Annotated in this window: 62 protein-coding genes (1 of these 62 running past the window's edge); 35 read left to right on the top strand and 27 right to left on the bottom strand. The window is 66.5% G+C overall.

Annotated features, from left to right (window positions below; all coding sequences use genetic code 11):
• Positions 1-785, bottom strand: a 785-nt coding sequence (locus AC4ELS_RS15925) for a DUF222 domain-containing protein (RefSeq protein ID WP_499048114.1), incomplete at its 3' end; no start/stop codon positions are given.
• A 146-nt stretch (positions 786-931) separates the two neighbouring features.
• Between AC4ELS_RS15925 and AC4ELS_RS15920 the strand changes: the two genes are divergently transcribed.
• Complete coding sequence (locus tag AC4ELS_RS15920) at positions 932-1,405, top strand: DUF4262 domain-containing protein (protein ID WP_448444765.1); 474 nt, start codon at positions 932-934, stop codon at positions 1,403-1,405.
• Positions 1,406-1,514: 109 nt separating this feature from the next.
• Positions 1,515-1,733 carry a hypothetical protein gene (locus tag AC4ELS_RS15915; RefSeq protein ID WP_055118792.1) on the top strand — a complete coding sequence of 73 codons (219 nt, stop codon included), beginning with the start codon at positions 1,515-1,517 and terminating at the stop codon, positions 1,731-1,733.
• Positions 1,734-1,796: 63 nt separating this feature from the next.
• Here AC4ELS_RS15915 and AC4ELS_RS15910 read toward each other — a convergent pair whose 3' ends face one another.
• From AC4ELS_RS15910 to AC4ELS_RS15895, 4 genes are all read right to left on the bottom strand, one after another.
• Positions 1,797-2,615, bottom strand: a complete 819-nt coding sequence (locus AC4ELS_RS15910; protein WP_499048112.1) for a class I SAM-dependent methyltransferase — start codon at positions 2,613-2,615, stop codon at positions 1,797-1,799.
• Between the two features lie 62 nt (positions 2,616-2,677).
• Positions 2,678-3,694: an NAD-dependent epimerase/dehydratase family protein gene (locus AC4ELS_RS15905; protein WP_499048110.1), complete on the bottom strand. Its 1,017-nt coding sequence runs from the start codon at positions 3,692-3,694 to the stop codon at positions 2,678-2,680.
• Positions 3,695-3,698: 4 nt separating this feature from the next.
• A complete protein-coding gene (locus AC4ELS_RS15900) occupies positions 3,699-4,199 on the bottom strand; it encodes a nuclear transport factor 2-like protein (RefSeq protein ID WP_499048108.1) in 501 nt (166 codons plus the stop codon).
• 42 nt (positions 4,200-4,241) lie between these two features.
• The gene (locus AC4ELS_RS15895; protein WP_499048106.1) at positions 4,242-4,646 is read right to left on the bottom strand and encodes a hypothetical protein; all 405 of its coding nucleotides are present in this window, start codon (positions 4,644-4,646) and stop codon (positions 4,242-4,244) included.
• Between the two features lie 35 nt (positions 4,647-4,681).
• On the opposite strand from AC4ELS_RS15895, the gene msrA reads away from it, so the two are divergent.
• A complete protein-coding gene (gene msrA, locus AC4ELS_RS15890; protein ID WP_499048104.1) occupies positions 4,682-5,194 on the top strand; it encodes a peptide-methionine (S)-S-oxide reductase MsrA in 513 nt (170 codons plus the stop codon).
• Between the two features lie 4 nt (positions 5,195-5,198).
• Here msrA and AC4ELS_RS15885 read toward each other — a convergent pair whose 3' ends face one another.
• The gene (locus AC4ELS_RS15885) at positions 5,199-6,560 is read right to left on the bottom strand and encodes a cytochrome P450 (protein WP_499048103.1); all 1,362 of its coding nucleotides are present in this window, start codon (positions 6,558-6,560) and stop codon (positions 5,199-5,201) included.
• 91 nt (positions 6,561-6,651) lie between these two features.
• Here AC4ELS_RS15885 and AC4ELS_RS15880 point away from each other — a divergent pair, with 91 nt between their 5' ends.
• Positions 6,652-7,239, top strand: a complete 588-nt coding sequence (locus AC4ELS_RS15880; protein WP_064886566.1) for a TetR/AcrR family transcriptional regulator — start codon at positions 6,652-6,654, stop codon at positions 7,237-7,239.
• On the opposite strand, the gene AC4ELS_RS15875 is transcribed toward AC4ELS_RS15880, so the two are convergent.
• On the bottom strand, positions 7,216-7,785 hold the full coding sequence (locus tag AC4ELS_RS15875; protein WP_064886565.1) for a TetR/AcrR family transcriptional regulator: 570 nt from the start codon (positions 7,783-7,785) through the stop codon (positions 7,216-7,218). The two genes, AC4ELS_RS15880 and AC4ELS_RS15875, sit on opposite strands and share 24 nt — an antisense overlap.
• Before the next feature lie 54 nt (positions 7,786-7,839).
• On the opposite strand from AC4ELS_RS15875, the gene AC4ELS_RS15870 reads away from it, so the two are divergent.
• Positions 7,840-8,511, top strand: a complete 672-nt coding sequence (locus tag AC4ELS_RS15870; protein WP_055118806.1) for a class I SAM-dependent methyltransferase — start codon at positions 7,840-7,842, stop codon at positions 8,509-8,511.
• Here AC4ELS_RS15870 and mmpH read toward each other — a convergent pair.
• From mmpH to AC4ELS_RS15845, 5 genes are all read right to left on the bottom strand, one after another.
• Positions 8,508-9,563 (bottom strand): MMP endo-(1,4)-3-O-methyl-alpha-D-mannosidase, encoded by a 1,056-nt coding sequence (gene mmpH / locus AC4ELS_RS15865; RefSeq protein WP_499048100.1) that lies wholly within the window; start codon positions 9,561-9,563, stop codon positions 8,508-8,510. The genes AC4ELS_RS15870 and mmpH overlap by 4 nt on opposite strands.
• Positions 9,564-9,596: 33 nt before the next feature.
• Entirely contained in the window at positions 9,597-10,319 is a 723-nt protein-coding gene (locus AC4ELS_RS15860) for a class I SAM-dependent methyltransferase (RefSeq protein WP_448444745.1), read from the bottom strand.
• Positions 10,313-11,584, bottom strand: coding sequence for an MMP alpha-(1->4)-mannosyltransferase (manT, locus tag AC4ELS_RS15855; RefSeq protein ID WP_064886562.1), 1,272 nt, complete (start codon positions 11,582-11,584; stop codon positions 10,313-10,315). Before manT ends, AC4ELS_RS15860 begins: the two co-directional genes overlap by 7 nt.
• A 130-nt stretch (positions 11,585-11,714) precedes the next feature.
• Complete coding sequence (locus tag AC4ELS_RS15850) at positions 11,715-12,170, bottom strand: PPOX class F420-dependent oxidoreductase (RefSeq protein ID WP_064958522.1); 456 nt, start codon at positions 12,168-12,170, stop codon at positions 11,715-11,717.
• Entirely contained in the window at positions 12,145-12,702 is a 558-nt protein-coding gene (locus AC4ELS_RS15845) for a hypothetical protein (RefSeq protein ID WP_064886575.1), read from the bottom strand. Before AC4ELS_RS15845 ends, AC4ELS_RS15850 begins: the two co-directional genes overlap by 26 nt.
• 114 nt (positions 12,703-12,816) lie before the next feature.
• Here AC4ELS_RS15845 and AC4ELS_RS15840 point away from each other — a divergent pair, with 114 nt between their 5' ends.
• From AC4ELS_RS15840 to AC4ELS_RS15810, 7 genes are all read left to right on the top strand, one after another.
• Complete coding sequence (locus AC4ELS_RS15840) at positions 12,817-13,107, top strand: hypothetical protein (RefSeq protein ID WP_236732169.1); 291 nt, start codon at positions 12,817-12,819, stop codon at positions 13,105-13,107.
• A 36-nt stretch (positions 13,108-13,143) separates the two neighbouring features.
• Positions 13,144-13,938: a DUF427 domain-containing protein gene (locus AC4ELS_RS15835; protein ID WP_499048098.1), complete on the top strand. Its 795-nt coding sequence runs from the start codon at positions 13,144-13,146 to the stop codon at positions 13,936-13,938.
• Between the two features lie 87 nt (positions 13,939-14,025).
• The gene (locus tag AC4ELS_RS15830; RefSeq protein ID WP_499048096.1) at positions 14,026-15,858 is read left to right on the top strand and encodes a flagellar basal-body rod protein FlgG; all 1,833 of its coding nucleotides are present in this window, start codon (positions 14,026-14,028) and stop codon (positions 15,856-15,858) included.
• Positions 15,855-16,040, top strand: coding sequence for a hypothetical protein (locus AC4ELS_RS15825; RefSeq protein WP_064958525.1), 186 nt, complete (start codon positions 15,855-15,857; stop codon positions 16,038-16,040). Before AC4ELS_RS15830 ends, AC4ELS_RS15825 begins: the two co-directional genes overlap by 4 nt.
• Positions 16,037-16,477, top strand: a complete 441-nt coding sequence (locus AC4ELS_RS15820; protein WP_064886558.1) for a hypothetical protein — start codon at positions 16,037-16,039, stop codon at positions 16,475-16,477. Before AC4ELS_RS15825 ends, AC4ELS_RS15820 begins: the two co-directional genes overlap by 4 nt.
• Entirely contained in the window at positions 16,474-17,760 is a 1,287-nt protein-coding gene (locus AC4ELS_RS15815) for a hypothetical protein (protein ID WP_499048094.1), read from the top strand. Before AC4ELS_RS15820 ends, AC4ELS_RS15815 begins: the two co-directional genes overlap by 4 nt.
• Before the next feature lie 10 nt (positions 17,761-17,770).
• The gene (locus AC4ELS_RS15810) at positions 17,771-18,331 is read left to right on the top strand and encodes an isochorismatase family protein (protein WP_499048092.1); all 561 of its coding nucleotides are present in this window, start codon (positions 17,771-17,773) and stop codon (positions 18,329-18,331) included.
• Here AC4ELS_RS15810 and AC4ELS_RS15805 read toward each other — a convergent pair.
• Positions 18,324-19,139, bottom strand: coding sequence for an enoyl-CoA hydratase/isomerase family protein (locus AC4ELS_RS15805; RefSeq protein WP_499048090.1), 816 nt, complete (start codon positions 19,137-19,139; stop codon positions 18,324-18,326). The genes AC4ELS_RS15810 and AC4ELS_RS15805 overlap by 8 nt on opposite strands.
• Before the next feature lie 98 nt (positions 19,140-19,237).
• Between AC4ELS_RS15805 and glgX the strand changes: the two genes are divergently transcribed.
• From glgX to AC4ELS_RS15775, 6 genes are all read left to right on the top strand, one after another.
• Positions 19,238-21,355, top strand: coding sequence for a glycogen debranching protein GlgX (glgX, locus tag AC4ELS_RS15800; RefSeq protein WP_499048262.1), 2,118 nt, complete (start codon positions 19,238-19,240; stop codon positions 21,353-21,355).
• 301 nt (positions 21,356-21,656) lie between these two features.
• A complete protein-coding gene (locus AC4ELS_RS15795; protein WP_499048088.1) occupies positions 21,657-22,109 on the top strand; it encodes a MarR family winged helix-turn-helix transcriptional regulator in 453 nt (150 codons plus the stop codon).
• On the top strand, positions 22,106-22,933 hold the full coding sequence (locus tag AC4ELS_RS15790) for an ATP-binding cassette domain-containing protein (RefSeq protein WP_499048086.1): 828 nt from the start codon (positions 22,106-22,108) through the stop codon (positions 22,931-22,933). Before AC4ELS_RS15795 ends, AC4ELS_RS15790 begins: the two co-directional genes overlap by 4 nt.
• A gap of 25 nt (positions 22,934-22,958) precedes the next feature.
• Positions 22,959-23,729: an ABC transporter permease gene (locus AC4ELS_RS15785; protein WP_064885221.1), complete on the top strand. Its 771-nt coding sequence runs from the start codon at positions 22,959-22,961 to the stop codon at positions 23,727-23,729.
• Between the two features lie 71 nt (positions 23,730-23,800).
• The gene (locus AC4ELS_RS15780) at positions 23,801-24,958 is read left to right on the top strand and encodes an acyl-CoA dehydrogenase family protein (RefSeq protein ID WP_064885210.1); all 1,158 of its coding nucleotides are present in this window, start codon (positions 23,801-23,803) and stop codon (positions 24,956-24,958) included.
• Positions 24,959-24,966: 8 nt separating this feature from the next.
• On the top strand, positions 24,967-26,067 hold the full coding sequence (locus AC4ELS_RS15775; protein WP_499048085.1) for an acyl-CoA dehydrogenase family protein: 1,101 nt from the start codon (positions 24,967-24,969) through the stop codon (positions 26,065-26,067).
• Here AC4ELS_RS15775 and AC4ELS_RS15770 read toward each other — a convergent pair.
• From AC4ELS_RS15770 to treS, 3 genes are read right to left on the bottom strand one after another with little or no spacing between them, the layout of a single operon-like run.
• Positions 26,017-27,519 (bottom strand): MFS transporter, encoded by a 1,503-nt coding sequence (locus tag AC4ELS_RS15770; protein ID WP_499048084.1) that lies wholly within the window; start codon positions 27,517-27,519, stop codon positions 26,017-26,019. The two genes, AC4ELS_RS15775 and AC4ELS_RS15770, sit on opposite strands and share 51 nt — an antisense overlap.
• 13 nt (positions 27,520-27,532) lie before the next feature.
• Positions 27,533-28,855, bottom strand: a complete 1,323-nt coding sequence (locus tag AC4ELS_RS15765; protein WP_499048082.1) for a maltokinase N-terminal cap-like domain-containing protein — start codon at positions 28,853-28,855, stop codon at positions 27,533-27,535.
• Positions 28,852-30,597, bottom strand: coding sequence for a maltose alpha-D-glucosyltransferase (gene treS, locus AC4ELS_RS15760; protein WP_499048081.1), 1,746 nt, complete (start codon positions 30,595-30,597; stop codon positions 28,852-28,854). The genes AC4ELS_RS15765 and treS overlap by 4 nt, the downstream gene beginning before the upstream one ends.
• Before the next feature lie 296 nt (positions 30,598-30,893).
• On the opposite strand from treS, the gene AC4ELS_RS15755 reads away from it, so the two are divergent.
• From AC4ELS_RS15755 to pyrE, 3 genes are read left to right on the top strand one after another with little or no spacing between them, the layout of a single operon-like run.
• Positions 30,894-31,283, top strand: coding sequence for a hypothetical protein (locus AC4ELS_RS15755; RefSeq protein WP_064885219.1), 390 nt, complete (start codon positions 30,894-30,896; stop codon positions 31,281-31,283).
• Positions 31,284-31,306: 23 nt separating this feature from the next.
• Positions 31,307-32,101 (top strand): HugZ family pyridoxamine 5'-phosphate oxidase, encoded by a 795-nt coding sequence (locus tag AC4ELS_RS15750; protein ID WP_499048079.1) that lies wholly within the window; start codon positions 31,307-31,309, stop codon positions 32,099-32,101.
• Positions 32,102-32,161: 60 nt separating this feature from the next.
• Entirely contained in the window at positions 32,162-32,731 is a 570-nt protein-coding gene (gene pyrE, locus AC4ELS_RS15745) for an orotate phosphoribosyltransferase (protein WP_064885198.1), read from the top strand.
• Between the two features lie 106 nt (positions 32,732-32,837).
• On the opposite strand, the gene AC4ELS_RS15740 is transcribed toward pyrE, so the two are convergent.
• From AC4ELS_RS15740 to AC4ELS_RS15725, 4 genes are read right to left on the bottom strand one after another with little or no spacing between them, the layout of a single operon-like run.
• Positions 32,838-33,878, bottom strand: coding sequence for an ABC transporter ATP-binding protein (locus AC4ELS_RS15740; protein WP_064958537.1), 1,041 nt, complete (start codon positions 33,876-33,878; stop codon positions 32,838-32,840).
• Complete coding sequence (locus AC4ELS_RS15735; RefSeq protein ID WP_499048077.1) at positions 33,875-34,648, bottom strand: ABC transporter permease; 774 nt, start codon at positions 34,646-34,648, stop codon at positions 33,875-33,877. The genes AC4ELS_RS15740 and AC4ELS_RS15735 overlap by 4 nt, the downstream gene beginning before the upstream one ends.
• The gene (locus AC4ELS_RS15730) at positions 34,645-35,517 is read right to left on the bottom strand and encodes an ABC transporter permease (protein ID WP_165609164.1); all 873 of its coding nucleotides are present in this window, start codon (positions 35,515-35,517) and stop codon (positions 34,645-34,647) included. The genes AC4ELS_RS15735 and AC4ELS_RS15730 overlap by 4 nt, the downstream gene beginning before the upstream one ends.
• A 7-nt stretch (positions 35,518-35,524) precedes the next feature.
• Entirely contained in the window at positions 35,525-36,664 is a 1,140-nt protein-coding gene (locus tag AC4ELS_RS15725; protein ID WP_499048075.1) for an ABC transporter substrate-binding protein, read from the bottom strand.
• 128 nt (positions 36,665-36,792) lie between these two features.
• On the opposite strand from AC4ELS_RS15725, the gene AC4ELS_RS15720 reads away from it, so the two are divergent.
• The 5 genes from AC4ELS_RS15720 to AC4ELS_RS15700 all read left to right on the top strand — a co-directional run bounded on the left by AC4ELS_RS15720 (position 36,793) and on the right by AC4ELS_RS15700 (position 40,086).
• Positions 36,793-37,203 (top strand): hypothetical protein, encoded by a 411-nt coding sequence (locus AC4ELS_RS15720; RefSeq protein WP_448444712.1) that lies wholly within the window; start codon positions 36,793-36,795, stop codon positions 37,201-37,203.
• A gap of 34 nt (positions 37,204-37,237) precedes the next feature.
• Positions 37,238-37,666 carry a TIGR03668 family PPOX class F420-dependent oxidoreductase gene (locus AC4ELS_RS15715; RefSeq protein ID WP_064958541.1) on the top strand — a complete coding sequence of 143 codons (429 nt, stop codon included), beginning with the start codon at positions 37,238-37,240 and terminating at the stop codon, positions 37,664-37,666.
• Between the two features lie 96 nt (positions 37,667-37,762).
• Positions 37,763-38,047: a type VII secretion target gene (locus tag AC4ELS_RS15710; protein ID WP_499048073.1), complete on the top strand. Its 285-nt coding sequence runs from the start codon at positions 37,763-37,765 to the stop codon at positions 38,045-38,047.
• 132 nt (positions 38,048-38,179) lie between these two features.
• Positions 38,180-39,337 (top strand): hypothetical protein, encoded by a 1,158-nt coding sequence (locus AC4ELS_RS15705; RefSeq protein WP_064887504.1) that lies wholly within the window; start codon positions 38,180-38,182, stop codon positions 39,335-39,337.
• Complete coding sequence (locus tag AC4ELS_RS15700) at positions 39,334-40,086, top strand: hypothetical protein (RefSeq protein WP_499048071.1); 753 nt, start codon at positions 39,334-39,336, stop codon at positions 40,084-40,086. The genes AC4ELS_RS15705 and AC4ELS_RS15700 overlap by 4 nt, the downstream gene beginning before the upstream one ends.
• 22 nt (positions 40,087-40,108) lie before the next feature.
• On the opposite strand, the gene AC4ELS_RS15695 is transcribed toward AC4ELS_RS15700, so the two are convergent.
• Positions 40,109-40,918 (bottom strand): hypothetical protein, encoded by an 810-nt coding sequence (locus tag AC4ELS_RS15695; RefSeq protein ID WP_499048069.1) that lies wholly within the window; start codon positions 40,916-40,918, stop codon positions 40,109-40,111.
• A 152-nt stretch (positions 40,919-41,070) separates the two neighbouring features.
• Between AC4ELS_RS15695 and AC4ELS_RS15690 the strand changes: the two genes are divergently transcribed.
• Entirely contained in the window at positions 41,071-43,224 is a 2,154-nt protein-coding gene (locus AC4ELS_RS15690; RefSeq protein WP_499048066.1) for an elongation factor G-like protein EF-G2, read from the top strand.
• Positions 43,225-43,231: 7 nt separating this feature from the next.
• On the opposite strand, the gene AC4ELS_RS15685 is transcribed toward AC4ELS_RS15690, so the two are convergent.
• Positions 43,232-43,792 carry a carboxymuconolactone decarboxylase family protein gene (locus tag AC4ELS_RS15685; RefSeq protein ID WP_064887420.1) on the bottom strand — a complete coding sequence of 187 codons (561 nt, stop codon included), beginning with the start codon at positions 43,790-43,792 and terminating at the stop codon, positions 43,232-43,234.
• 87 nt (positions 43,793-43,879) lie between these two features.
• Here AC4ELS_RS15685 and AC4ELS_RS15680 point away from each other — a divergent pair, with 87 nt between their 5' ends.
• From AC4ELS_RS15680 to AC4ELS_RS15670, 3 genes are all read left to right on the top strand, one after another.
• The gene (locus tag AC4ELS_RS15680; RefSeq protein WP_064887421.1) at positions 43,880-44,479 is read left to right on the top strand and encodes a TetR/AcrR family transcriptional regulator; all 600 of its coding nucleotides are present in this window, start codon (positions 43,880-43,882) and stop codon (positions 44,477-44,479) included.
• Positions 44,476-45,183, top strand: a complete 708-nt coding sequence (locus AC4ELS_RS15675; protein ID WP_064887422.1) for an SDR family NAD(P)-dependent oxidoreductase — start codon at positions 44,476-44,478, stop codon at positions 45,181-45,183. The genes AC4ELS_RS15680 and AC4ELS_RS15675 overlap by 4 nt, the downstream gene beginning before the upstream one ends.
• A 242-nt stretch (positions 45,184-45,425) precedes the next feature.
• The gene (locus AC4ELS_RS15670; RefSeq protein WP_082941918.1) at positions 45,426-46,577 is read left to right on the top strand and encodes an MCE family protein; all 1,152 of its coding nucleotides are present in this window, start codon (positions 45,426-45,428) and stop codon (positions 46,575-46,577) included.
• A gap of 4 nt (positions 46,578-46,581) precedes the next feature.
• On the opposite strand, the gene AC4ELS_RS15665 is transcribed toward AC4ELS_RS15670, so the two are convergent.
• From AC4ELS_RS15665 to AC4ELS_RS15650, 4 genes are all read right to left on the bottom strand, one after another.
• A complete protein-coding gene (locus AC4ELS_RS15665; RefSeq protein ID WP_064887425.1) occupies positions 46,582-47,247 on the bottom strand; it encodes a hypothetical protein in 666 nt (221 codons plus the stop codon).
• A gap of 44 nt (positions 47,248-47,291) precedes the next feature.
• Entirely contained in the window at positions 47,292-48,194 is a 903-nt protein-coding gene (locus tag AC4ELS_RS15660) for a DMT family transporter (RefSeq protein WP_499048063.1), read from the bottom strand.
• Positions 48,195-48,294: 100 nt separating this feature from the next.
• Positions 48,295-48,582, bottom strand: coding sequence for a hypothetical protein (locus AC4ELS_RS15655; protein ID WP_499048061.1), 288 nt, complete (start codon positions 48,580-48,582; stop codon positions 48,295-48,297).
• Positions 48,583-48,714: 132 nt separating this feature from the next.
• Positions 48,715-49,422 carry a histidine phosphatase family protein gene (locus tag AC4ELS_RS15650; RefSeq protein ID WP_499048060.1) on the bottom strand — a complete coding sequence of 236 codons (708 nt, stop codon included), beginning with the start codon at positions 49,420-49,422 and terminating at the stop codon, positions 48,715-48,717.
• 29 nt (positions 49,423-49,451) lie between these two features.
• Here AC4ELS_RS15650 and AC4ELS_RS15645 point away from each other — a divergent pair, with 29 nt between their 5' ends.
• Together AC4ELS_RS15645 and AC4ELS_RS15640 are read left to right on the top strand one after the other, a co-directional pair.
• Positions 49,452-50,114: an O-methyltransferase gene (locus AC4ELS_RS15645; RefSeq protein WP_064958547.1), complete on the top strand. Its 663-nt coding sequence runs from the start codon at positions 49,452-49,454 to the stop codon at positions 50,112-50,114.
• Positions 50,115-50,141: 27 nt separating this feature from the next.
• Complete coding sequence (locus AC4ELS_RS15640; RefSeq protein WP_499048058.1) at positions 50,142-50,960, top strand: DUF2127 domain-containing protein; 819 nt, start codon at positions 50,142-50,144, stop codon at positions 50,958-50,960.
• Here the strand turns inward: AC4ELS_RS15640 and AC4ELS_RS15635 are convergent.
• Positions 50,869-51,735, bottom strand: coding sequence for an AraC family transcriptional regulator (locus AC4ELS_RS15635; protein ID WP_165609165.1), 867 nt, complete (start codon positions 51,733-51,735; stop codon positions 50,869-50,871). The two genes, AC4ELS_RS15640 and AC4ELS_RS15635, sit on opposite strands and share 92 nt — an antisense overlap.
• Positions 51,736-51,760: 25 nt before the next feature.
• On the opposite strand from AC4ELS_RS15635, the gene AC4ELS_RS15630 reads away from it, so the two are divergent.
• From AC4ELS_RS15630 to AC4ELS_RS15620, 3 genes are all read left to right on the top strand, one after another.
• A complete protein-coding gene (locus tag AC4ELS_RS15630) occupies positions 51,761-53,023 on the top strand; it encodes an amidohydrolase family protein (protein WP_064958549.1) in 1,263 nt (420 codons plus the stop codon).
• 166 nt (positions 53,024-53,189) lie between these two features.
• On the top strand, positions 53,190-53,684 hold the full coding sequence (locus AC4ELS_RS15625) for a WXG100 family type VII secretion target (protein ID WP_448444687.1): 495 nt from the start codon (positions 53,190-53,192) through the stop codon (positions 53,682-53,684).
• On the top strand, positions 53,669-54,390 hold the 5' portion of the coding sequence (locus AC4ELS_RS15620) for a WXG100 family type VII secretion target (RefSeq protein WP_499048056.1). Its footprint extends 490 nt past the window's final position; only the first 722 of its 1,212 coding nucleotides appear in the window; it begins with the start codon at positions 53,669-53,671; its stop codon lies beyond the right edge, outside the window. Before AC4ELS_RS15625 ends, AC4ELS_RS15620 begins: the two co-directional genes overlap by 16 nt.

The following is a 54,390-nucleotide window of genomic DNA, read 5'->3' as shown; positions in this document are numbered from 1 at the left end:
TTCACGGTGGATTGGTCGGCCAGCACATGCACCACCGCGGCATCGGCGGCCGCGTGTTGCTGTGCGGCGGGGCAGTCCTCGCGTCGACACAGGCACGGCAGGTGGGATTCCAGTCGGGCCACCGGCCCCACCGCGTCGGCGCGGCGCTGCTCGCGGGTGCGCGGATCGTCCTTGCACACCGTGTCAGCCACCGCATCCAGGCGTTGACTCAACGCGACCCCGTCAGCGGCGTGCACATTGGCCCACACCGAGGCCATGCCTGGGCTGCTCGCCTCGACCTGAACAAACCGGCCGTCATCGATCGGGGGCGGGACCCGCACCCCGTTGGGGTCGAGTTTGGCGATCCACTGATCCACCCGATCCCGCAACTGCCGCTCAGACAACCGCATCCACCTATGCGCCCGGGCCGCGAGTTCCTCATCCAGGCCGGCCCAGACTGCGGGGTCGACGATGCCGGTGCGGGCGATGAGCGTCCGCACCACCCGGTAGTCGATGTCGCCAACAGCGAACCGGGCGGCCACCAACGGGAGTTTGTCGCGTAGTACCCGGGCGTGATGAATCTGGGTGCCCGCCCGGCCCCGACTGATCCGCAACGCCGCTGATACTTCTGCAGAGACTTCCTCGAACGGGTCGGTGGTCCAAAAGATCGACTCGGCCAACTCCTGTTCCCGCAGACTGTCCAACGCCCCTATCGCAGCCAGCCGCCCCGCGATCGCCGCCGACTCCGCCCGCGCCGCGGCACTGATCTTGTCGATCAGAGCAACATCGGAATCAACGTCGAACATGTGTTCGATATTACGCCGATCCACTGACCCGCTGCGGCAGATCGACGAACAGTTCCGCCGAGCCACCGAGCTCTGCCGGAACATGTCGTACCCGGGGAGGACTCTGGCGGCCAAGTACCAGCCAAGTACCAACGGAAGGCCACCTGATGTGCTGGATCTGCGACCACCCCGAGGCAACCAGACAGGACTATCTCGAGTGCCTGCGGGAGAAGACCTTCGAGCGTGGCTGGGCCGTGCAATACGTCGAGCACGACCGCAGGCCGTTCGGCTATACCATCGGGCTCAGCGAGGCGGGGCTACCCGAGTTGCTGATCACCGGGCTGTCACCGCTGATGACGTGGAAGCTGCTGAACACCGTGGCGGAATACCTGGTGGACCAGACCGAACCCGCCCCGGGCGACACCATCACACTGCCCGATGACTGGTTCGCCGAGTTCGTCGAAATCAGCGAGCCCACCGCCCATCTCGGTTTCGCTGTGGAGTTGTGCGGTCGCGATATCCGTGCGCTGCAGATCGTCTGGTATGACCAGCACGGCCACTCACCGTGGTGTTCCGAGTTCAATCGGGGCGGCCTCCGCCAACCTGTTCTCGGCGCACGAGGGCCCCGCGAGACCACCTGAACATCCTTCTTTCTGCCATGAGTCGATCAATTCCTGCCAACGGAAATTGATCCCCTGAGCTCTCGGTTTACACAGGCATAACCGGCATGAGACAGAGAGAAGCAGGGAAATGAAGAAGTTCGGATTCGCCGTCATCGCTGCCAGCGGATTGGGCGCAGCCGTACTCGGCCTGGCCGCACCGGCCCTGGCCGCCGAGCCCGCTCACACCGCAACCCCCAGCAGCGTCACCATCTCCGCGGGTGTCGACCGGCTCGACTGGCTCGACCGACTGCACCCCAAGCCGATGGTTCCGAAGGTGGACACCACCGTTCGCCACAGCGGCCGCTGACACCGACAACCTAAGCGGGGCTGCCCGGGAAGGGCTGCCCCGCTTTGGTTTTCAAAGAAACGATCAGAACGCGTAGCGGTGATACTGCGCCATGTACCGCAACACCGGAACCGGCTTCATGACGGCCAGCATCATCCGGTAGTACCAGGGCAGGGTGGCGAATACCGGATCGTCGAAGGGCGATTCCCTGGTCAACAGCCGGGTGCCCGGCACCGCCCGCAGGATGTCCTCTGGTTTGTCGATGGCCCAGTGCAGTTTGGCCCCGGATCGACGTACCACGGTATTAACCAGTTGCGCCCGGATGCCGAGCGTGTTGAACGCGTCGAATTGCAGTTCCCCGGAAGGAAATCCGTCGACGATCCGCCGCAGGAGCGCGACGCCCTCCTGCTCGGTGAGGTACATCGTCAGCCCCTCACCGAGCATCAGGGTCGGCCGGTCGGCGGGAATGTCCCGCAGCCAGGCCGGGTCGGTGACCGAGGCGGCGATGACGTGATAGCGCTCGGCTGACGGATACAACTGCTCGCGCAGGTGCGCGACATCGGGGTAGTCGATGTCGTACCACTCGACGCCGGGGCCGGGCTTGATTCGGAAGAACCGGCCGTCCAGACCGCATCCGAGATGCAGCACCACGGCTTCGGGATGCACGGCCAGGAACTGCCGAGTCCAGCGGTCGAAGTGGGCGCTGCGGGTGGTCACCGACGGCGACGTCGCCTCGGTGATCGAGGTGCGGCTCCAGTCGTAGTCGATGCGGTCGGCGATCTCCTTGGCCAGCTGGTCGCCCAGGATCGGGTGGGGCATCCCGGCGTCGAGCGCTTTGGCGTAGAACGTCGCCAGCATGGTCTGCGGCGCCCCGGTGAGGTCGACTTTCAGCTTGTCGGTCATATCGCCAGGTTAGGCCGCAATACGCTTGCCGCCCAGTGGCTTAACACCTCGCGGCGTGGTGTTCAGCTGCTCTTCTGTGCGCGTTTGGCCGCCCGCAGACCCACCCAGAACTTTGCCGCCTCGGCGATCGACTCCTCGACCGGCCTTGGCTGCCAACCGAGTTCACGCACGGCCTTGGAGTGGTCGAGCTCGGCCTCGGCCCGCATCAGCCGCAGGGATTCCAGCGACAACCGCTCATCGGTACCGCGCAGCTTGCCCTTGAGGGTGCCCGCTGCGGCCAGCGCATACGACACAGGTAGCGGGATCGACCGCTGCGGGGGTGCGACGCCGGCGGCCTCGGCGGCCAGCCTGGCCACCTCGGCGTTGCTGATCATCTTCTCCGAGATGAGGTAGCGCTCACCGGGAGTGCCCCGATCGGCGGCCAACAGCATGGCCTTGGCCGCGTCGTCGATACCGACAGCCTCCAGGTCGATGCCGCTCATGACGAACGGCAGCTTGCCGAAGGCCGCTCCGGCGATTATCGCGCCGTGCGGGGTACGGCCCCAGTCACCGCTGCCGTAAGTGGTGGACACGCACATCGCGACGGCAGGCAGACCACGCTCACGCGCGTACTGCAGCACCAGCTCCTCGGCCTGCACCCGGGAGCGCACGTACGGCGTCACCTTTGACACGTCCACGGTGTCGGCTTCGGTGGAGCGCTTGCCACGTTTACGTCCGACGGTGACGTAGCTGCTGGTGTAGACGAACTTGCGCAGGCCTGGGATTTCCGCGGCGACGTCCAGCACGTTGCGGGTGCCCTCGACGTTGGTACGGAACAGCGGTGCCGGGTCGCGCAACCAACCGCGGGCATCGACGACGCAGTGGTAGACGACGTCGCAACCGGTCATCGCCTCGCGCAGGGCCTCGGTGTCGAAGACGTCGCCGTGAATCCGCGTGACGTCGAGATCATCGATCCCGATGGTGCTCGCATTGGGGCGCACCATGGCCCGGATCTCCGAGCCGTCGTCGGCAACGACCAGCCGGCGCAATACATGCGAGCCCAGGAATCCGTTGGCGCCGATGACGAGTTTGGCGCTCATCTGCTCAGCCCCCGAACTTCTTCAGCCACGCCTCGGCCTCGTCGGTGAGGGTCCCGAGTTCGGCTGCCCTACGGCACCACTTGCGGGCCGCGGAGGCGAACCGCAGGGGGTTGTAGACGTCTTCCTGACGGGACCACAGGCCGTCGCCGGCGTAGGTCAGGATCGAGATGTTGGTGGCGGTGATGATGGTGCCGTCACCGGGATCGCGCATGGGGTTGTCCAGTTCGCAGATGATGCGTCCGGTGGGTTCGTCGATCACCGACCACAGCGACGGGAACGCGGTCATGTAGCTCCCGGGGAAGGTCGTCATGGTCTTCCAGATCCAGGGCCGCACCTGCTCGCGGCCCTTCATCGTGCCCACGGCATGTTCGATGTAGTCGACGTCGACGGTGTAGTGGTCGGCCCACACATCCCAGTTCTTGGTCTGCGCGGCCCGGTCGACGGTCTGCTCGAACGTTTCAAAGGCAGCGGCGAGTTCATCGCGGCTGAAAGACCTGCTCGTCACCCCAAAACTAGAACACGTTCTATCGACCTTTGTCGAGACCCGTCACTGCTCCGCCAGCACCTGCCGGGAACCCAGCGGGGCCTGCAGGGCCACCTCGGCCGTGCCGTGCACTGCCAGGGCGATACACATTCGGCCGACGGATTCGGGTGGTGTCCCGCCGCGGAGGTCGATCGTGACGGCATCGGCGGTTTCCTGTGCGACCACGTGGACGCCGAAGCAGTCCGGGGTCCCGGCGGTGAAGTTGACCAGCAGACGTTCCCCGTCACGGCTGAAGGATTCGATCCGGGTCAGGTGCGGGTCGACGATCGCCGGGTTGTCGATGAACAGGGTGCGCGCGGGATCGGGCGGCACCTCCGGCACCGCGACCTGGGACGGATCGGCCGTCGCAGTGGGGCTTGCGGCCAGCAGGAGTAAACCGGCCAGGCCCGCCGTTGCAACTACACGCATGACCACCACGGTAACCACGGAGCACAATGGGGCACATGGGCAATTATTCGAGAGCGATCCTGGCGGGCGGCTGCTTCTGGGGCATGCAGGACCTCCTCCGCAAGCAGCCCGGAGTCGTCTCCACCCGGGTGGGTTACACGGGCGGACGCAACGATCACCCGACGTATCGGAACCATCCGGGCCACGCGGAGGCCGTCGAGATCGAGTACGACCCCGCGCAGACCGATTACCGGGCATTGCTGGAGTTCTTCTTCCAGATCCACGATCCCTCCACCAAGGACCGGCAGGGTAATGACGTCGGCACAAGCTACCGGTCGGCGATCTTCTACCTCGACGACGAACAGAAGCGCGTTGCGCTGGACACCATCGCCGATGTGGACGCGTCCGGGCTGTGGCCGGGCAAGGTGGTCACCGAGGTGACGCCTGCCGTCGATTTCTGGGAGGCCGAGCCCGAGCACCAGGACTATCTGATGCACTACCCGAACGGGTACACCTGCCACTTCCCGCGTGCGGGCTGGAAACTGCCCAAGCGACAGACCACCGGATAGCGGGTCAGTTCCCCAGCGGCGTGGCGCGGCGACGCACGACCAAGCGTCCACCCGCCGCGGGGGTGTAGGCGACGCCACGGGAGTGCACTTTCTCCCCCGGTGCCGTAGTGGTCTCGATCTCGAAGTGGCGCAGGACGGTTCGCAGCACCACGTCCATCTCCACGTTGGCGAACACCGCCCCGACGCAGCGCCGGGTGCCGCCGCCGTACGGTAGCCAGCCCAGCCCGGGCCGGCTGCCGACGAATCGCTGCGGGTCGAACCGCTCCGGGTCGGAGAACTCCTTCTCGGCCTCCTGGATCTGCGAGATCGCCACGATCACGGAGTGCCCGCGCGGAATCTCCCACTCCCCCAGCCGGATTGACGGGGCGTAGACGTGGCGGCCGGCGAAGTCGATCACGGTGCGGTTGCGCTGCACCTCGAGGATGGTGGCCTGACGGTATTCGTTGCCGTCGGTGGCCGCCTCGGCCTCCAGCTCGGCCAGCACCTTCGGATGCCGACTGATCCGCTCGAAGGCCCAGCCCAGGGTCGACGCCGTGGTCTCGTGCCCGGCGGCCAGCAGGGTCAGCAACTCGTCGCCGATGTCCTTGCGGGACATGGCCGATCCGTCCTCGTAGGTGCTGCGCAACAACAGCGCCAGGATGTCGTCGCGCTGGTCGAAGTCCGGGTCGGCTTCGACCTTGTCGATGAGCCGGTTGATGACGGCGTCGTACTGCTGGCGGTATCTGGCCAACCGGCCCCACGGGCTGAACCGGCCGAAGGTACGGGTCGGGGTCGGTACCACCACCAGCCGAGAGCCCAGCGTGACCCATGGCGGGATGATGCGGCGTAGCTCGTCGAGTTGTTCGCCGTCGGCGCCGAACACCGCGCGCAGAATCACGTTGAGGGTGATCCGCATCATCGGCTCGAGCGTCTCGAACTCCTGACCCTGCGGCCAGTTCGCCGATTCCCGCAGCGTCTCCTCTTCGAAGATCTGCTCATAGTTCTTGATGCTCTTGCCGTGGAACGGCGGAGTGAGCAGCTTGCGACGGCGCCGGTGGTCCGTGCCGTCGAGGGCGAACACCGACCCGGATCCCAGGATGCGGCTCAAGTTGGGCTGGACATTGCCGACATCGTCGGTGTTGGCGGCGAAGAGCTGCTTGGCCAACTGGGCGTCGGCGATGATCACCGTGGGCCCGAAGATCGGGAGTTTGAGCTTGAAGACATTCCCCTGACGGCGGGCGATCTGTTTGACCACCCGGCGCCTGGCCAGCATGAAGCCGATGGCCTGCAACGGCTTCGGAACCCGGGCATCGGGCGGCACGCGACCCGGTGTGGTGCTCGCGGTGGACTTCTCGGTGGTCTTCTCAGCTGCTGCCAGCTCGGTCATACCATCTCCAGCCAGGCCCTGGTACCGCTCGGTACCAATGGGTTATGAGGTACGGTACTCCCAGGTACCAGGCAAAGCAAGGGGGTCGGCCATGATGACCTACCGGCTGCGACTTCTCGACGGTCTCGCCGCGGCGATCACCGACAAGGGCTATCGCGAGACCACGGTGGCCGACATCGTCCGCCACGCCCGCACCTCCAAGCGCACTTTCTATGACCAGTTCGGCACCAAGGAGGACGGTTTCCTCGAGCTGCTGCGCGCCAACAACGCCGCCCTCGTCGACGGCATCCAGACCGCTGTCGACCCCGAGGCGCCCTGGCAAGACCAGATCGGGCAGGCCGTGGGCGCCTATGTCGACCACATCGCGTCCGCCCCGGCCATCACGTTGAGCTGGATTCGTGAACTGCCGGCACTGGGCAGCAGAGCTCGACCGCTGCAACGCGCGGCCCTACGCGAACTGACCGACCTGCTGATCGAACTCAGCGGCAGCGCCGGCTTCGAGCGCGCGGGTCTCCCCCGACTCGCCGAGCCGATGGCCATCATCCTGTTGGGCGGGCTTCGCGAACTGACCGCGCTGATCGTCGAGGACGGCAGGGACATCCAGGAGATCTACGGCCCCGCGGTCGCCGCGTCGACGGCGATCATGACTGCGAATTCAGCTCAGCACCAACCGCGCTGACTTCTCCAACCGCTGCGAGATGGCAGCGTAGGTCTCGTATCCCATCCCGGCCCACACCAGCGTGCCGGTGTAGAGCAACTCGAGCGCTTCGATCACATCGAGGTCTACTTCGGGCCCGAGTGCCGCGACCAGTCGGCCCCGCACGTCGGCGCCGATGCGCTGGCGCAGGGCGTCCACATCGGGGTCCTTGCCGAGTAGGGCGTTGGTGACCGCACCGGCGAACTCCGGTTCGTCGGCCACCAGCGAGGCGATGTGGCGCAGCACCTCGACCACCCGCGTGGCCGGGTCGGCCGATTCGTGAGCGGCCGGCGGCGCGGCGGAAAGCCTGCGCCAGAACACCTCGGCGACGAGGTGTTCTTTCGACGAGAAGTACGTGTATGCCGTGGCTGCTCCGACCCCGGCCTCGGCAGCCACCCGGCGCACGGTCAGTCCGGCGAATCCGTCCCGGGTGATCAGCTGTAATGCGGCCTTACCCAGGCGCTCGACAGTATCGGCCTGCCGTGCACTCAGACGGCGGCGCGTCGACTCCAGAGCCGTCTCGGACACGTGTCCGGACGCTACTACAACCGCCTGAGGCCAGCAACGGTAGGTTGGGCATTCATGAGCACCGCTGACACCGCCCTGCCGCCCCGCGCCGAGCGTCTCTTCACCCTCGCCGAGCAGGTCATCGGCTTCATGCCCGCCGACGAGGGTCGTGCGCTCTACGACGCCGGAGTGCGTTACCTCGACGGTGGGGTCGGGGTGGAGATCGGCACCTACTGCGGCAAGTCGACGGTGATGCTCGGCGCGGCCGCGCAGGAGACCGGCTCGGTCCTCTACACCGTCGACCATCACCACGGCTCGGAGGAGCACCAGGTCGGCTGGGAGTACCACGACACCACCATGGTCGACCCGGTCACCGGGTTGTTCGACACGCTGCCCACCATGCGCCACACCCTGGATGCCGCGGGGTTGGACGAGCATGTGGTGGCCGTGGTCGGCCGCTCACCCGTGGTGGCACGGGGCTGGCGAATGCCGTTGCGGCTGTTGTTCATCGACGGCGGCCACACCGAGGAGGCCGCACAGCGGGACTTCGACGGCTGGGCCCGCTGGGTCGAGGTCGGCGGCGCGCTGATCATTCACGACGTGTTCCCCGATCCGAATGACGGCGGCCAGGCGCCGTTCCACATCTACCAGCGTGCGCTGGCCACCGGCGCCTTCGACGAGGTCGCCGCGATGGGTTCGATGAGGGTCCTGGAGCGGACCTCGGGCGAGCCGGGTCAGCTGGACTAGCGGTCGCCGGCCTTCCCGCCGACGCACTCACAGTCGTACTCGCCCTCCAGGCCACGCGGTAGCCCGACGCCCCGGAAGATGCCGCTCGCCGCGGTGGTCTGCGACAGCGCGTCGGCGGCCAGGATCATGGCCGCTCCGGTCCAGGTGGTGCGCTCCTCGGGCCAGCGCTTGCCGTCAGCGAAAACCAGCCCGGTCCAATAGGATCCGTCATCCTCACGCAGGTGCTGCATGGCCGCGAACTGTTCGTGCGCCCTGCGGGTGTCACCGATCGCGTCCAGTGCCATCACCAGCTCGCACGTCTCCGCGCCGGTGACCCAGGGCCGGTGGTCGACGCACCGGATGCCGAGCCCGGGCACGACGAAGTCATCCCAACGATCGTCGATCCGCGTTTGGGCAGCCGCCCCGCTCAGGGCGCCGCCCAGCACCGGGTAGTACCACTCCATCGCGTGGGTGTCCTTGGCGGAGAACGCTTCTGGATGCGCAGCGATGGCGTGCCCGAGCCGCCCGACGGCAACCTCCCATTCGGGCTGAGGATCGTCGAGGTAATCGGCGAGCGCCAGCCCGCACCGGATGCTGTGGTAGACGCTCGCGCAGCCCGTCAGCAGTGCTTCCTCGACCGGACCCGCGGGACTTGCGGCCCAGTAGATCTCACCACCGGATGCTTGGAGGCCCAGCACAAAGTCCAGCGCCCGGGTCACCACCGGCCACATCAACTCGGCGAAGGCCCGGTCCCCGGTGATCAGCACGTGGTGCCAGACGCCGGTGGCCACGTACGCACAGAAGTTGCTGTCGCTGTTGGCATCCTCGATGACGCCGTTGCGCAGTTGGATCGGCCAGGAACCATCCGCACGCTGCACGGTGCGGCACCAGTCGAACGCCGCCCGGGCCGGTTCGATCAGGCCGGCCACGGTCAGCGCCATGGCGTTCTCGACGTGGTCCCACGGATCGGTGTGGCCGCCGTCGAACCACGGCAGGGCCCCTGAGGACTCCTGGGTCGCGGCGATCGACCGTGCCGTCTGTACGCAGTCGTCTGGTGTCAAAACTCCGGGCACACCGGGGATCTCAGGCAGGAGCACAGCGGCGGCCTACCCGTTGTATTCCGGCTTGCGGAAGTAGAGTGCCACGCTCTTGCCGATCACCGGGTTCAGCAGCGACTCGGCGGTGCGGGTGAGCCACGGGCGGCCCATCATGTCCCACACCAGCAGCTGGTGATACGCCTTGACTGCGAAGTGGTCGTTCTTCTCGGTGCCGACAAGACATTTGAGCCACCAGTACGGCGCGTGCAGAGCGTGCTCGTGGTGCGTATAGGTGAGTTTGAGCCCGTGCGCCAGGACCTTGTCGCGCAGCTCGTCGGCCTTGTAGATGCGGATGTGTCCACCCTCGTTGGCGTGGTAGGAGTCCGACAGCAGCCAGCACACCTTCTCCGGGAGCCAGCGCGGCACGGTGATGGCCAGGGAACCACCGGGTTTGAGAACACGTACCAGTTCGGCGATGGCCTGCTCGTCCTGCGGAACGTGCTCCAGGATCTCCGAGGCGATGACGCAGTCGAAGCTGGCGTCGGTGTAGGGAAGGTCGAGCGCGTCACCCTTGACGGCCTCACCCTTGGCCGACAGCGGAACCTCGCCCTCTGCCCGCATGGCCTGCAGCATGGTGTCGACGTCGTTGAGGTCGGACGCACTCTGGTCGAAGCCGATCACCGATGCTCCGCGCCGGTACGCCTCGAATGTGTGCCGGCCCGCGCCGCAGCCGACGTCGATCACCGTGGTGCCCGGTCCGACACCGAGACGATCGAAATCGACGGTCAGCATGAAGTCACCTTTCCTTCTCCTGCTCCTCGCGTGCGCAGCCCAACCCGCTCACGGGCCATCTCGTACACCGATACCGTCTGTGCGGCAACCGATTCCCAACTGAAGACGTCGAGCGCCCGCTGTCGCCCGGCGGCGCCGAGTCTGCGCCGTTCCGACGGCGAGTCGAGCAGTTCACCCAGGACGGCGGTCAGCTCGTCGACGTCGGCGGGGCGCACCAACCGGGCGCAGGCACCGTCGTCACCGACCACCTCGGGCAGTGCCCCCGCGCGGCTGGCCACGATCGGGGTTCCGCTGGCCATGGCCTCCACGGCGGGCAGCGAAAAGCCTTCGTAGAGCGACGGGATGCAGGCCACTTCGGCGGAGGCGAGCAGCGCGGCGAGTTCCTCATCGCTCAGCCCGCTGGAGCTGTGCACGATGTCGGAGATACCGAGCTCGGCAATGAGTTTCTCGGTCGGCCCGTTCGGTTCGAGCTTCGACACCAACTGCACGTCGAGATCGCGGGCCACCCGCAGCCGGGCCACCGCATGCAACAGATTGCTGACCCCCTTGAGCGGCACATCGGCGCTGGCGATCGCGATGATCCGTCCGCTCACCCGGTGCTCGGCAGGTTTGAACAGTTCGGTGTCCACGCCCAACGGCACGATGTGCAGCTGATCCGGCGCCACCCCGAAGTCCTCTGCGATATCGGCCGCCGAGGACGACGACACGGTGAGCAGCTCGGGGATCCTGCGGGCCACCTTCTTCTGCATCTCGGCGAACCCGTACCAGCGCCGAACCAGCGGTTTGCGCCACCACTTGGCCGCGGCGATCTCGACGACCCGGTCACGCGTGATCGGGTGATGCACCGTGGCCACGACGGGCAGGCCGCTGTCGGCGATCTTCAGCAGTGCCGAGCCCAGGCTCTGGTTGTCGTGGATGACGTCGAATTCGTCGCGGCGCTCGGCCAGAATCCTCGCGACCCGCATGGTGAAGGTCCGCGGCTCGGGGAACCCGGCACTCCACATGGTGGCCAGTTCCAGGGCGTCGATACCGTCGCGGATCTCACTGGGCCGGGGCACCCGGAACGGGTCCGGCTCGCGGTAGAGATCGAGGCTGGGGACCTTGGTGAGCTTGACCCGGGGGTCCAGGCCCTCGGGGTAGGGCTGGCCGGAGAAGACCTCGACGTCGTGGCCGAGTTCGGCGAGCCCGCGGCTCAGATAGCGCACGTAGACGCCCTGGCCCCCGCAGTGAGTCTTGCTCCGATAGGACAGCAACGCGATACGCATAATCAGATCACCCGACGGCCGAAATCGTGCTGAGCTGGGAATACACGCTCACGCGTCGACTCCGAACCCTCTGGACATGTGTCCAGACTATAGTTTGACCTGCTAGCCAACGCAACGCGTCGGCCGGCGGTCAGCCGGGAGGAAAGCCGCCCGTGGCAACCGGGCCCCAGCGCACCGGCGTGACCCGGATCAGGCACTTGCCCTGGTCCACCATCGCCTGCCGGTACTCATCCCAGTCCGGGTGCTCACCCGCCACCGCACGGAAGTAGTCGACCAGCGGTTCCACCGCGTCGGGCAGTCCGATCACCTCGGCGTCACCGTCGACCTGCACATACGGACCATTGAACTCATCGGACAGCACCGTCACGCTGGCCCGGGGCGTACGCCTGAGGTTGGCCGCCTTCGCCCGCTGCGGATAGCTCGCGATCACGATGCGCCCATGCTCGTCTACCCCACCGGTCACCGGCGACGTCTGTAGCGAACCGTCGGCCCGGAAGGTGGTCAGCACCATGTGGTGCCTGGGGCGCACGAAGTCCAGGAGTTCGTCGATCCCTACGGCGTCAGCGGTCGCGTACTTTCTGGTCATGGTTCGACGGTAGGACAAAGGCGAAGGGCCGTGGGAAACCCAGCCCGGTCAACCGCGCGCCGCGGAGCGCCTCGATCTCGACCGGCAGCACCATGCCCGACGACGGTTCGTAGCACTCCAGAACCTCAGGGCCCTCGCCGACGAGCAACACCCAGTGCCGTGGGATGCCGCGCTCGCCGATCAGCATCGCCACCGGCCACCCCTCGGCGACCGCAGTTCGCACGTCCGACAACGAGTCGCGGGTACCCCGAAATCGCCGCCACCGGTATGCAACTCCACGTTTCGCACTGTGATCGGTCAATGCGCGGGCCATACCCGCAGGTGTGGTCCCGAGCTGTCGCGGCCAGATCCGGTTGACAGCGGCGTGAATTCGCCCCTGCTCCGCAGCGAACCAGGTGTGCCCCTCAGGGCTCAGCAACTCCGCACGATACGTGTGATCCAGCAGGGCGCCGGCCACCACCGCCACGGTCGGGCCGCACGTGACCCCGTCGCGCTGCCGTAGCCGCAAGGCCGCCAGTTTGCCTGGCTTCACACAGATCCGGTCATCGGAGCGATCAATTTCTGCCATCGGAATTAAAGCGTCTGAACTGCCGGTTCTTACCGGTACATGGCAGCGTAAGCGACTATCGGAAGTAAGGACACTCCAGTGCGAAACACCATCGGAAACTCTCGGATCGTCGCCGCGGCGCTGGGCGTTGCGGTGGCCGCGATCATTGGTTCGGCGGGGGTGGCCTCGGCTGCGCCCAACGGCCCCAGCAATGCCCAGCAGACCATCAAAGAGCTGCAATCGCAGGGTTACACGGTGATCGTCAACCGCGTGGGCTCGTCGCCACTGGATCAGGCGTCCGTCGTGGCCGTGCGCCCGGGCCCCAACTTCAGCCGAACCGACACTCTCAGCGCGGTCACGCAGCGCACGGTTTACGTCGACGTCAAGTAGCAGACAGCCACCGCCGTCGGCGCCGATAATGATGCGATGGCAGTGAAAGTGGCGGACCTGCTCGGCAGCGAGTTGGGTGCTTTGCGATATCAGCCCACGCCCAAGCGAATTCGGATCTGTCTCGGCGGTGAGCCGGTGGCCGACACCGGCGAAGCTGTGCTGGTCTGGGAGCCACGGCGGGTGGTCCCGACATATGCGGTGCCGCGCTCTGCGCTGACGGCGCAACTCGTTCCGGCCGGCGGGGATGTCGGGGACGACGAGATCCCCGGCTTCCTCGATCCGTCGGTGCCGTTCACCGCGCACACCTGCCCGGGCACGGCGTTCGACGTCATCGCCGGTGAGGAAACCGGGGCCGCCGCAGCGTTCCAGCCGGACGACCCGGAGCTGAGCGACTACGTGATCCTGGACTTCGCGACGTTCGAATGGCGTGAAGAGGATGAGCCGATCGTCGCGCACCCGCACGACCCGTTCCACCGGATAGACGTCCGGCGCAGCCGCCGACGCATCCGCATCGAACTCGACGGGAAGTTGCTGGCCGAATCCTGCAGTCCCATGCTGCTATTCGAGACCGGACTGCCCACCCGCCGCTACCTTCCCCGCGAAGACGTGCTGGCCGTTCTCGACGTCAGCGACACCGTCACCTACTGCGCCTACAAAGGCCGGGCCACCTACTATGCACTGCCCGGCGGGCCTGCCGATGTCGCCTGGGCCTATCACGAACCACTGATCGAGGCGGTGCCGGTCCGCGACCACATCTGCTTCTTCGACGAGCGGGTCGACGTATTCGTCGACGGTGAACGGATGGATCGTCCCGTCACGGCATGGAGCTGACGACGCAGGACTGACGGAACGTCTGTTTGCGGCCGCCTGGTTCTGGCAACATCTGACACCGACACCAATGTCAGCTGACCGGAGGTCATGATGGGCCCATCGGACGTCACGCTCACCGCGGCCGCCGGGACAGAGGGCGGAGGTGCCGCACTCGATCAGGTGATCGGGATGTCGGTGGTCGCCCTGATCGTCACGGTCGCGCTGCTGTGGATCGGCTATCTGCACCGCAACCGGCGCATCACCTGGCTGAACAATTTCGCCGAATGGCTGGGCCGCAAGTTCCACCGGCCGCCGTGGGTGGCGCTGCAGGTGTTCCTGTTCACCGCGACGATCATCTGCGCGCTGTTCGGTTTCATCTGGGACGTCAGCCTGCACATCGGCAAGGGGCGCGATGCCGGCCCGCTGGCCAACCCCGCGCACTATTTCATCCTGATCGGCCTGTTCCTGCTGTTCATCGCCGGGTCGATGGCCATCGTGCTGCCGTATGACAAGCCCGGTCCGGCCGCCATCCGGATCACCCGTACCTGGTACGCCCCGGTCGGCGGTGTGCTGATGGCGCTGTGCGGGCTGTACGCGCTCATCGGTTTCCCGCTCGACGACATCTGGCACCGGATCTTCGGACAAGACGTCACCCTCTGGGGCCCAACCCATTTGATGCTCATCGGTGGGGCTGGGTTGTCTCTGATAGCCGTGCTGTTACTGGAACACGAGGGCCGGGTGGCCATGGGCCCCGACGGCATGGCCGAGGACAGCAAGTTCAACAAGTTCCTCTACTTCCTGTCCTTCGGCGGCCTGTTCATCGGGCTCTCGGTGTTCCAGATCGAATACGACTTCGGCGTCGAGCAGTTCCGCCTGGTGCTGCAGCCGATGATGATCGCGGCCGCGGCGGCCTTTGCCGCAGTCGCGGCACGCCTGGTCCTCGGCCCGGGTGCCGCGCTGATCGCCGCCGCGTTCGCGATCGCGCTGCGCGGCGCCGTGGCCTTCGTCGTCGGTCCGGTCCTGGGCGCGCCGATCAGTTGGTTCGCGCTCTACCTGGGCCCGGCACTGGTGATCGAACTCATCGCACTGACCCCACTTGTGAAGCGCCCCATACTGTTCGGCGCGGTGGCCGGTCTCGGTGTGGCCACCGTCGGACTCTGGCTGGAATCGTTGTGGATCGGCGCGGTCTACCACTATCCGTGGCCCACCAGCATGTGGGGTGAGGCGCTGGCGATGGCGATCCCGGTCGCCATCGCGATGGGCCTGTGCGGCGCGCTGCTGGCCCTGGTCCTCACCGGGCAGCCGTTACCCCGGCCCGCGGTCGGAATCTCCATCGTGGTGCTCACCGTCCTGGTGATCGGCGGTGCGGTGGCCAACGGATTGCGCACCGAAGTTCCGCAAAATGCCACTGCCACCGTCACTTTGACCGATCTCCCGGCCCAGAACGGGCAACGCATGGCCTCGGCCGATGTCCAGATCACCCCGGCCGACCTGGTCAGTGACAACCCCGAGTGGGTGTCGATCCTGGCATGGCAGGGCGGTCTGGCAAACGATCGCGGTCTGATGATCAACCGACTGGAGCAGGTGGGCCCCGGGCACTACCGCTCGACACAGCCCATCCCGGTATCCGGGAAATGGAAGACCCTGCTGCGGGTGCAGGACGGAACCACCATGGCCGGCGTGCCGATCTTCCTGCCCGCCGACCCGGGCATCGGTGCCCCCGAAACCCCGGCACTCGCCTCCAGCAACCGGGAGTTCGTGCAGGAGATCGAGATCTTGCAGCGCGAACGCAATCTCGATCATCCGTCCTGGCTGTACAACGCGGCTTCGCTGGTTGTCCTGGTGTGCACCCTGATCCTGATCGCCGGGCTGACCTGGGGCGCGGGCCGGATCAACGCCAGGGAGCTGGCCGCGGGCCGTGAACCCGCCGGGCTCACATGACGTATCAGGCCGACCACACGCTGCTGCTGGCATTGCCGGCGTTTGCTCCGGCCGTGGTCGTGGTGGGCGTCGTGGTGTACGTGGCGATGCGGGACAGGCGCCGCGGACAGGACAGCGACGCGAACCAAGACGACGTTCAAGGTGAAGGTACGGACTCCTCAGGCGAAGATGGTTCACCGTGATCAACCTCAAATGCAGTGTCATCGTCCTGGCGTCCGCTCTCGCCCTGGTGACGGCCGGCTGTGGCGGCTCCGGCGAGTCCGAGAAGACCGACGGCTCAGCCGGTTCGGCCACTCCTTCGGTCACCACAGTGAACCCGTCGGACATGACCAACGAGCAGCAGGCACCTGCCCGGCTGCTGATCGACGTCACCATCAAGGGCGGGGAGGTCACCCCGACCAACGAGCGGGTGCAGGGCAAGGTCGGCGAGCCGATCGTGGTGCGGGTCAACAGCGACGCCACCGATGAGCTGCACGTGCACTCCAACCCCGAGCACAGCTTCAAGATCGAGGCCCGCAACGGTCAGCAGTTCCAGTTCACCGTCGATGTGCCCGGCACGGTCGACATCGAACTGCACCACCTGAACCGCACGATCGCCAGCGTGCAAGTACAGCAGTGACGTCCGGGTCGACCGCGGTACTGGCCCATGGTCTGGGCGGTTCGACCGATCTCCCGATCCCGTACACCTATGCGCTGATCGGTGCGGCGTGGACGCTGACGTTCACCTTCGCGGTGGTGGCACTGGCCTGGCGTCGGCCCAGATTCGATCCGGGCAAGCCGGGCCTGCCACTGCCGTCCTGGGTGACGACGGCCGTCGACGCCGCCGTGACGCGCTGGGTGGTGGGCCTGCTCGCGCTCGCCCTCACCGGTTGGGTGGCCTACACCGGCTTCGCCCGGGCGGCGGGCGCCAATCCACTGCCGGGTGTCTTCTACGTCCTGCTGTGGGTTGGGTTGGTCGCGGCGTCGGTGCTGTTGGGCCCGGTGTGGCGGCTCATCTCTCCGGTCCGGACGCTGTACCGCTTCATACCTGTCGCCGCCCGGCGCCACTACCCCGAGCGGCTCGGCTACTGGCCGGCCGCCGCGGGGTTGTTCGCGTTCGTATGGCTGGAGTTGGCCAGCCCGGACCCGGGATCGGTTGTGGCGATTCGCAACTGGCTGTTGGTCTACCTGGCGGTGACACTCGCCGGAGCATTGTGCTGCGGTCCGCGCTGGCTGGAGAGCGCCGACCCGTTCGAGGTGTACAGCACGGTGGCATCGAAGCTTTCGCCGGTGCGCCGCCACGACGGCCGGTTCGTGCTGGGCAACCCGTTCGATCACCTGCCGTCGCTGACGGTGCGGCCGGGGCTGGTCGCCGTGCTGGCGGTGCTCCTGGGATCCACCGCGTTCGACAGCTTCTCGGCGATGCCGCAGTGGCGCAACTTCGTCGACGCGCATTCGGGATCGCCACTGGGCTCCAGCGCGATCCGGACCGTGGGCCTGCTCGCGTTCGCCGCCACGGTGGCGGTCACGTTCTGGGCGGCCACCCGCACCACCGGCGGGGTCGACCGCCGGCTGCGCCGCCAATTGCCCGGGCTCATGGCGCACTCGCTGATCCCGATCGTCATCGGCTACGTGTTCGCGCACTACCTGTCATATCTGGTCGAGCGGGGCCAGCAGACGGTGATCCTGCTCTTCGGGCTCCACGACGTCCAGGTCAGCTACTTCCTGTCCGGTCATCCGACGCTGTTGGCCACCCTCAAGGTCGGGTGCGTGCTCGCCGGTCACGTGGCCGGGGTGATCGCGGCGCATGACCGGGCCCTGCGCCTGCTGCCGAAACAGCACCAGCTGACCGGCCAACTCGCGACGATGCTGGTGATGGTCGGCTACACCTTCACCGGTCTTTACCTGCTGTTCGGCGGGTAGCGTCGGGATCATGCACACGCCCCGGGCACTCATCGTCGTCGACGTGCAGAACGATTTCTGTGAGGGCGGCTCGCTGGCGGTCACCGGTGGGTCGGCGGTGGCGCGGCACATCACCGCACTGCTCGCCACCGACCACGGATACGACCATGTGGTGGCCACCAAGGATTTCCACATCGACCCGGGCGACCACTTCTCCGACACCCCCGACTATCGGACGTCGTGGCCGCGGCACTGCGTGGCCGGCACCTCGGGTGCGGCGTTCCACCCCGATTTCGATCCGGCCGCGGTCGAGGCCGTGTTCGAGAAGGGGCACCACTCGGCCGCCTACAGCGGCTTCGAGGGCGTCGACTCTTCGGGGACGGCGCTGGCGGACTGGCTGGCCGGGCGGGGCGTCGAGGCGGTGGACGTGGTGGGCATCGCCACCGACTACTGCGTCGCGGCCACCGCCGCCGACGCGGCCAGGGCGGGCCTGCGCACCCGCGTGCTCACCAGCCTCACCGCAGGTGTGGCGCCCGAGAGCAGCACTGCGGCAATCGATGAACTTCGCAGCGCCGGAGTGGAAGTCATCTAGTCGGATCGACGGGCCGGCCCGACCAGCGCGGCTCCCGACGCTCGACGTAGGCACGCACGCCTTCGCGCGCGTCGTCGTGCGCCATCAACTGCAGGTGAATCTCGGTCTCCCGGGCGCCGACACCCGCCCTGTCGAGGTCATATGAATCCCACAGCAGCCGCTTGCTGGCCGCGACGGACATCGGCGCGGTGTTGACCGCGATGTCGTGTGCCAGTTCCAGTGCGGCAGGCAGCACCTGCTCCGCCGGCAGCACCCGGCTCCCCAGGCCCAGTTCGACGGCGCGAAGTCCGTCGAATGTGGTTCCGGTCAGCAGGATCTCCGCCGCATTGGCCAGGCCCACCAGCCGGGGAAGCACCCAATGTGAGTAGGCGTCGCCGACCATGCCGCGCCGGGCCTGCACCACGCCGTACCGGGCATCGGCGGCGAAAAACCTGATGTCGCACTGCAATGCGATTGTCAGGCCGATCCCGATGGCATGTCCGTTGACGGCCGCGATCACCGGCTTGCCGAGGGTCCAGGCCGGTACGGCCAGGCCGGCGGCGCTGAAGTCCTGCCCCGGCTCGGTGAAGGTCTGCTCCCCCGCGCCGAGATCCGCGCCGGCACAGAACGCGGGTGGCGCCCCGGTCAGCACGATCACCCGGACCGCGTCGTCGGCGTCGCATCGCAGGTAGGCATCGGCCAACTCCTCGCGCATCCCGCCGCCGAAGGCGTTGCGCTGCGCTGGGCGGTCCAGCGTGATGACCGCGACCTGGTCGTCGACGGTGAGCCGCACCGTCCGATACTCCGGCGGTTCAGAGCGAAGGGTCACAGCTCGTAAGGTACCGCCGCCCGTTCGTCCGGCCGCAGATCCCCGAGCGCCGTATCGTCGAATTTGTGACCTCCACGGATCAAGTTGACCGAAGCGCTCTGGAAACGTGGCGGGGCAAGCCGTACCCGCTCGGTGCGACCTATGACGGCTCGGGTACCAATTTCGCGTTGTTCAGCGAGGTCGCCGACCGGGTCGAACTCTGCCTGTTCGATCCCGACGAATCCGGGACTCTGCACGAGACGCGGGTGACGCTTCCCGAGGTAGACGGATTCGTCTGGCACGGTTTCGTTCCCGGCATCGAGCCCGGGCAGCGCTACGGCTACCGGGTGTACGGCCCGTACGATCCGGCGGCCGGGCACCGCTGCAACCCGAACAAGCTCGTGCTCGACCCGTATGCCAAGGCCATCGAAGGTGCCTTCGACTGGGGCCAGCCGCTCTTCTCCTACGACTTCGATGATCCTGATACCCGCAACGACGACGATTCGGCGACCCACATGCCGAAAGCCGTGGTGATCAATCCGTATTTCGACTGGGGCGTCGACCACCCACCCAGCCACGAGTACGCCGACACCGTCATCTACGAGGCCCACGTCAAGGGCCTCACCCAGACCCACCCGGACATTCCCGAGCAGCTGCGCGGAACCTACGCAGGCGTTGCCCACCCCGTGATCGTCGAGCACCTGAAAGCCTTGGGGGTCAACGCCGTCGAGCTGATGCCGGTGCACCACTTCGTGGATGACTCCACCCTGGTCGACAAAGGGCTGTCGAATTACTGGGGTTACAACACGATCGGGTTCCTGGCGCCGGACCCGCGCTACAGTTCGGCCGGCACCCCGGGCGGGCACGTGCAGGAGTTCAAGGCCATGGTGCGTGAGCTGCACGCCAACGGCATCGAGGTGATCCTCGACGTCGTCTACAACCACACGGCCGAGGGCAACCACCTGGGGCCGACGCTGTCGATGCGCGGTATCGACAATGCCGCGTACTACCGACTGGTGGACGACGACAAGCAGTACTACATGGACTACACCGGTACCGGGAACAGTCTCAACGTCGGTCATCCCCACTCGTTGCAGCTGATCATGGACTCGTTGCGGTACTGGGTGACGGAGATGCATGTCGACGGTTTCCGCTTCGACCTGGCCGCCACGCTGGCCCGCGAGTTCTATGACGTGGACCGGCTGAGCGCGTTCTTCGAACTGGTGCAACAGGATCCGATCGTCAGCCAGGTCAAGTTGATCGCCGAGCCGTGGGACGTCGGCCCCGGCGGGTACCAGGTGGGCAACTTCCCGCCGCAGTGGACCGAGTGGAACGGCAAGTTCCGCGACACCGTGCGCGACTATTGGCGGGGCGAGCCCGCCACCCTCGACGAGTTCGCCTACCGGCTGACCGGTTCGGCCGATCTCTACGAGCAGACCGGCCGTCGCCCGTTCGCCTCGATCAACTTCGTCACCGCCCACGACGGCTTCACACTGCGTGATCTGGTGTCCTACAACGAAAAACACAATCAGGCCAACGGCGAGGACAACCGCGACGGCGAGAGCAACAACAAGTCGTGGAACTGCGGGGCCGAAGGCCCGTCCGACGATCCTGCGGTCAACACCCTGCGCGCCCGTCAGCAGCGCAACTTCCTGGCCACTCTGCTGCTGTCCCAGGGTGTTCCGATGCTCTCCCACGGCGACGAGTTGGGCCGCAGCCAGCGCGGGAACAACAACGTCTACTGCCAGGACGACGAGATCTCCTGGATCGACTGGGCCACAGCCGATCTCGACCTGATCGAGTTCACCCGGTCGGTGTCGGCGCTGCGCGCGGCGCATCCGGTGTTCCGGCGCCGCAGGTTCTTCGACGGTCGACCGGTACGGGAGGCGGGCGCGGCCGCACTGCCCGACATCGCGTGGTTCGCCCCCGACGGCTCCGACATGTCCGCCGAGGACTGGGAGACGGGGTACGCCAAGTCGGTTGCCATGTACCTGAACGGTCAGGGCATCGCCGACCCGGATGTCCGGGGCCAACGCGTGGTCGACGACTCGTTCCTGTTGTGCTTCAACGCGCACTACGAGCCCATCGAGTTCGCGTTACCACCGGCGGAATTCGGCGCCCGCTGGATTCCCGCGATCAGCACTTCGGCAAACTCCACACGCGACGCCACCCCGGCCGCCAACACGGTCAGTGTGGATGCGCGCGCCGTCCTGGTGCTGCAGGCCGAATCAGATTGAGCGTCAATTCAAAGCGTTGCTAATTGGTCCAATGTCCCTGCCCTAACCAGGAAATCTGGTACCTTGAACATGTAGCAGCCGTGGCCGCCTAAGTAGACGTTGAGCGCTTGCTTGATGTCACCGGCCGGGCGGGCTGGGGGGTACGAGCCGAAGAGCGGCGGCAACTACCCTGCGGCCACGGCTGCGGCGTCTCAGCGGGTTTGCCGCGCCCCACTTCCGAGCCTGGCAAGTTGGTTCATTCAGCGTTCATCTCGCAGTCACGCATCATGCAATACCTCTGTTACAGAGGTATTTTGTCGGCGTGGAAGCACATCGAGATCTCGTCGGCGAGTTGTTCACCGTCGTCGGCCGGTTCCGCAGACAGTTACGCCGGGCCACCGGCGGCGGATTCGATGCCACCGGGTTGACCCAGTCCCAGGGCGAACTGTTGCGCCTGGTCGGCCGACGGCCCGACATCTCGGTGCGCGAAGCGGCCGCCGAACTCAGCCTGGTGCCCAATTCCGCGTCCACGCTGGTGTCGCGCCTGGTCGGAGACGGACTGCTGGCCAGAACCACCGACGACTCGGATCGGCGAGTGGTCCGTCTACGACTCACCCCGCCCGCACAGGCGATCGCCGACGAGTCAAGGGCGGCCCGCCGCGCCGCGCTTTCGGCCGTGCTGGCACAACTCGACGACGACCAGATCAATGACCTGGCAAACGGATTGGACGTGATGACCGAACTGACCCGGCTCCTGCACGAGGGGGACACATGACCGACCCGGCCATCGACTGCCGGCACCTGACCCATCGTTACGGCACCTTCACCGCCGTCGACGACCTCACCCTGCAGGTACATCGCGGCGAGACCCTGGGCCTGCTCGGCCCGAACGGGGCAGGCAAGACCACAGCGGTGCGGGTGCTGACCACACTGACGCCGGTGCAGGAAGGCGAGGTGCGGATCTTCGGTCTCGACGCCGAGCGGCGCACCATGGACATCCGACACAACATCGGCTATGTGCCGCAACAACTCTCGATCGAGGCGGCACTGACGGGCCGACAGAACGTCGAGTTGTTCGCGCGACTGTACGACGTGCCGCGGGCCGAACGCAGGGAGCGGGTCGACCAGGCGCTGGAGTCGATGCAGCTGCTCGATGTTGCCGATGCCGTGGCGGGCACCTACTCAGGAGGCATGGTGCGCCGCCTCGAGCTGGCCCAGGCACTCGTCAACCGTCCACTGCTGCTGATCCTCGACGAGCCCACGGTCGGGCTCGATCCCATCGCCCGCGACAGCGTCTGGACGCAGGTCGGCCGGATGCAGGCGGAGTTCGGGATGACGGTGCTGCTCACCACGCACTACATGGGCGAAGCCGACGCCCTGTGTGACCGGGTGGCACTGATGCACCACGGCCGGTTGCAGGCGGTCGGAACGCCAACCGAACTGAAGGCACGGGTGGTCAAGGCCACCGATGCCCCCGATGCCACGCTCGAGGACGTCTTCCGCCACTTCGCCGGTTCGGACCTGACCGACGACGGGCAACAGAACGGCGGCATGCGCGAGGTACGTGCCACCCGCAGGACGGCCCGCCGTGTCAGCTGAGTCCCTGGTCCTGGCGCCGCGCGGGATGCGACGGGTCCGCGCGATGGCGCTGCGGATGTCGGCCTTCGCCCTCGTCGAACTGCAGAAGCTGCGCCACGACCGCACCGAACTCTTCACCCGCATGGTCCAGCCCGCGCTGTGGCTGCTGATCTTCGGCCAGACCTTCAGCCGACTCCATCTCGTAGACACCGGTGGCGTTCCCTACCTGACATTCCTGGCGCCGGGCATCATCGCCCAGTCGGCCCTGTTCATCTCGATCTTCTACGGCATCCAGATCATCTGGGACCGTGACGCCGGCATTCTGGCCAAACTCATGGTTACGCCGGCGCCGGCCTCCGCCCTGGTGGCGGGCAAGGCGTTCGCAGCCGGGGTGCGCTCGGTGGTCCAGGTGCTCGGAGTGGTGCTGCTTGCCTATCTGATGGGCATCGCGATGACGGTCAATCCGCTGCGCATCCTGGCCGCGATGGCTGTGGTGGCGCTGGGTGCGGCGTTCTTCGCGTGTCTGTCGATGACCCTGGCCGGGTTGGTGCGCAAACGCGACCGGCTGATGGGGATCGGCCAGGCCATCACCATGCCGTTGTTCTTCGCGTCCAATGCGCTCTATCCCGTCGACATCATGCCGACCTGGCTGCGATGGCTCTCCACGGTCAACCCGCTCAGCTATGAGGTGAACGCGCTACGCGGGCTGCTGATCGGCACGCCGACCAATTGGGCACTCGACATCAGTGTGCTCATCGTGGCTGCGGTGCTCGGAGTCGTCGTCGCCTCGTCGTTGCTGCGTCGACTGGTGCGCTAGACGCATCCCCGGTGCACCCAACCAACCGGGTGGTTTAGGGTGCAGACAGATCCACCGACAGGGAGACGGTCATGCAACTGGCGCTCACACCGGAGGAAGCAGCTTTCCGCGATGAGCTGCGCACCTTCTACACGACGAAGATTCCCGCCGAGCTTCGAGAACGAAACCGGCTGGGGCTGCCGATCGGCAAAGAGGGCATCATCACGGCGCACAAAATCCTCCATGAGCACGGTCTTGCGGTGCCCAACTGGCCCGTCGAGTGGGGCGGCAAGGACTGGACGCCCAACCAGCATCAGATCTGGCTCGACGAGATGCAGTTGGCCAGCGTTCCCGAGCCACTGACCTTCAACGCGAGGATGGTCGGCCCGGTGATCGCCGAGTTCGGCTCGCAGGAGGTCAAAGAGCGCTTCCTGCCGCCGACCGCGGCGCTGGACATCTGGTGGTGCCAGGGCTTCTCCGAGCCCGAGGCCGGCTCCGACCTGGCCTCGCTGCGCACCACCGCGGTGCGCGACGGCGACAGCTACGTCGTCAACGGCCAGAAGACGTGGACGACGCTCGGTCAGCACGCGGACTGGATCTTCTGCCTGGTCCGCACCGACCCGCAGGCCCCCAAGAAGCAGGCCGGCATCTCGTTCCTGTTGTTCGAAATGGACACCCCCGGTGTCACGCTGCGCCCGATCAAGCTGATCGACGGCAGTTACGAGGTCAACGAGGTCTTCTTCGAAGACGTCCGGGTGCCCGCCAACCAGCTCGTCGGCGAGGAGAACCAGGGCTGGACCTACGCGAAGTTCCTGCTCGGCAACGAGCGGACCGGCATCGCCCAGGTGGCCCGCACCAAGGTTCGCCTGGCCGAGGTCAAGGAACGGGCCGCGGCCAACGGCCTGCTGGCCGATCCGCTGTTCGCCGCCCGCCTGGCCGAGGCCGAGAACGACGTTCTCGCACTGGAACTCACCCAGATGCGGGTGACCTCGGATTCGGCCGACGGCAAGCCCAGCCCGGCATCCTCGGTGCTCAAGCTGCGCGGCAGCCAGCTTCAGCAGACCGCCACCGAGCTGCTCGTCGAGGTGGCCGGCGCCGACGCGCTGCCGTACGAGGCCGACGACATCGCCTCACCGGAGTGGGCCCAGCACGCCGCCCCGCACTACCTCAACTACCGCAAGACCTCGATCTACGGCGGTAGCAACGAGGTGCAGCGCACCATCATCTCGTCCACCATTCTCGGATTGTGAGTTGAGCCATGGACTTTCAGCTGACTGACGAACAGACCCTGCTGGCGGACACCACCCGTGACCTGCTGTCGGGCTACGACACCGAAAAGCGCAACAAGGTGGTGGAGTCCGAGCCCGGATTCGACCGCCAGGTCTGGGGCCAGCTCGCCGAGATCGGCGTTCTGGGACTGGGTTTCGATGAGGACTCCGGCGGCCAGATCGAGATCATGGTGGTGCTGAACGAGATCGGACGCCGGCTGGCACCCGAACCCGTCCTGCACGGGGCGATCGGCCCCGGCGCGATCATCGCCGAGGTGGGTACCGACGCCCAGCGCGCCCTGCTCGACGACGTCGCCGCGGGTGAGCGGATCCTGGCCTTCGCCCACGCCGAACCTGGCTTGCGGGGATCGGCAGGGGTGACGACGACCGCGACGAACAGCGGCGACGCGTGGACGCTGAGCGGCACCAAGAACCCGGTGCTGGCCGGCGACGTCGCCGACACGCTGATCGTCAGCGCCGCCCTGCCCGATGGAGGAACTGGACTGTTCCTGGTCGACGCCGCGAACGTCACCCGCACGGGCTACCGCACCTTCGACGGCCAGCGCGGGGCCCAGGTCGAGCTGGATGCCACGCCTGCCGAGCCGCTCGGCGAGGCCGCCGACGCCGGTGAGGCGATCACCAACGCCCTGATGCGGATCTCGGCGGCGCTGTGCGCCGAGGCGGTCGGCGTGATGGAGGAATCGCTGCGCCTGACCACCGATTACCTCAAGCAGCGCAAGCAGTTCGGGGTCACACTGAGCAAGTTCCAGACGCTGACCCAGCGCGCCGCCGACATGTACATGTCGTTGGAGCTGGCGCGCAGCATGGGCACCTACGCCGCAATGTCGATCGCCGACGGCGAGCTCAACCCGGTGATCGCGGCGCGCGCCAAGCTGCAGATCGGCCGCTCGGGTCGGCACGTCTCGCAGGAGTCGATCCAGCTGCACGGCGGTATCGGCGTCACCGCGGAGTACCCCGTCGGCCACTACGCCGCGCGGCTGACGGCGATCGAGCACACCCTGGGCTCGTCGTCGGATCAGCTACGGACGCTGGTCGGCCAGCTCGACAGCTACGAGATCGCCACGCTCTGACACCAAACGCTCAGCAGCTTCTGAAAGCGCCCCGTCCAGTTCTGTTTCAGCCGGCCGGGGCGCTTTCGGTATTGCCATGGCGATCAGCGCGGCACCGGCAGCCGCGGCCGCGGCGATCAGCAGCGCGGTGCGGAACCCGGCCGGTGACGGCAGCGCGTGCCCGGCGAACGTGATGGTCATCTGGGCCAGCACCGCCGTCATCACCGCACTGGAGGTCGAGGTCCCCAGCGAGCGGGCCAGCGAGTTGATGCTGTTCGCGGACGCGGTCTCCGACACCGGCACCGCGGCATTGATCAAGGCGGGTAGCGCGGCGAAGGCGAAACCGACGCCGAAGCTGACGATCAGGCCGAGCACCATCAGGCCTACGGGGCTGCCGAGCATCAAGGTGCCGGCCAGGTAGCCCACGGCGATGATCGCGCTGCCGATCACCAGTACGATCTTCGGCCCGCGCGCCGACACCACCCGTGCGGCGACCGGTGCCGCGGCCATCATCGCCAGTCCGCCGGGCGCCATCCACAGACCGGTCGCGACCATGCTCTGCCCCAGGCCGAATCCGGTCTCCCGCGGCATCTCGAGCAACTGGGGGCCCACCAGCGACAGCGCGAACATGCCGAAGCCCACCGCGATCGAGGCCAGGTTCGTCAGCAGCACAGGCCGTTTCAACGTGGTGCGCATGTCCACGATGGGCGAGGGCACTCGGTACTGCCACCAGGTGAACACACCGAAGGTCGCCACCGCGGCGGCGAACATGCCCAACGTGGTGGCATCGGTCCAACCCCACATCGCGCCCTTGGAGATCGGTAGCAACAGCAGCACCAGGCCGATGCCCAGCGTGACGGCGCCGACCGGGTCGAACCGGTGATCGGCGGACACGGGTTCCAGGTCGGGCACCAGCAGGACGAACAGGATGCCCGAGGCCAGGCCGAGCGCGGCCGCACACCAGAACAGGGCGTGCCAGTTGAACTGTTCGGCGATCACCGCCGACAACGGCAGGCCCAGCGCGCCGCCGACGCCCAGCGACGCGCTCATCAAACCCATGGCCGACGCCACCCGCTCAGGAGGCAGGGCGGCGCGCAGCACGCTGATGCCCAGTGGGATCACCGGGGCTCCGAACCCCTGCAGCCCACGCCCGAGGATCAACGGGATCAGCGAGGTCGTCATGGCGGCGATCACCGATCCGACGAACAGCAGGACAGCGCACAACACGAGAATCCACTTGGGGCCGTACATATCCCCGAGGCGGCCCAACATCGGTGTCGCGACGGCGCCGGTCAGCAGGGTCGCGGTGATCGCCCACGAGGCGTTGGCTCCGGTGGTGCCGAGCAGGGTGGGCAACTGCGGGATCAACGGGATGATCAGGGTCTGCATCAGCGAGACACTGATACCGGCGGCCGCGAGGACGGCGATCAGCAGCCCGTCGGACGCCGATCGGCGCGCAGGCTGATTAGGCATGCTAATGAAGATATCAACCGATCAGGCGGGTCACCGATCCCAGTGGGACGGGTAGCCAACTCGGCCGGAACCGGGCCTCATAGGCCGCCTCGTACACCGCCTTGTCCAGCTCGTAGGCCGCCAACAGCGCGGCCTGCTCGCGCGGATCGGTGCCGGCTGCCTCGGTGTAGCCGTCGCAGAATGCCGCGCTGTTGCGGTCGGCCCACTCCCGGGCCCGCGCCGCCAACTGCCGGGCCCGGTCGTCGTCGGTGGCCAGGTCCACCAGGCGCGCATACGCCGCGTAGTCGAAGGACCTCAACATGCCCGCGACGTCACGCAGTGGCGAGTCGGGGCTGCGCCGCAGCTGCAGCGGCTGGCCGGGCTCGCCCTCGAAGTCGATCAGCAGCCAGTTCTCCGGGGTGCGCAGCACCTGCCCGAGATGCAGATCGCCGTGTACCCGCTGGACCCTCACCTGCTCGTCGGCGAGCTTGCGGTAGCGGTCCTCGATCAGCGAGACATGCTCGCGCAGTTCGGGTACCGCCTCTGCGGCAGTGGCCAGCCGGGCGGTCATGAGCTCGGTCGGGAACGGCACCGACTCGGTGCCGAGCTGCTCGGCCAGACAGGCATGTACCGAGGCCACCGCCTCCCCCAGCCGGTGGGACTCGGCGGCGAAGTCACCGCCCACCTCGTCGGCATAGAGATCGCCCTCGGCGAAGAGGTCACGGGTGCTGGCGTTGGCCATGTCCCAGCCCTCGGCAGAGTTGGCGGCGAATTCGGTCACCATCCCCAACGCGAAAGGCTCACCCTCCCAATCGATATCGATCGATCCGAGCAGCCTCGCCACATGCGGGTTACCGGCCCGGGCCAGCACGCGGTTGAGTTCGATGTCGGGGTTGATGCCCGGGGTGATCCGGCGGAACACCTTGAGCACGGCATCCTGCCCGAACACCACGCTGGTATTGCTCTGCTCTGCCGCCGACACCCGGGGCAGCGCATCCAGCGGCAGGGTGGCTCCTGGCTCCTTGCTGCACGTCAGCCCGCCCACGGTGGCCGAACGGTCGACCATCTCCAGCAGATATCGCGCGGCGTCCTGGTCGTAGAGGGCGTCGGAGGCCGTCCGCCCGTCGTCACTGCCGATCGTGGCCACGGAGCTGTATTCCTCGATCAGGTCGGCATCCCACTTCACCAGTACCTGGTACCGCTCGACGGTTCCGTCGGCGTAGGACACCTGCAGCAACGTCAGGTCGAGATCCTCGTTCAAGTCGAGCACCAGACCTGGTGTGGCGGTCGCCAATTCGCGTCCGCGGCCGGCGTACCAGCGCTGCTGACTCAGCCAGTCAGCGAATTCGAGACTCATTGCTGTGCAGCCTCCCGCTCGGGCTCGCGGAGCTCGAACCAGTAGAACCCGTGCCCGGGCAGCGTCAGCAGGTACGGCAGCTGACCGATACTGGGGAACTCGACGTAGCCGGACATCTCGATGGGCGTATATCCGCTCCACTCTTGCAGATTCAGTTCGATGGGCTGCGGGAACCGCGACAGGTTGTTCACGCACAGCACCGCATCGCCGTCGCTCTCGATCTGGCGGACGTAAGCCAGTACCGACGGGTTGGAGCCGCCCAGTTCACGGAACTCCCCGACCGCGAACGCATCGTGGCGGCCGCGGATGGCCAGCATGCTGCGGGTCCAGTTCAGCAGCGACGTCGAACTGTCCCGCTGCGCTTCGACATTCACCGACTGGTAGCCGTACACCGCGTCCTGGTTCGGCGGCAGGTACAGCCGGCCCGGGTTGGCCGTGGAGAACCCGGTGTTGCGGTCCGGCGTCCACTGCATCGGGGTGCGCACGCTGTCGCGGTCACCGAGCCAGATGATGTCGCCCATGCCGATCTCGTCGCCGTAGTAGAGCATCGGCGATCCGGGCAGGGACAGCAGCAACGCGGTGAACAGTTCGATCTGGTTGCGGTCGTTCTCCAGCAACGGGGCCAGCCGACGGCGGATACCGACGTTGGCCTTCATCCGCGGATCCTTGGCGTACTCGGCGTACATGTAGTCGCGCTCGTCGTCGGTGACCATCTCCAGCGTGAGCTCGTCGTGGTTGCGCAGGAAGATCGCCCAGTGCGCCATGTCCGGGATCGCCGGGGTCTGCGCCAGGATCTCCGAGATCGGGAACCGCGACTCCCGTCGCACGGCCATGAAGATCCGCGGCATCAACGGGAAATGGAAGGCCATGTGGCACTCGTCGCCGCCCGTGCTCGGATCGCCGAAGTACTCGACCACGTCGGCCGGCCACTGATTGGCCTCGGCCAGCAGCACCCGGCCGGGGAACTCGTCGTCCACCACCTTGCGGCACCGCTTGAGGAAGGCGTGGGTCTCGGGCAGGTTCTCGCAATTGGTGCCCTCGCGTTCGAACAGGTAGGGCACCGCATCCAGCCGAAAACCGTCGATGCCGAGATCCAGCCAGAACCGCAGGACGTCGATCATCGCCTCCTGCACCGCCGGATTGTCGTAGTTCAGGTCGGGCTGGTGAGAGAAGAACCGGTGCCAGTAGAACTGACGGCGCACGGGGTCGAAGGTCCAGTTCGACTCTTCGGTGTCGACGAAGATGATGCGCGCATCTGCGTACCGGTCGCTGGTGTCGCTCCAGACATAGAAGTCGCCGTAGGGACCGTCGGGGTTCTGCCGTGACTCCTGGAACCACGCGTGGGAGTCGGAGGTGTGGTTCATCACCAGGTCGGTGATGACGCGGATACCCCGACGGTGCGCGCCGTCGAGCAGCGCGACGAAGTCCTCCACGGTGCCGAACTCGGGTAGCACCTTGTAGAAGTCCCGGATGTCGTAGCCACCGTCACGCAGCGGAGAATCGTAGAACGGTGGCAGCCAGAGGCAGTCCACACCCAGCCACTTGAGGTAGTCGAGTTGCTGGGTCAGACCGCGTAGATCGCCGACACCGTCGGCGTTCGAGTCGTAGAACGCCCGGACCAGAACCTCGTAGAACACCGCCCGCTTGAACCAGTCGCGGTCGGTGGGCAGCGTTCTGGCATGGCTGAAGTCCTCGGCGGTCGGATGTTCGACCAGTGGGTGATCGTCCTGAGCGTTGTCCATCAGCTTTCCAACGTACCCACTTCATCCGGCCTCGACACCTGCGCGAAACCTGGCACCGGACGTGGTCATCCGAAACGATCCTGCAGCAACGTGATTCGCCACTGGGTGCGTGTTTGCGGAAAAACTAACGGTTGAATAAGAGACAGCAACGGGTTACGTTTTTCCCGCATTTGATCTCCTCGTCGGCTATGGGCCGGCGAGCACAAACTTTCGACGAGGGATGGCCTGTGGGTGAGTCGGCACCTAATGACGGTGAAGCACCAGTAATCGTTGGACTTTCTGATGCAGCGATGCACATGTACATCGCCGCGATCGACGCGCTACCGCCGGTCGGCGACCCGGAGTACGCCGACCGCGCCGCAGTCGTCCTCAGCGGTCTGCGCAAGCTGCAGACGTCGCTGTCGGAGGCAGCGGGCCGCAGCCGCGTCACCCCGTCGGTCATCGTGGCGCTCAGCGGTGTGCGGCACCGCTATGACGAGCTGATGACGACCGCGTCCGAAGGCCCCGGCGCCACGCTCGGTCAGCGTCTGTACGTTGCGCGCGGCAACGCGAAGCTGTCCACCGAGGAAGCCGCCAACGGCGTCGGGCTGCGTAAGGACCTCATCGAGGCCGTTGAGGCCGAGGAGCCCGCGACCGAAGCCGAGACCGCTCAGATCAAGGACCTCATCGCCGCGCTCGGCGGCTGAGCCCACAGCGGTAGGGTCGCTGCGTGACGCGCGATCATGGCGACCCCGGTGATGCCCCCTCGGTTCCTCCCCCACTGACGGAGGTGATCGCGGGGGCACGTCCGTCTGCAGCCGAGGAAGCCCGGACCGTCGCCGCATCGACCAACGCGGGCACGCTGGCCACCCTCACCGCTGACGGCGACCCGTGGGCATCCTTCGTCACCTACGGACTGCTGGCCGGTGCACCGGTGCTCTGTGTGTCGAACATGGCCGAGCACGGCCGCAACCTCGCCGGCGACCCCCGGGCCAGCATCTCCGTCGTCGCCCCCGACAACGGGTCAGATCCGTTGGCCGGCAGCCGCATCACGCTGGCCGGTGTCGTCGAGCGACCCAGCGGCGACGAGCTCGCCGCGGCCCGCCAGGCCCATCTGGACGCGGTCGCCGCCGCCCGCTACTACATCGACTTCAGCGACTTCTCGCTCTGGGTGCTGCGCGTGCAGCGCGTGCGCTGGGTGGGCGGATACGGCCGGATGGACTCGACCACCGGCGAGGCCTATGCGGCCGCCGGACCCGACCCCGTCGCACCGCACGCCGCCGGCGCGATCGAGCACCTCAACGCCGACCACGCCGATTCGCTGGCCGAGATGGCCCGTGCCCTCGGCGGCTACCCCGACACGACCGCGGCGGTGTGCACCGGCGCCGACCGCTACGGCCTGGATCTGCGGGTCACCACCGAGCGCGGGATGGCCTACACCCGAGTCGGCTACGCCGCACCGATCAGCTCCTTCGGTGAGTTGCGGGCGGCCACGGTCGAGTTGGCCCAGCGCGCTCGGGCTTGATCCGCGCACCGCGCCGGCTGGGCCCGCGACCCCGTCAGGCCGTGCAATACGATCGCGGGTATGCCTGAGCGCCCGGACACCTGGCAAGCCGCCTTCGACCTGATCCGCACCCGCGGCTACGAACACCGCGAGGAGCCGTTCCGGCTGGCCAGCGGGCAGCTGAGCCACGACTACATCGACGGCAAGTTCGCCATCGACACCGGCGAGCGGATGGCCATCGTCAGCCGAGCGGTCGCCGATCTGGCCGCCGCGAGCGGTATCGAGTTCGACGCCGTCGGCGGGCTCACCATGGGCGCCGACCCGCTGGCCCACGGGGTCGCGATGGTGACCGGCAAGGCCTGGTTCTCGGTGCGCAAGGAACAGAAGTCCCGCGGCCGCGAGCAGTGGATCGAGGGCACCCGGCTCGAGCCCGGTACCCGCGTGCTGCTGGTCGACGACGTGATCAGCACCGGTGGCTCCACCGAGATCGCCTACGAACGCGTGACCGCCGTCGGCGCCGTCGTCACCGGCGTCATCCCGATGGTCGACCGCGGCGACGTCGCGACCGGGCGGTTCGCCAAGCGCGGGGTCCCGTTCGCGGCGCTGGTCACCTACCGCGATCTGGGGATCGAACCGGTCAAGGACGTTTAAGGCAGAGAACCAACCGCCGGGAGCCTCACGTTCGTAACGCCATGGCGGTCCCGGGCGGGATTTTTCGTCATGCCGTTACGAACGCGAACCGGTCGGACCGGGCACGCTAGATCACCAGGACCGGCGCCCGCTCCAGAGCAAGGTTGACGACGACGCCGGGCCCGAAGGCCCGGGCCCGCGAGCTGGGCAGCTGCGCGTGGATCAGCGAGCCGTCGGGCAGTGAGATGTACACGTGCGACGTCGGGCCCAGGAACGACACGGATTCCACCACCGCGGGCCCGTCCGGATCGGCGCGCACCCGGATCGATTCCGGCCGCACCATCGCGATACCCGACCCGGAACTGATCGATCCGGGCAGCGTCGGCAACTCGGCGCCCAGCAGTCTGGCCCGTCCGCCCGCCACCCGCGCGCGCACCTTGTTGTGCAAGCCGACGAATTCGGCGACGAACGGCGTCGACGGGCGAGCGTAGACCACGGCAGGAGTGGCGAGCTGCTCGAGTTTGCCGTGACTCATCACCCCGACCCGGTCCGCAACCCCGAGGGCCTCCTCCTGGTCATGGGTGACGAACAACGTCGTGATGCCGACTTCGAGCTGCACCCGCCGGATCTCGTCACGCAGTTGCGAGCGCACCTTCGCATCGAGTGCCGACAGCGGCTCGTCGAGCAGCAGCACCCTCGGCTCGATCGCCAGGGCCCGGGCCAACGCGACCCGCTGCTGTTCGCCCCCGGACAGCTCGCTCGCATACTTGCCCTTGTGCGCCGCCAGGCCCACCAGATCGAGCATGTCTGCAGCTCGAAACAGCCGGTCCTGCTTGGACTTTCCACGCATCTTCAAACCGAATGCGACGTTGTCCAACACGGTCAGGTGCGGGAACAGGCTGTAGGCCTGGAACACCATGCCCATATCCCGCTTGTTGGCCGGCACCGAGCTGATGTCACGGCCGCCGACGAACACGGTGCCGGCGCTGGCCTCTTCCAGCCCGGCCAGGATGCGGAGCGCCGTGGTCTTGCCGCAGCCCGACGGGCCGAGCAGCGCGACCAACTCCCCCGGCTCGATCGACAGGCTCAGCCCGTCGAGTGCGTGGACGTTGCCGTAAGTGCGGGTGAGGTCACGAAGTTCAACGCGCACACCGGCCCCGAGACTCATGTCTGAACTCCCAACCTCCGGCGGCGGCCCCGCGTGAGCGCCGCCAAGACCAACAACAGAGCGAAGCCGAGCAGCAGCGTGGCCAGCGAGGCCGCCACCGACGTCGCGCCGTCACTCTTCCCGATCGCCACGATCTGGACGGGGAGCGTCTCGAAGCCACTCAGCGAGGCCACGGTGTATTCACCGAGCACCACCGCAATGGAAATGAAGGCAGCGGACAGGATCCCAGACCAGATGTTGGGCACGATCACCCGGGTGATGGTCGAGATCCAACCGGCCCCCAACGACCGAGCTGCCTCCGACAAGGTCTGCAGGTCGATCGCGGACAGCGCGGAATCGATCGCCCGGTAGGCGAACGGCAGGACCAGCACGACGTAGACGAATGTCAGGGTGAGCGCCGACTCGCCGAGAAGATAAGTGACCCACAGGTACACGTTGCGCAGGCCCACCACGATGACCAGGGCCGGAATGGTCAGCGGCAGCAGGCACAGAAACTCCACCAGCGGTGCGGCCCAGCGGACCCGCACGCGTACCCAGATCATCGTCGACACCAGCAACGCCAGCATCGCGATGACGGTGAACACCGCGAGCAGCAATGAGATCAGGATGGCGTGATACAGCGCCTCGTCGGCGACCAGATTGCGCCATGCCGCGCCGGTGCGCCCGCCGGCGATGAGATTCCGGGTCGAGAAGTCGGCCATCGCATACAGCGGAAACAGGAAGAACAGGCCGAACAGCACCCAGAGCGCCACGCGGGCAGCGCGATTCATTTGAGCCACCTCGCCGTGCGCCGGACCAAGGCGTTGTAGGCGATCATCACCACGGCCACCACCACGATCATCTCGCAGGCCAGCGCATAGGCGAAACCGGACTGACCCAGCACGACCTCACTGGTGAGTGCGGCGCGGATCAACAGCGGCACGATCGGACTGCCCTGACTGACCAGTGCGGCCGCGGTGGCGTAGGCGGCAAACGCGTTGGCGAACAACAACAACGCCGACCCCCAGAATGCCGGGGTCAGCAGCGGCACTGCGACCTCCCGCAGGTACTGCCACCGTGACGCGCCGAGGCTGACGGCGGCCTCGCGCCACTGCTCACGCAACCCCTCGAGGGCGGGCAGGAACACGATCACCATCAACGGGATCTGGAAGTAGCTGTACACCAGGATCAGCCCGCCGAGTCCGTACAACCAGCCGGAACCGGCCAGATCCCAGCCGAGGTTCTCCTTGACCCACAGTGTCAGCACGCCGTTGAGCCCGATGGTGGCAAGAAAAGCGAAAGCCAGTGCCACACCGCCGAACTGGGCCAGCACACTGCACAGTGCCAGCACCGTGCGACGAACCATCGACGCGTGTGGGCTGCTGACGATCAGCCAGGCCAGCACCGCGCCCAGCACCGCCCCGATCAGCGCCGTACTGGCCGACAGGGCAATGCTCTTGGCCAGAGCCGCCAGGGCGGTACCGGAGAACAGCGCGGCAATCCGATCCAGTGAGAAGGATCCGTCGGCGAAGAACGCCATGACGATCACCGTCGCCGTGGGGACGATCAGAAAGACTGTCACCACCGCCACGAACGGCAGCAATGGCAGCGCGTCACGGATGTCTGCGCGGAGGTCCCGACGAGTTGTACTACCCGGCACTGGCGACCTAGCCGATCGCCTTGGCCCAGTTGTCGGCCAGATACTGGTTGGCTACGTCGGTTTGGGCCTGGCTCGCGACCGTCACCGGGCCGTCGATGGGAGGCAACTGACCGAACGCCGCGCGGTCGGCGGTGCCGGCCAGGATCATCTTGTCGGCGCGCACCGGGCGAACCCCGCCCTTGGCGTACAGGTTCTGCCCCTCGTCGCTGAACAGGAATTCCTGCCACAACCGGGCCGCCGCCGGATGCGGTGCATCCTTGTTGATCGCCTGATAGTAGTACCCCGCGACCAGTGCCTCGTGCGGAACGATCACCTGCCATCCCGGGACCTTCTGACTCTCGGTGCCGTTGAGGTAGTTCCAGTCGATCACCACCGGGGTCTGCCCTGATTCGATGGTGGCCGGGGTCGGATCCAGCGGCAGGAAGTTGCCTGCCTCGTTGAGCTTTTCGAAGAACGCGACGCCGGGGGCGACGTCGTCGGCCGACCCGCCCTGTGCCACCGCTGCCATCAGGACCCCGGCGAACGCCGCGCCGGCCTGGGTCGGGTCTCCGTTGAGCGCGACCTTGCCGTGGTACTCCGGCTTGAGCAGGTCTTCGACGGAGGTGATCGGTGGAACCTTCGTGGAATCGAAGCCGATGGACATGAAGCCGCCGTAATCGTTGACCCAGGTGCCGTCCGGGTCCTTGAGGTTCTCCTGGATGTCATCGAAGGTGGCCACCTTGTACGGAGCGAACATCGAGGTGTTCGCGAGCGCGACCGACTGCCCCAGGTCGAACACGTCGGGTGCGGTGCTCTTGCCCTTCTGCTGGTTCGCCGCGTTGATCTCTTCCTGACTGGAACCGTCGGGCAGCGCCGAGTTCACCTTGATGCCGTACTTCTCCTCGAAGGCCTTGATGATGGCGCCGTAGTTGGCCCAATCCGGCGGCAGCGCAATGACATTGAGCTCACCTTCGGCCTTGGCCGCCGCGATGAGCTTGTCCATCCCGCCGAAGTCGGCCGCAGACTTGGCCTCGGCGACCTTGACGCCGGTATCGGTGTCACCACCGGCAGCGCCCTTCTGGGGCGGCGCGCACGCCGCCAGACCCACCGCGACGAGTGCCGATGCGGCCAGAGCCGCAGATGCTGTCACGATCCGGGACGTCATCATTACCAAACCCTCCGTTGGCCACCAAGCGCGCGCACCGGCACCCTATCGTGACCTCGCCGAACGTGAGAGGCATCGCAAGCCGCCCGGTGGTGGACGATGGCAACACCGGCTGACTAGGGTTGGCGCCCATGACGCCCGTCCGCACGACCCTCGCACGTCGGCGGCGTCTGCTCGCCACATCTGCCGCGTTCGTCGGCATCTGCGCCGCAGGTCAGTTCACGATCCCACCCGCCTCGGCGGCGTTCGACGTGCAGGGATATGAGACCTGTACCGCGACGGCGGCACCCGGTCCCGACCAGAACATCGACTCCGTCGCCACGACCTGCTGTGTCGACAACGCCGGAGTCCCTGCCACCACCACCTACGGCGTCGGTTGCGTCGCGCCGGTCGAGAATCCGCCAGAGGACTACCGGCCCACGATCATCATGCCGACCCGGCCCATGCCACCGGGTGCGGGCGACCCGACCTATGACGAGCTCATGAAGCTCCCGCCACTCCCGGACGAGAGCGCGCCCCCCGGCGATGTCCCGCCGCCCTGAGACGCAGACGGTGTCATCCACATAATCTCGACTGATGGCTGATCTCGCTGATCTCGAAGCCGCAACTCGATTCGCCGCTGCACCCACTGCCGTCCTGGCGACACTGCGACCGGACGGCGCGCCGCACCTGGTCCCGGTGGTCTTTGCCGTGCACCGATCCGCCGAGGGCGACACCATCTACTCCGCTGTGGACGCCAAACCCAAGTCCACCCAGCGACTGCGCCGGCTGGCCAACATCGAGGGCGATTCCCGGGTCAGCCTGCTGGTCGACCACTACACCGACGAGTGGGAACACCTGTGGTGGGTCCGTGCGGACGGACGGGCCACGGTCCACCGCGGCGGTGACGCGATGGCCACCGGCTACGGGCTGCTGCGCGCGAAGTATCCGCAGTACGAGCGAATTGCACTGAACGGCCCGGTCGTCACTGTCGAGGTCACGCGCTGGTCGTCCTGGCAGGTGTGACAGCGCCCGGAGCAGCCAAATTGGTGATCAGCGGGCCCACCGACCTGCCCTAACATCGTTGATGATGCAACGAACCAACGGCTGAACGGAGCTGTCATGGAGGTCGACCCCGAGGTCCTGCGCGCCTTTGCCGGTCAGGTGGAGATCGCGTCGGGGCTGATCCGCGAAGCCGACGTCGGCACCAAGGTCGCCACCGCAGCCAACGGACTGGACGGATCGACCACGCAGTGGGCGGCCCGACTGGTCGGCACGCATGTCAAACAGGTCGCCGAGAAGATCGCCACCAATGTCAACAACATGGGTACCGCGGTCCGAGGCGCGGCCGGCACTTACGAGGTGAGCGACGCTGATCTGGCGGGCAGCTTCAAGGGAATCTTCTGACCCGTGTTGCCCTCACGCCCACGTCTCCAAGGCTGGAACCCGGACTCGCTGACTCCCGCGGGACAAGCCATCAAGAATTCCGGCACGGCCGTCGGTGAGGCCGTATCCCGGATCAACAGCAACCTCAAGACCATGCCGGAGACCAAGGCGTGGTCAGGTGATGCGCACAACGCAGCCACGGCGATGTTCGACCGAGCCAAAACACAGACCGATGACTTCTCGAAATACACCACGGCCGTGGGTGATGCGCTCAGCGGCGCCGCCGGCCCGATCGGTAGCGCCCGAACAGCTCTACTGAACAAGGCCGACGAGATCGACAACAGCGGCCAGTTGCACGTCAGCGACCAGTGGGTGGTCCTGGTCAAAGGCGGCCAGATGACCGTCGAACAGGCGGCTGCGCTGGAGAAGCGTGCTCAGACCGAACAGGCCAACGTCAACTTGTTGCTGGTGAAGGTGGGTGCGGCCGATGAGGATGCGGCCGGGAAAGTGACGAGCGCGGCGCAGCAGCATGGATTTGAGGTGCCCAACCCTGGCGGTCTGGGCAGCCTGGTTCCCGGGATCCAGAAACCCGGCGACGAGGTGCCGAACCCGCTGTCGACAATCGGAATGCTGCAGCAGGGCATGCTCCGCGACACCGACATGTCGCAAACCGTCCGGGAAACGAAAGTAGAGACGCAGTACAACCCGAACACCGGAGAAGCGGTAGCAACGACCACGACCAGATACATGATGGACGGCAGCAAGCACATCGAGACGGTCGATGCCAAACCAAATTTCTCTGATCGAGGGCCGCTCACCACCAACGTGCATATCGACAAGAACGGGAACGAGGTTTCCAGGACAACAACTGTCACTTTCGCCGACTGGGCTCAGTACGGGATGGCCGGCAAGACCATCAGCACCACCCAATACGCGAATGGCACGATCGCCGAAGTGACCAAGTGGCCGGACGGTAAGGAAACCGCCTACGTCCGCACACCGGATGGTCGTCAGGCAGATGTTCCCATCAATCTCATCGACCACCCCATTTTGAGTCCGCTCGGCGCGACGGGAAAATACTTCGGTCCGGGGGTGAGTATTGCCACCTCGTTGTGGGACATAGCCGTGGCAGAGACGAGTTTCCAGAAGTGCGTCGCCACAGCTGAGGGTGTCACCTCGGTCACCGCCGGTACGCTCGCGGGAATCGCGGCGTCGGAGACGGGTCCGCTGGCCATACCAATCGGCCTGACCGCGGCACTCGGCGGCGAAGCCCTCGGCAACTGGATCGGCAATACGTTTTGTCCTCGATGAAGACCTCCGGTTATCTGCGCCTGGCGTTGGTCTGCGCCATTTTGTTCGGCGGCGCCGGCTTCACCATGGTCTGGACTGTCATTTGGTTCACCCGCGGCAGTTTTTTGACCGCAGCTCTCTGTCTTGGCGCATCACTGCTACTTTTCAGCTTGCTGTTTCACCTTGCTTACCCGGTCTCAGGGGCAGCTCAGCCAAGGGTGGAGTACGGACCCGAAGGCACAAAAATACGTCCGCAGAGATACGTCGATCTGATATTCAGCGTCGGTCTCTTGCTCGGCGTTCTGTCTGCGGGTGCATTTCTCCTATTTGCACAGTTCGATATGGTCGATTTCATCCCATCCGGCACCAACCGGCTGATTCTGCCGGCCGGTTGCATCTTCTACGTCATCTACGGCGTGCCGGTCCTCTACCGGATTTACAGACACCGGGACGGAAAGCACCTGCGATTGGATCCTGGCGGTTTCGAGGTGTGGGATGGTCAGTGGAATTCATTCGCACATGGAACGTGGGAAGATGTCGAACAGATTCTGGATCACCCACTCAAGGGCAAGGTGTCATTCACCGATCTGATCGTTTTCGTGCTCCCCAAAGGCCGCAGCGCAAAGCTGGGATCGGGCACCATCACCGCCAACAGCCACGCACTGCGCGAGTGGGCGCGGTTCTACTGGCAGCATCCCGAGTGTCGCGACGAACTGACCGATGGGCGTGCGCTACAGCGGCTTGACGATGAGAAGTTCACCATCCGGTGACTCCGGGGATCCGGTCTCGGCATCACTCGTCCCACCCGACCGAATCGTCCCACTGGCCTGACATCTCGCCGCCCATATCGCCGCCCATATCGACAATGGCATGGGCGACAGGTCCATCGAGGCACGCACGCAGTGTCTCGGCATCAAGCGGTTCGGCATAACCGGCACCGTCGGGCGCGTACAGGTAGTCGCCATCAGCGTCGACCGTGACCCAGTAGCGAGTCGAACCGGAGAGCGACTGCACTGTCCCGATCGCTGCGACATCACGCCCGTCCACCACGTGGACGGGCGGACCTTCCGACTCGGCATGTGGAATCAGGAAGCCGAAGTCGTCATATTCGTCGACCGCGTCGGGTGGTGGTGCCGGAAGTCGATCCTCGAAGCCTGCCACCGCGATACGCGGATGGGAGCCGGCGCCGGCCAAGCCGACCGAATCGGCGATCACCGAGCCCACGGCCCCCGGCGATACCGCATAGACGTCGACGGCGTCGACGCCATCGGGGTCACTGTGCTGCACCGCGACAAACCCTGACTCGCCGGCCAGCAGGCCGTTCAACCGAAGATCGGGAGTGTCCCCGTCAGAGACGCTGACCCGGCATCCGACGCAAACATCAGCCCGCACAAAGGCTTCCACCCACGCGCGTACGCGAGCAAGATCGCCGCCGTTGAGACGATCTTCGATCGGCCCCACGTCTCTGGTGAGCAGCCATACCGACCCCACCGGTCGGCTACGGCCCAACGGGTATGGCAACGCGTCGCGGCCGTACAGCTCGCACGCTGCCTCGAGATCGACCACCGCGACAGTGCCCACCGCATCCAGCGCATGCGTCATGACCACATTCTGACAGCTTGCTGTGCACTTCCTCGGAACGTTCACCTGCGGCCCGGGCCGGCAGCCCTTGTGCTCCAGATCACATCGGGGAATGGTGGAGAGCAGGTCCGGCGGGCCGCAGGGGGCGCCCCGGGGACACCAGGAGGAGTGCCATGGCGGACAAGACCCATTCGGCCGGCAACGGGGCTGTTCCCACCGCGGACAGCCCCGCCGCCATTCGCAACGTGGCGCTCGTCGGCCCGTCGGGTGGCGGCAAGACCACCCTCGTCGAGGCGCTCCTGGTCGCCGCCGGTGTGCTGACCCGGGCGGGCTCGGTGGTCGACGGATCGACGGTCTGCGACTTCGACGAGGCCGAGATCGGACAGCAGCGCTCGGTCGGACTGGCACTGGCCCCGTTGCAGCACAACGGGATCAAGGTCAATCTGATCGACACCCCCGGATACGCGGATTTCGTCGGGGAACTCCGCGCCGGGTTGCGCGCCGCCGACTGCGCGCTGTTCGTGATCGCGGCCAACGAGGACATCGACGAGCCGACCAAGGCGTTGTGGCAGGAATGCGCGGCGGTGGGGATGCCGCGGGCGGTGGTCATCACCAAGCTCGATCACGCCCGCGCCAACTACGCCAATGCCCTGGCCGGCGCCCAGCGGGCGTTCGGTGACAAGGTCGCACCGCTGTACTTCCCTGCGGGAGAGGGCGTCATCGGGCTTCTCACCCGCACCTATTACTGCTACAGCGACGGCACCCGCACCACCCGGCCGCCCGACGGCGCCTATGACGACGAGATCGCCGAGCTCCGCGGCTCCCTGATCGAGGGAATCATCGAGGAGTCGGAGGACGAGACGCTGATGGAGCGCTACCTCGGCGGCGAGGAGATCGACGAGGCGGTGTTGATCGCCGACCTCGAGAAGGCGGTGGCCCGCGGCTCGTTCTTCCCGGTGATCCCGGTGTGCAGTGGATCCGGGGTCGGCACGCTGGAGCTGCTGGAGATCGCCACCCGCGGCTTCCCGTCGCCGCCCGAGCACCGTCTGCCGGAGGTGTTCGCGGCGAGCGGCGCGGCCCGCAAGCCGATGGCCTGCGACCCGTCCGGGCCGCTGCTGGCCGAGGTGGTGAAGACGACGTCGGATCCCTATGTCGGCAGGGTCAGCCTGGTCCGGGTGTTCTCCGGCACCATCAGGCCCGACGCCACCGTGCATGTGTCGGGCCATTTTTCTGCCTTCAACGACGCTGTGGCACCTGAGGGATCCCACGGCCACGCCGACCACGATGAGGACGAGCGCATCGGCACCCTGTCCTTCCCCCTCGGCAAGCAGCAGCGCCCGGCCCCGTCGGTGGTGGCCGGGGACATCTGTGCGATCGGGCGACTGAGCCGAGCCGAGACCGGTGACACGCTCAGCGACAAGGCCGATCCGCTGGTGCTGCGTCCGTGGACCATGCCCGACCCGCTGCTGCCGATCGCGGTTCAGCCACGCGCCAAGACCGACGAGGACAAGCTCTCGGTCGGGTTGCAGCGGCTGGCCGCCGAGGACCCCACGCTGCGCATCGAGCAGAATCCCGAAACACACCAGATCGTGCTGTGGTGCATGGGTGAGGCGCACGCCGGGGTGGTGCTCGACGGATTGTCGCGGCGCTACGGAGTGTCGGTGGATACGGTCGAGCTGCGGGTACCGCTGCGAGAGACGCTCGGCGGCAAGGCAAAAGGACACGGCAGGCACGTCAAGCAGTCCGGCGGGCACGGACAGTACGCGGTCTGCGACATCGAGGTCGAGCCGCTGCCGGAGGGCACCGGGTTCGAGTTCGTCGACAAGGTCGTCGGCGGATCCGTACCGCGCCAGTTCATCCCGAGCGTCGAGAAAGGCGTCCGCGCGCAGATGGAGAAGGGGGTCGGTTCCGAGGTCGGGTATCCCGTCGTCGACATTCGGGTGACGCTGGTCGACGGCAAGGCACACAGCGTCGACTCTTCTGACTTCGCCTTCCAGATGGCCGGTGGCCTGGCGTTGCGGGAGGCGGCCGAAGCTGCCGGAGTGAATCTGCTCGAGCCCATCGACGACGTGACCGTGGCGGTACCGGACGATCTGGTGGGCGCGGTGATGAGCGATCTTGCCGCCCGGCGCGGCCGTGTACTCGGCACGGACAAGGCCGACGAGGACCGGACCGTGGTGAAGGCGGAGATTCCCGAGGTCGAGCTGACCCGGTATGCGATCGACCTGCGGTCACTGTCGCATGGCGCCGGGACGTTCACCCGACAGTTCGCCCGCTATGAGCCGATGCCAGAATCGGCCGCCGCCCGGATACGCCGCTCCGCGTAGTCCTCAGTCAGCTCCCCATCGTGGCGTAGAACTCGTCGCTGCCTGCGCCGTCCTCAAGCTGGACGTCAAAGGTGTTCAGGGCGAAGGCAAGTGTGCTGTAGCCGCCGAAGGTGAACATCAGGTCCATCCGCTGCCGGTCGTCGAGCCGCTCCCCCAGGCGCTCCCAGACCCCGGCCGATATCCGGGATCCGGCGTGCAGTTCATCGATCGCGTCCAGCACGGCCTGGTCGAATTCGTCTGCCGCTGAGCCGCTTTGGGCCGAATCGATATCGGCCTCGGTGAGCCCGGCCGGTAGGGCCATTGCACTGTGATGACCCCACTCGTACACACAGCCGTGGTGAAAGGCCGTACGCAGGATCACCAACTCCCTGATGCGCTCGGGCAACGTGGAGTCCTTTTGCAGGTAGGTGTTGAACGGCAGAAATGCCCCCGCCAGCACGGGATGGCGCACCAGTGTCGACAACGCGTTGCCCACCTTGTCCGGGCGGCGTCGCTCCGGCGGCACCGTGGAGGCCAGCGCCTCGCGTGCCTGATCGTCCCAGTCCTCGGCCGGCAACGGCGTCAACATACGGTGGCCCCACTTTACGATCGACTAGTAAACTCCTTTACGATCGTAAAGGAATTTTTGCCGCAGCGCACAGGAGGGGAAGCACCGATGGACGCCGCCACGGCCGAACCGGCCGGCTCGAGCACCACCCGCGAACGCCTCGTCGAGGCTGCGGTCCGGCTGTTCACCCGACACGGCTTCGCGGGTACGTCGCTGCAGATGATCGCCGACGAACTCGGCTTCACCAAGGCCGCCATCTACTACCACTTCCGTACCCGCGAACAGCTGCTGACGGCCGCGCTGGACCCGCTCCTGCGGCAGATGCAGCAGATCGTCGAAGAGGCCGAGAACCTCCGCGGCGTACACAACCGGGCCGATCGCATGGTTCGCGGCTATGCCGACCTGGCCGTGCACAACCGCGCCATGGTCTCGGTGCTGGGCACCGACCCGAGCGTGAACGAGGCCCTGCGCACCCGGACCGAGTGGGACACGGTCATCGACCGCCAGATGGCTCTCCTGGCCGATGTCGATCCCGGGCCGGCAGGCACCGTCAAGGCGGCGCTGGTGTTCTCAGGGATCGCCGGGGCCGCAGGCATCGCCTCGGCAGGACTCACCGATGAGCAGCTCTACCACCATCTGACCGAGGCGGCTCGCCGCGCCCTCGGCCTGCGCATCACCCGCACAGTCCACCGAAAGGAACAGGGATGACAGTCAAGACAGCATTGGTCACCGGGGGCGCCTCCGGAATCGGCAAGGCGATCGCCGACCGGCTGGCGGCCGACGGTTACCAGGTGGCCACCCTCGACCTCAACGCCACCGACGACCCGCACTCCTACGCGGCCGACGTCACCGATCGAGCCCAGGTCGACGCGGTCTTCAAGGCGGTCCGCGAGCAGTTGGGCCCCGTCACGATCCTGGTGAACTCGGCCGGTCTCAGCGATTTCACGCCATTCACCGAACTCACCTTCGAGCGTTGGCAGAAGGTCGTCGACGTCAACCTCAACGGCGTCTTCCATGTCGTACAGGCGGCACTGCCCGACATGATCGGCGCCGGCTGGGGCCGCATCGTCAACATCTCCTCGTCCAGCACCCATTCCGGCGTGCCGTACATGTCGGACTACGTGGCCGCCAAGTCCGCGGTCAACGGGCTGACCAAGTCGCTGGCCCTGGAATTCGGCCCGGCCGGCATCACGGTCAACGCCGTTCCGCCGGGTTTCATCGACACGCCGATGCTGCGCGCCGCCGAATCTCGTGGCGAGCTGGGCGACATCCAGAACACCATCGACGCCACCCCGGTACGGCGGATAGGGCGGCCGGAGGACATTGCAGCAACGTGTTCGTTCCTCATCTCGGAGGAGGCCGGCTACATCACGGGCCAGGTCGTCGGCGTGAACGGCGGCAGAAATACCTGATCAGCGCTTACGCTGTGACGGGGGTCTCCCAGAGTTGGCAATTTGATGTTCGCCGCACTGGACGGCCTGTAGTTGCAGTTGTCTCTGGTTGTTTGCGACAGTTTTGCTCACTTACTAGCTGGCTGCGTCAATATGTCGGAGGTTTGCGCGTGGCCTCATCCACCGCGACAGTGCGGGACCGCTTCCAACAGCGGTTCAAGCACTGGCGGTACGACCCGCCGTACAAGTCCGCATGCGCGGGCATGGTCATCCTGCTGATCGCGGTGCTGGTGTTGACGTGGATGCAGTTCCGCGGCGTATTCGAGGAAAAGACGCAGCTCACGGTTTTGTCCAACCGTTCCGGTCTGTCGATGGATCCGGGCTCGAAGGTCACGTTCAACGGGGTACCGATCGGCAGGTTGACGGCCGTGGACGTGGCGGACGTCGACGGCGAGCAGCAGGCCCAACTGACGCTGGACATCAAGCCCAAATACCTCAAGCTGATCCCCGAGAACGTCACCGCCGAACTGAAGGCCACCACGGTGTTCGGCAACAAGTACATCTCGTTCGTCGCGCCGGACAATCCGTCGTCGGCACGGGTCGACCCGGCCCATCCGATTCGCGCCAAGGGCGTCACGACGGAGTTCAACACGCTGTTCGAGACGATCACCGCGATCTCCGAGCAGATCGACCCGATCAAGCTCAACGAGACCCTGACCGCGACCGCGCAAGCTCTCGACGGCTTGGGTGACAAGTTCGGCCAGTCGATCATCAACGGCAACGACATCCTGGCCGACCTCAACCCGCGGATGCCCCAGATCCGCCGCGACATCTCCGGCCTGGCCGACCTCGGCGAGGTCTACGCCGAGGCCGCCCCCGACCTGTTCGACGGCCTGACCAACGCCGTCACCACCGCCCGCACCCTCAACGAGCAGCGTGGCAACCTCGACCAGGCGTTGGTGGCCGCGGTCGGCTTCGGCAACACCGGCGGCGACATCTTCGAGCGCGGCGGCCCGTACCTCGTCCGCGGCGCCCAGGACCTGCTGCCGGTCAGCGCGATGTTGGACCGCAACAGCCCGGCGCTGTACTGCATGATCCACAACTACGCCGAGGCTGCGCCGAAGTTCGCCCAGCAGACCCGTAACGGCTATGGATTCGAGCTTCAGGACTTCCTCGTCGGTGCACCCAACCCGTGGGTCTATCCGGACAACCTGCCCCGGGTGAACGCCACCGGCGGCCCCGAAGGGCGGCCCGGCTGCTGGCAGCCGATCACCAAGGACCTGTGGCCGGCTCCCTACCTGGTCATGGACATCGGTGCCTCGATCGCGCCGTACAACCACTTCGAACTCGGCCAGCCGCTCGTGTCCGAGTACGTGTGGGGCCGCCAGATCGGCGAGAACACGATCAACCCGTAGCGCGTCAGCCGTTACGGACCTTGGTCACCTGCTCGGTGAACACCGCGTTGAGCATCTCGACATCCGGCATGACGCTGCGGCTGCTCGACTCGCCGCCCACCGCGATGCACATGACGACGATGTCACCGACCTGCGCCGTGTAGCCCTTGATCATCATCTTCATGGTCTCGCCGACGACGCCTGCGGTCGACGTCATGTCGAAGCCGACCTGGGCATCGGCCTTGCTGGCCGGCGGTTCGAGGCGGTGCACCGCCGCTTCGGCTTTCACACCGTCCTTCTCGACGCTGAACGCCTGGCACTGGCTCAGCCATTTCTCGGTCACCGCCACCAGTCCGGAGCCCGGTTCACGGCTGAGGGTGGCGATCACCCCCGGGGTGCCCTGCCGTTCGGTGACCATGGCGGCCACCCCGCTGGACAGCGAGGTCTTGTCCGAGGAATCGCACTCCGGAGGGTCGGCCGGGCCGGTGCCGGACTTGCCCGACTCCTCGGCCATCTTCTGGCTGACGTCCTCCACATGCCAACCGGCCGGGAAGTCACTACCGGTGACCAAGAGTCCGGTCAATGACGAGTCGACCGTCACGGTCGGTTCATCGGTGCATCCGGCCAACACCACCGTGGCGGCCAGCAGTGCCCCCGCCACTTTGCTGAGCTTCCGGGTGATTCGCTGCATAGCGGTACGGTAACCGGCCCACAAGGCCGCTCGGCGCACCAATTTCAGACGGGCCGAGTGGTCTTGACCTCCAGTTGGGCCTCGAGCTTCTCCTCGTAAGCGCCCTCGTCCCGGCCGAGCGCGATGGTGGCGGCGGCCATCGCCCCGATTGCCACCGCGAGTACGACGGGCTCCCACCCGGTGATCGACAGGTGCTCCCCCAGCACCACGGAACCGAGGACGACGGCCACGACCGGCTCGAGCACCAGCATGGTCGGCACCGAGGTCTGCAGCGAGCCGGCGTGAAATGCCGACTGCTGCAACAGCGTCGCAACCACCCCGAGGGTCACCACGAGGTAAAGGGCCGGCGTGGTCAGCACGGCGAGCACACCGTCGACTGCGATCGTGTGCATCACGATCTTGGTCAGTACGGCGACCACGCCGAACATCACGCCCACGGCCAGTGCCAACAGCACCGCGCGGCGCCAGTTGGTGCTTCGCGTGGCGGCCAGGACACACAGGCCGACGGCCGCGGCGCACACCACGACGACGGTGACCGTGGTGCCCACCGATACCCCATAGGTTCCGGTGCTGGCCCTGGCCAGCGCCACGAACACGGTCAGCGCGCCGGTCAGCAGCAGGGCCCACAGCCATTCGGCGCGGCTGACCTTGCGGTGGGCCAGCCGGGCACTGAGCGGAAGCGCGAACAACAGTGCCGAAACCAGCACCGGTTGGACAAGCAGCAGCGAGCCGAATCCGAGTGCCAGCGCCTGGAACACGTACCCGGCCACCGCCGATGCGGTCCCGGCCCACCACAGCCTGCGGCGCAGCAGGGTCCGCAGCATGACGGTGCTGACGCCCTTTTCGGGCGGAACGTCCATGGTGGCGCGCTGCCGCACCACAATGCCGACAGCCGCGAAAACCGCTGCGCACAGGGCGAACAGCACCGCAAGACTGTTGCCGAGCAAGCCTCGTCAACCCCTCCCGGGCCGATGTGTCGACCTCTCGAGAAGAGAAGGCCAGTGCCCTTCAACCGTAGAGCGCGGACGCGTTGCGCGCTGCTCCGGGCTAGACGACCTGCAGATGCCGCTTCGGGGGCTCGTCGGCAGAGTCTGGGGGAGCGGTCGGCGGGGCAGGAGCGATCTTGTCGTTGACGCTGGCCACGGCCAGGTCGACGCGGTTCACCGCGTTGTCGCACATGTCGCGGACCCGGCCGCTGGCGGTCTCGACCTCGTCGGCGGCACTGCGCAGGTAGGCCCTGAGATTGATCCGGAGCCGCTCACCGGCCCGGCGTGCCCGCAGCCGTACCCGGTCGTCGACCTCGACGGTCACGTAGGGCAACAACCGAAACCTCATGACAGAAACCTCATAGCCGCGCTCCCATCTCCGCTTGCCTTGGCACACAGTAACCGCGCCCGGCCGGTGTTCGAGCCAGACGTGATCGGCGCCGCATTCCGCCAGTTTATGGCGGGTAGATCACTTCGTCAGCTAGCTTCCCGCGCCGTCCCAGTCGGTCAGGGTCCAGCCGTCGGTCGGATTGCCCTTGATGACGACGTAGCCGGTGTTGTCGAGCGGGTGCTGCATCAGCAGCTGAGGATTGGGATTGCGGACGTTCATCTGCACCCACAACATGATCGCGGCGCCGTGCGAGTACGCGACCGGATCGTCGTCGCCGCTGTCGTAGATCTGCTGCACCGCCCCGTCGAACCGGGCGTCGAACTCGTTGCCGTCGATCGAGCCGGGGATCCGGGCGGTCCGGTCACCACGCAGCCACTGCTCGGGGGCGGTGAAGTACGTCTGGACCGCGCTCGCCTCGCGCTGGCCCTCGTAGATGCCTGCCTCGACTTCGTGGAGCCCGGGCAGCACGGTGATCGACTCGTGCAGGGTGTCGGCCATCGGCTGTGCGGTCTGTTGGGTGCGGATCATGGTCGAGGCGAAGATGCCGTCATAGTGGTTCGGCGCCAGGCGTCCTGCGCTGGCGACGGCTTGCTGCCGGCCCAGGTCGGTCAGCGGCGGCCCCGGCGTGGAGCTGTCGATCAGGCCTGAGGCGTTCCCGGCCGACTGGGCGTGCCGGACGAAGGTCAGGGTGATGGAGCGGTAGCCGCCCGCCGCCGCGGCCGGCGCCAGCAGCGTGGCGAGGACAAGAACGATGGCGGCTGACAGCGGGAGTGCTCGTAGTTTTCGCACACCGGCCATAATTCACCCTCCGGCGTAGGTTCGTCAGGGTGACTACCACTCTCGATGACGCCCGCGTCGCGGACGCGCTGGACCGGATGTACGCCGCCTCCGACGAGCAGTTCAAGAAGATGCGCGAGGGCGGGTCGGGCCGGTTCGCCGATCTGTCCGGTGCCACTGCGCAGGAACGTGCGGACGCGCTCAGCGACATCTACATGCCGGTGACGCGGGAGGCCGGCCGGTTGCTCTACTCGCTGGTTCGGGCCACCAGGCCCGCGATCGTGGTCGAGTTCGGGATGTCGTTCGGTCTCTCGGCGCTGCACCTGGCATCGGCGGTGCGCGACAACGGAACCGGGCGGGTCTTCACCACCGAGCTCAGTGCCGCGAAGATCGCCGCGGCCAAGCAGACCTTCGTCGAGAGCGGCCTCGACGACGTCATCACCGTGCTGGAGGGCGACGCGCTGGAGACGCTCAAGACGGTGACGGGTGGCATCGGCTTCGTCTTGCTCGACGGCTGGAAGGAGCTCTATCTGCCGGTGCTCAAGCTCCTCGAGCCCCAGCTCGCCACGGGGGCACTGCTGGTCGCGGACAACACGTCGATGGCCGACACCCAGCCGTATCTGGACCATGTCCGCGAGCCCGCCAACGGGTACGTCAGCGTGAACTTCCTGGCCCGCGACAGCGACAGCATGGAGCTCAGCTGCCGCGCTTAGCCGGTTCGGCCGGGCTACGGTGCTGACATGGTGGATTTCGCGCTGCGGTCATGCGGGCTGCGCGGTCACGCCACGTTTGCCCCGGACGAACCGGAACTACGCGACCGGTTGCGCGTAGACACCCCTGTCGGCGAGGCGTGGCGTTGCCTGCGCTGCGAGACGTTCGTGGTCGGTCCTCCCCGAGGTCACGGGCCCGCCGACACCGCACCGGAGATCCCCCGCGGCCGGCTGCTGCGAGACCGCACCATCATGCGACTGCTCGCCACCGAGCGGGCGGTGCGCGGGATCGTGTTCACGCTGCTGGCAGTGGGCATCCTCAAGGTCCGCGCATCCCGCAGTGAGCTGCAGGACGCGTTCGAGAAGGACATTCCGCTGATGCGGCCGCTGGCCGACCAAATCGGTTGGAACATCGACGATTCCAAGATCGTGCGGCACATCGGCGAGGCGTTCACCTTGTCGTCGACCACCCTGCTTTGGATCGCCGTCGGTGTCGCCGCCTATGCCCTGGTCGAGTTCACCGAGGCCGCCGGCCTGTGGCTGATGAAGCGATGGGGCGAGTACTTCGCGGTGATCGCCACCGGCGTCTTCCTGCCGCTGGAAATCTACGAGCTCACCGAGAAGGTGACCGCCCTGCGTCTCGGCGCACTCGGGATCAACCTGGCCGCAGTGGTCTGGTTGCTCTGGAGCAAGAGGCTTTTCGGGATCAACGGTGGCGGCGAGGCGTACCGCACCGAGCATCACACCGAGAGTCTGCTCAGTGTCGAACGGGCCGGGTTGGCCACGCCTGATGCTCCTCACGCGAGCGGTTCCGATACGCCGACGGCGTCTGACCACAAAACTGGGTGAAGCACCGGGTGAACGAGCTGAGATTCTCGAACCCCACCGCCGTCGCGGTCGCCTGCACCGACTGATCGGGCCCGGCCAGCAATGCCATCGCCCGCAGCATCCGAGCATGCAGAAGGTATGTCCGCCAAGAGATTCCGATCGTGTCGGCGAACAAGCGGCGCAGCGTCCGTTCGGACACCGCCACCGCCCGGCTGACGTCCTCGGCGGTCACCGAGGCGAGGTGTTCCTTGGTGTACGCCAACGCGGCAGCCACGATCGGATGATCGGTGGTCGGCAGGCTCAGCGGCGCTTCGTGATCGAGCGCCTCGACGACGAGGTTGGCCAACGTTCGGAAGAACGTGTCGGATGTGTCATCGCCATGGGCCCGGTCCACCGGCCAGCGCAACCCGTAGATCATCATCTCGCGGATCAGCGGGGACACCGCGATGATCCTGGCCCGGTCGCCGCCATCGGCGATCATCTCCGCATCGAACATCACCGCGACGGTCTTGACGTCGGGGTTCATCACGGCCTGGTGTTGCAGGCCGGCGGGAATCCACGCGGCCTGCTGCGGCGGAAGGAGATAGTGCGCGGCGTCCGTCTCGACCTCGACCACACCGTGCAGCGCGTACTCGATCTGGTGCACCTCGTGGGAGTGCCAGCCGGTGATCAGCCCGTCGCCTTGGTAGAGGTAGCTGCCGGCCAGCGCATGTCCGCCACGGCGCAGTTCGATGACCGGCCTCGACATGTTGGCCGGTTCAGTCAAACCTCTGTCCGAAAGTGCAGAGACGGTCACACCGTCCGAGGGTACTAGTTGAATCATGCAGACCGACGACCTGATCCTCATCAGCATCGACGACCATGTCGTCGAGCCTCCCGACATGTTCCTCAACCATGTGCCGGCGAAATACAAGCCCGAGGCACCCATCGTGGTGACCGACGACAAGGGCGTCGATCAGTGGATGTACCAGGGACGTCCGCAGGGCGTGTCCGGTCTCAACGCGGTGGTGTCATGGCCGGCCGAAGAGTGGGGCCGTGATCCGGCCGGCTTCGCCGAGATGCGGCCGGGCGTCTACGACGTCCACGAGCGGGTCCGCGACATGGACCGCAACGGCATCCTGGCCTCGATGTGCTTCCCGACCTTCACCGGGTTCTCCGCGCGTCACCTCAACATGACCCGTGAGGACGTCACGCTGGTGATGGTGTCGGCCTACAACGACTGGCACATCGACGAGTGGGCCGGTTCGGCGCCCGGGCGCTTCATCCCGATCGCGATCCTGCCGACGTGGACTCCCGAGGGGATGTGCGCCGAGATCCGCCGCGTGGCCGCCAAGGGTTGCCGCGCGGTGACGATGCCCGAACTGCCCCACCTCGAAGGTCTGCCGAGCTACCACGACGAGGAGTACTGGGGCCCGGTGTTCCGCACCCTGTCGGAGGAGAACGTGGTGATGTGCCTGCACATCGGCACGGGCTTCGGGGCGATCAGCATGGCGCCCAACGCGCCGATCGACAACCTGATCATCCTTGCCACCCAGGTCTCGGCGATGTGTGCCCAGGACCTGCTGTGGGGACCGGCGATGCGCAACTACCCCGACCTCAAGTTCGCCTTCTCCGAGGGCGGAATCGGTTGGATTCCTTTCTATCTCGATCGCAGCGACCGCCACTACACCAACCAGAAGTGGCTGCGCCGCGACTTCGGCGACAAGCTGCCGTCAGACGTGTTCCGCGAGCACTCACTGGCCTGCTACGTCACCGACAAGACCTCACTCAAGCTGCGCCATGAGATCGGTATCGACAACATCGCGTGGGAGTGCGACTATCCCCACAGCGACTGCTTCTGGCCCGATGCCCCCGAGCAGGTGCTGGCCGAGCTGAATGCCGCCGGCGCAAGCGATTCCGACATCAACAAGATCACCTGGGAGAACTCGGCACGGTTCTTCGGCTGGGATCCGTTCGCGCTGACCCCGCGCGATCAGGCCACCGTCGGCGCACTGCGCGCCAAGGCCACTGACGTCGACACCTCGATCCGTCCGCGCGCGGAGTGGGCCCGCCTCTACGAGCAGAAGCAGCTCGCCAAGGCCTGAGTCGTTCGATCTGCCGTTGGCTCTGCGGTGAGGGCGCGAAAGTTCGAGTAACCCACGCCCTCACCGCAGACTCAACGTTTGGTGCTTCGGCGACCCCGCTCGGTGAGTGACAATGTGACCACTCACGCGAACGAGGGGTCGTCACGTGCCGTACACGGTGTCACAAGTGCTGGGGTCGAACCCTGAGTCCCTGCTGACCGCCTCCCTCGACGCACGAGCAGCTGCGCAGCGCGTCAATGCCCAGATCGAGAAGTCCAAGAGCGAGTTCGCTCAGCTGAAAAATGATTGGCTCGGCACGGCCGCCGACGCGGCCCAGAAGCAGGCCCGCGAGATGTTCGAGGATCAGACGGCTTACCGGGACAAGCTGTACGAGGTGGCGAAGCCGCTCGCTACCGGCGGCAAGGACCTTTCCGAGCTCCGCGGCAGCCTGAAGTCCGCAGTCGATTCGGCTGAGGACCTATGGGATGTCGCGGACAACGGTTCGGTGACGCCAGGCTTCTGGCTCCGTAGGCTGGCCGCCATGTCGAAGGTGACTGCGATGGTGATTGAGTCCAAGCGGATCACAGTCGAGTGCGACATCAAGTTGAAGCTCGCACAGTTCGAGGCCGCCGACCGCAACACCGCCTACAAGGTCCGCAAAATCGGATGGGACTTGACGTGACCGTGCCGCTGGGCGTGACCGTCGGGTCGCTGCGCGATACCTCCACGGGTTTGGAGAACCTATCGAGTGGGTTCTACAACGACGGCGCCGGCCCACAGCTAACTACCGCAGCCGGGTCCGTCGCGGGTTTGGATACCGGGTCCGCGTGCCGGGAAGTCGGGGATGCATTTCTGCGGCGGGCACAGGCACTCGGCGACGCAGCGTCGACGTTCGCAGGCAAATTGGATTCCGCAGCGTTCCTGTATGAACACGGGGACAGTGCCGCGGCCGGACGCATCGACTTCGACCCACCGGAAGAGGAAGAGGAACGCGTCGGCGACGACCCGGGCGAGCCAGGATACGACCCGGTCAACGAGTACTTGGACGCGTTGCATGACGCCGGCTTGCTCAGCGGCCCGTCAGACGGCTTCTACCGCGAGTGGTTGGCCAACGCCGCGAAAAACGATGTCCCACCAGAGGTGATCGTGGACATCGCCCGGCGTCACAACATCACGCCCCAGAGCTTCGACGTGCTCAAGGACCTGGAGCGGATCACCGACAACAACGGCACAGCGGATGTCAGCGACGACAAGACGCACTTTCTGCTGCCGAAGGGTGTCAGCGCTGAGGACGCCAAGAACGCAGCCCTGATGACATACATCCTCAATGCTGGAACTGGCTACGGCAGTTCAGATCCCAAGAACAGCAATCCGAGCGGTCCCGATGA

Source organism: Mycobacterium shunyiense, from assembly GCF_058270035.1.
This window is presented reverse-complemented; position numbering and strand designations above follow the sequence as displayed.

What these genes read in the sequence shown, in the direction of transcription:
- AC4ELS_RS15920 (WP_448444765.1), top strand. Translation starts at nt 932, where the DNA reads ATGTGCTGGATCTGCGACCACCCCGAGGCAACCAGACAGGACTATCTC.
- AC4ELS_RS15915 (WP_055118792.1), top strand. Translation starts at nt 1,515, where the DNA reads ATGAAGAAGTTCGGATTCGCCGTCATCGCTGCCAGCGGATTGGGCGCA.
- AC4ELS_RS15910 (WP_499048112.1), bottom strand. Translation starts at nt 2,615, where the DNA reads ATGACCGACAAGCTGAAAGTCGACCTCACCGGGGCGCCGCAGACCATG.
- AC4ELS_RS15905 (WP_499048110.1), bottom strand. Translation starts at nt 3,694, where the DNA reads ATGAGCGCCAAACTCGTCATCGGCGCCAACGGATTCCTGGGCTCGCAT.
- AC4ELS_RS15895 (WP_499048106.1), bottom strand. Translation starts at nt 4,646, where the DNA reads ATGCGTGTAGTTGCAACGGCGGGCCTGGCCGGTTTACTCCTGCTGGCC.
- msrA (WP_499048104.1), top strand. Translation starts at nt 4,682, where the DNA reads ATGGGCAATTATTCGAGAGCGATCCTGGCGGGCGGCTGCTTCTGGGGC.
- AC4ELS_RS15885 (WP_499048103.1), bottom strand. Translation starts at nt 6,560, where the DNA reads ATGACCGAGCTGGCAGCAGCTGAGAAGACCACCGAGAAGTCCACCGCG.
- AC4ELS_RS15880 (WP_064886566.1), top strand. Translation starts at nt 6,652, where the DNA reads ATGATGACCTACCGGCTGCGACTTCTCGACGGTCTCGCCGCGGCGATC.
- AC4ELS_RS15870 (WP_055118806.1), top strand. Translation starts at nt 7,840, where the DNA reads ATGAGCACCGCTGACACCGCCCTGCCGCCCCGCGCCGAGCGTCTCTTC.
- AC4ELS_RS15860 (WP_448444745.1), bottom strand. Translation starts at nt 10,319, where the DNA reads ATGCTGACCGTCGATTTCGATCGTCTCGGTGTCGGACCGGGCACCACG.
- manT (WP_064886562.1), bottom strand. Translation starts at nt 11,584, where the DNA reads ATGCGTATCGCGTTGCTGTCCTATCGGAGCAAGACTCACTGCGGGGGC.
- AC4ELS_RS15850 (WP_064958522.1), bottom strand. Translation starts at nt 12,170, where the DNA reads ATGACCAGAAAGTACGCGACCGCTGACGCCGTAGGGATCGACGAACTC.
- AC4ELS_RS15835 (WP_499048098.1), top strand. Translation starts at nt 13,144, where the DNA reads ATGGCAGTGAAAGTGGCGGACCTGCTCGGCAGCGAGTTGGGTGCTTTG.
- AC4ELS_RS15830 (WP_499048096.1), top strand. Translation starts at nt 14,026, where the DNA reads ATGATGGGCCCATCGGACGTCACGCTCACCGCGGCCGCCGGGACAGAG.
- AC4ELS_RS15825 (WP_064958525.1), top strand. Translation starts at nt 15,855, where the DNA reads ATGACGTATCAGGCCGACCACACGCTGCTGCTGGCATTGCCGGCGTTT.
- AC4ELS_RS15810 (WP_499048092.1), top strand. Translation starts at nt 17,771, where the DNA reads ATGCACACGCCCCGGGCACTCATCGTCGTCGACGTGCAGAACGATTTC.
- AC4ELS_RS15790 (WP_499048086.1), top strand. Translation starts at nt 22,106, where the DNA reads ATGACCGACCCGGCCATCGACTGCCGGCACCTGACCCATCGTTACGGC.
- AC4ELS_RS15785 (WP_064885221.1), top strand. Translation starts at nt 22,959, where the DNA reads ATGCGACGGGTCCGCGCGATGGCGCTGCGGATGTCGGCCTTCGCCCTC.
- AC4ELS_RS15780 (WP_064885210.1), top strand. Translation starts at nt 23,801, where the DNA reads ATGCAACTGGCGCTCACACCGGAGGAAGCAGCTTTCCGCGATGAGCTG.
- AC4ELS_RS15775 (WP_499048085.1), top strand. Translation starts at nt 24,967, where the DNA reads ATGGACTTTCAGCTGACTGACGAACAGACCCTGCTGGCGGACACCACC.
- AC4ELS_RS15770 (WP_499048084.1), bottom strand. Translation starts at nt 27,519, where the DNA reads ATGCCTAATCAGCCTGCGCGCCGATCGGCGTCCGACGGGCTGCTGATC.
- AC4ELS_RS15765 (WP_499048082.1), bottom strand. Translation starts at nt 28,855, where the DNA reads ATGAGTCTCGAATTCGCTGACTGGCTGAGTCAGCAGCGCTGGTACGCC.
- treS (WP_499048081.1), bottom strand. Translation starts at nt 30,597, where the DNA reads ATGGACAACGCTCAGGACGATCACCCACTGGTCGAACATCCGACCGCC.
- AC4ELS_RS15755 (WP_064885219.1), top strand. Translation starts at nt 30,894, where the DNA reads ATGTACATCGCCGCGATCGACGCGCTACCGCCGGTCGGCGACCCGGAG.
- pyrE (WP_064885198.1), top strand. Translation starts at nt 32,162, where the DNA reads ATGCCTGAGCGCCCGGACACCTGGCAAGCCGCCTTCGACCTGATCCGC.
- AC4ELS_RS15740 (WP_064958537.1), bottom strand. Translation starts at nt 33,878, where the DNA reads ATGAGTCTCGGGGCCGGTGTGCGCGTTGAACTTCGTGACCTCACCCGC.
- AC4ELS_RS15735 (WP_499048077.1), bottom strand. Translation starts at nt 34,648, where the DNA reads ATGAATCGCGCTGCCCGCGTGGCGCTCTGGGTGCTGTTCGGCCTGTTC.
- AC4ELS_RS15725 (WP_499048075.1), bottom strand. Translation starts at nt 36,664, where the DNA reads ATGATGACGTCCCGGATCGTGACAGCATCTGCGGCTCTGGCCGCATCG.
- AC4ELS_RS15720 (WP_448444712.1), top strand. Translation starts at nt 36,793, where the DNA reads ATGACGCCCGTCCGCACGACCCTCGCACGTCGGCGGCGTCTGCTCGCC.
- AC4ELS_RS15715 (WP_064958541.1), top strand. Translation starts at nt 37,238, where the DNA reads ATGGCTGATCTCGCTGATCTCGAAGCCGCAACTCGATTCGCCGCTGCA.
- AC4ELS_RS15710 (WP_499048073.1), top strand. Translation starts at nt 37,763, where the DNA reads ATGGAGGTCGACCCCGAGGTCCTGCGCGCCTTTGCCGGTCAGGTGGAG.
- AC4ELS_RS15705 (WP_064887504.1), top strand. Translation starts at nt 38,180, where the DNA reads ATGCCGGAGACCAAGGCGTGGTCAGGTGATGCGCACAACGCAGCCACG.
- AC4ELS_RS15700 (WP_499048071.1), top strand. Translation starts at nt 39,334, where the DNA reads ATGAAGACCTCCGGTTATCTGCGCCTGGCGTTGGTCTGCGCCATTTTG.
- AC4ELS_RS15695 (WP_499048069.1), bottom strand. Translation starts at nt 40,918, where the DNA reads ATGACGCATGCGCTGGATGCGGTGGGCACTGTCGCGGTGGTCGATCTC.
- AC4ELS_RS15690 (WP_499048066.1), top strand. Translation starts at nt 41,071, where the DNA reads ATGGCGGACAAGACCCATTCGGCCGGCAACGGGGCTGTTCCCACCGCG.
- AC4ELS_RS15685 (WP_064887420.1), bottom strand. Translation starts at nt 43,792, where the DNA reads ATGTTGACGCCGTTGCCGGCCGAGGACTGGGACGATCAGGCACGCGAG.
- AC4ELS_RS15680 (WP_064887421.1), top strand. Translation starts at nt 43,880, where the DNA reads ATGGACGCCGCCACGGCCGAACCGGCCGGCTCGAGCACCACCCGCGAA.
- AC4ELS_RS15675 (WP_064887422.1), top strand. Translation starts at nt 44,476, where the DNA reads ATGACAGTCAAGACAGCATTGGTCACCGGGGGCGCCTCCGGAATCGGC.
- AC4ELS_RS15670 (WP_082941918.1), top strand. Translation starts at nt 45,426, where the DNA reads ATGGTCATCCTGCTGATCGCGGTGCTGGTGTTGACGTGGATGCAGTTC.
- AC4ELS_RS15665 (WP_064887425.1), bottom strand. Translation starts at nt 47,247, where the DNA reads ATGCAGCGAATCACCCGGAAGCTCAGCAAAGTGGCGGGGGCACTGCTG.
- AC4ELS_RS15655 (WP_499048061.1), bottom strand. Translation starts at nt 48,582, where the DNA reads ATGAGGTTTCGGTTGTTGCCCTACGTGACCGTCGAGGTCGACGACCGG.
- AC4ELS_RS15650 (WP_499048060.1), bottom strand. Translation starts at nt 49,422, where the DNA reads ATGGCCGGTGTGCGAAAACTACGAGCACTCCCGCTGTCAGCCGCCATC.
- AC4ELS_RS15640 (WP_499048058.1), top strand. Translation starts at nt 50,142, where the DNA reads ATGGTGGATTTCGCGCTGCGGTCATGCGGGCTGCGCGGTCACGCCACG.
- AC4ELS_RS15630 (WP_064958549.1), top strand. Translation starts at nt 51,761, where the DNA reads ATGCAGACCGACGACCTGATCCTCATCAGCATCGACGACCATGTCGTC.